This window comes from Nonomuraea glycinis, assembly GCF_014646515.1.
In the GTDB taxonomy this organism is placed as follows: domain Bacteria; phylum Actinomycetota; class Actinomycetes; order Streptosporangiales; family Streptosporangiaceae; genus Nonomuraea; species Nonomuraea glycinis.
In genome coordinates this window covers 54,886-102,740 of sequence record NZ_BMNK01000025.1, presented here as the reverse complement: position 1 = coordinate 102,740, position 47,855 = coordinate 54,886, and the positions used below count along the sequence as shown (strand labels likewise).

Sequence of the window (47,855 nt, the reverse complement as noted above, 5' to 3'; positions counted from 1 at the left end):
GGACGCGCGCAATGCCGGGACGTGGGCCCAAAACCCACTCCTGATCATTGATTAGGAACGGTTGAGGAGGCGGTTGGTCTCGGCCAGCAGCTCGCTTTGGCGGAGGCGGTCGGCGGAGAACGGCATCGCGATCACGCGGTGCACGCCGACCTCGGCGAGCGCGGCGAGCCGTTCGGCGGCCGCAGCGGGTGGGCCGGTGACCAGGCCGCCACGGGCCTCCTCCTCGGTCATCCCGTACTCCATCAGCGACCGGGCCTGAGCGTCGATCAACGATGCGGGCAGGTCGCCGAGACCGACACTGAGGCCGATCGTGACGCGCGGCGCCGGGCGGCCGTATTCGGCGGCGAGGCCGGCCAGCCGGCGGGTCTGTTCGGCGATCTCAGCCGGCGTGGCGAACGCCGGATACCATTCGTCGGCGAAACGGGCGGCTCGGCGCATGGGGCCCGCGCCGATGAGGACGGGCGGCATCGTCGCGCCCGGCGAGAGAGTGATCACCTCGCCGTTCACGCTCGTGGGCTTGCCCTCGACCAGGCTCGGCAGGATCTCCAGGGCGGCGTCGGTGCGCTGCGCGCGTTCGGCGTAGGGGATGCCGACGGCCCGCCAGGCGGCGTCGCCGTGCACGCTGCCGCCCGAGCCGACGCCGAGCAGCACCCGGCCGCCGGACAGGTGCTGCAGGCTGGCGATCTGCTTGGCGGCCCAGGCGGCCGGGCGCAGCGCCAAGACCATCACCCCGAAACCGATCTTGACGCGCTCGGTGACGGCGGCGGCCGTGGCCAGCACCATGGTGCTGTCGAGGAACGGCCGCACCGGGATCAGATGGTCACCGACCCAGATCGACTCCAGGCCGAGCTCCTCGGCGTGCCGGGCATGCTCGCGCACCCCGGCGGTCTCATCCACGCCGAACGACGGTAGGTTCACGCCGACCTTGAGCATCAGCGCACCTCGAGCAGGGTCTTGCCGACGCTGGCGCGCGACTCGATGGCGGCGTGCGCGGCGGCGGCCCGGTCGAGGGGGAAGCGCTGCCCGATCAGCGGCCGCAGCCGTCCGGCCACGGCCTCGGCGAGGGCGCTCTCGGTGTACTCGCGCATCGTCTCCGGGGTGGCGTTCGTTTGGACGAGCGTGACGCCGCGCGCGGCAGCGGCCTCCTCCTTGATGCCGGCCCACTCTCCGCTCGCCAACCCGAAGCTGACCATCCGCCCGCCCTGGCCGAGCAGTTCGAAGGCTGCCCGGCCGATGTCGCCGCCGACCCCGTCGAGGACGACGTCGACGGGGGCGACCCCGTCGGTCCAGCCCGGAGCCGTGTAGTCGACCACCTCGTCGGCGCCCAGGTCGCGGGCCACACCGGTCTTGCGCGAGCCCCCGGCCGCCGCGACGACGATGGCGCCCGCCGACTTGGCGAGCTGCACGAGGAGCGAGCCCACGCCGCCGGCCGCCGCCTCGACGAGAACCCGTTCGCCGGGCTGTGGTGCGGTCGCCCGGATCATCATGGTCGCGGTACGCCCGTCGGCCAAGATCGCGACCGCGTCGTCCAACTCCAGGCCGTCGGGGACGGTGAAGAGCCCGGACGCGTCCACCGCGGCCCGTTCGGCATAGCCGCCGGAGCCGCCCATGGAGGTCACCACACGACGGCTGACCAGGCCGGAGTCGACGCCCTCGCCGACCGCCGTGACGATGCCGCCGACGCCGTTGCCCGGGATCATCGGCAGGTCCGGCTTGAACGGCGACGGGGCGCCCGACCGGAACTGGGTCTCCACAAAGGTGATGTTGGCGTAGGCGACGTCGATCAACACCTGCCCCGGCCCTGGGACCGGATCGGGGGCGTCTCCAGGTACGAGCACCTCGGGCCCGCCGAACTCCTTCAACCACACCGCACGCACTACGTTCTCCCCTGTTCGGCTGATGTCGGCCCCAGCCTGCAACCTCAACCGAGCTCGAGGTCAAATCGCGATCACCAATACAGCTCGACCGCCATGCCGGCCCGGTGCTCGGGTCGGCGTCACCGGGGGCATGGGAGGACCCAGGTTCTGGGCCGGCCCTTCACGACATCGCACCCGGACACCGAGCTCCACCAGGTCCGCCGGGCCGGGCGTTGACTTTCCACGTTGGAATGTGATTGACTTTCCGATATGGAAAGTAATGGGGTCGAAGGGCTGTCCCTCATCGCCGAAGCCCGTGCGGCCCTCGCCGACCGGCTGATCAACCCGTGGTGGTATCACCCGCTCCTGGGCCTGATGATCGCCGGTTGCGTGCTCGCGTTGGGGCTCGGCGGCACCGCGCTCAAGGTCGGGGGAGTCGTGCTGGCCCTCGCCGGGTGCGCGGTGCTCGTCACCGCCTATCGCCGCGTGACCGGCGTCTGGGTGTCCGGCCTCGAAGCCGGCCCCGCCGGCCGGTGGCTCGGCGCGCTGGGCGGGTTGACGGTGCTGGTCGCCGTCGCGGCCCTCGCCATCGGAGCTCTGACCGACCTGCGGTGGCCGGTGTTCTGCCTGGCCGTCCTGGGGTTCGTCGCCACCATCGCGTTGAGCCGGCGGTTCGACATGGCACTGCGGGCCCATCTGAGGGCGGGCGCATGACGGGGCGGTTCGACGAGGTGGTGCACGCGCCGAACCGGTTGCGGATCTGCGCGCTGCTCGCCGCGTCGTCCAGCGCCGAGTTCGCGGTGCTGCGCGACATTCTGGGCGTGGCCGACTCGGTGGTGAGCAAGCATCTGAAGGTGCTGCAGGACGCCGGTTACGTCGCGATCTCCAAGCCGACCGGCCGGGGCCGGGTGAAGACCTGGGTGAGCCTCACCGCCGAGGGCCGGCGCGCCTATGCCGGGCATGTCCAGGCGCTCAAGGAACTTCTCGATGACCCGGGCATCCCGGTCGGCTCGCACGAGCAGGGACACCTCCGCTGACGGCCGGCGTCCGGGAGTAGGTCACCTACCGCCTCGATCGGTCCGTCCGCGGGTCGATCGCCATGAAGCAGAGGGCGCGGCCCTTCACCGTTCTCCTTGTCATCTGTGAGGTCTCAAGACGATGCACACCATGCCTTCGACGAACGAAAGCGACCGCCGAACCGTCGGCGCCATGAACCGGATCGCCACCGTGGCGCAGCTCGAAGCGATCGTCGGACGCCCGCCGGCGCTCGTGATGATGAAGGAGCTCGCGGAGCTGGACGACGCCTGCCGGCACATGCTCGCCATCGCGCCGCTCGCGGGCTTCGGCCACCACGACGACGACGGGCGCCTGCGGACGACGGTGGTCGGAGGAGAGCCCGGCTTCGCCAAGGTCGAATCGCCGACGCGGATCGCCTTCGCCACCGAGGTGGCCGCGTCGGGCCCGGTCTCCTTCGTCTTCCTGCTGCCCGGCGTCGGCGAGACGCTCCGGCTGAACGGCTCGGTCGCCGAGCGATCCCCTGGCCGGCTCGTGGTCGAGGTCCGCCAGGCCTATGTCCACTGCGCACGGGCGATCATGCGGTCCCGGCTGTGGGACCCGGTCGTGCCGACGGCGGGAACGGACGCCGGCGGCACGACCGGGCCGTTGTCCGGCGCGGGCGTCGCCGGCTTCCTGGCGGCCTCGCCATTCCTGGTGGTGTCCTCCTGGGACGGTGAAGGCGGCGACACGAGCCCGCGCGGTGACACGCCCGGCTTCGTCCGGGTGATCGACGGGCACACGCTGGCCATCCCGGACCGGCTCGGCAACAAGCGCGCGGACACCTCGCACAACCTGCTGGCCGACGACCGGATCTCCGCGGCGATGCTCGTTCCTGGCCGTACCGGCGTGCTACACGTGAGCGGTAGCGCCGTGATCACGGACGACGCGGACCTGCTGGCGGACATGGCGCTGGGCGGCGTAGTCCCGCAGTCCGCCCTCGTCGTCACCGTGGAGCGGGCCGAAGTGCGGCACAACCAGGCCGTCGCCGCCGCCAACATCTGGGACCGTGCCAACCACGTCGACGCCGCCACGCTCGCCGAGCTGATGGCGTCGACGACCCGGCAACTCGGCGTGAAGATGCCGCTGCTGCGCCGGCCGGCCAGGTTGCTGGCCGCGTTCTCCAAGCCGATCCGGCGGATCCTGGACGCCACCTACCGCCGCGCGCTCGAGAAGGAAGGCTACGGCGCCGCGACCGACTCCCGCCCCGGGCGGCCGGTGCGGGTGATCGACGTGATCCAGGAGACGCCCGACACGGCCACCCTGGTGCTGTCCGGGGCCGACACCGGGTTCGCGCCCGGCCAGTTCTACACGCTCATCACGGAGATCGACGGGCGCACCGTCCGGCGCGCCTACTCGGCCACCTCCGTCCCCGGCACGGATCGGCTCGCGCTGACCGTCAAACGGGACGGCCTCTGCTCCACCTATCTCCACGACCACGCCCGCGCCGGCACCGAGCTGCGCGTCCTCGGGCCGTCCGGCAGCTTCCGCGTGACCGACCCCTCGGCGGCCGGCGCGGACTACGTCCTGATCGGCGCGGGCAGCGGCATCACCCCGCTCATGAGCATCGTCCGTACGGTGCTCGCCGCCTCGCCCGACGCCACGATCACCCTGCTGTACGGCAACCGCACCGAGGCCGACATCATCTTCGCCGGCGAGCTCGCGGCGCTCCAGGAGGCTCATCCCGGCCGGCTCACGGTCCACCATGTGCTGTCGCGCCCCGGCCCGGGCTGGACCGGCAGCACCGGGCGGATAGGCCCCGGCCACCTGACGTACTCACCTCGCGCCCACTACTACATCTGCGGACCGGCGGCCATGCTGACCAGCGTCCGCGACGGTCTCACCGGTCTCGGTGTCGCGTGGGACCGGCTGCACGAGGAGCGTTTCACCAGCGTGCCCACGGCGGCTCCCGAGCTGACCGCGCGGACGATGACGGTCGAGAACGTCGGTGACGTGGTGGTCGCCGGCGGCCGGACCATGCTCGACGCGGGCCTCGCCGCAGGCGTGCCGATGCCCTATTCGTGCACCGTCGGCAGCTGCGGCGAATGCCGGATCCAGCTGCTCCGTGGCGAGGTGCGCGGCACCGTCGAGGACGGCGGCGTCCTCACCTGCGTCTCCTATCCGCTGACCGACACCGCCGTCGCGATCGGGCCGGCCGAGCCACAGGGCTGACGACCCGCTTCTTCGAGCAGGCGGGCGCAGAAATATGACATAGGGTGTCGGCTTTCCGGTCGAGCATGGTTCGTCGGTGGGCATGACCGCGCCCACGAATGGATAAGGACCTCACATGTACGAAACGTCAGTAGAGCTCAAGGAGCTTCAGGCCCTCCTCGACGCCTCCCTCTCCCGCTCCACCGAACACCTCCGCTCGATCATCAGCACCGAGCGCACCCTGACCGCGGAGCTGCTCACCCAGCTCCTCACCGGCATGCGCACCCTCGCCCTGTCCACCGTGACGGCGCAGGGCGAGCCGCGGATCAGCGGCGTGGACGGGCACTTCCTGCACGGCAAGTGGCACTTCGGCACCGCGCGCGGCGCCGCCAAAGCCCGCCATCTCGCCGCCCGGCCCGCCGCCAGCGCCGCGCACCTGCGCGGGGAGGACCTGGGCGTGTTCACGCACGGCACGGTGGAGATCCTCAACCCTCAGGGTGGCGAACCGGCCGCGGACTGGCCGGACCTGCTCGCGTACTTCCAGGACTTCTACGGCGACGACCTCTTCGACTGGGACGAAGACGTGGTCTACTACCGGCTGCATCCGCACTGGATGACCGCCTACGCCCCCGATCTCGCCAAGCTCACCGCGGCGCCCCCGTCCTGACCTCCCGTGCCGGCCAGGGGATCGTCGTGGAGCCGCGTACGATGACCGCATGAAGATCGTCGTTCTGGACGACTACCAGCGGGTGGCCCGTGACCTTGCGCCCTTCGACTCCCTGCCCGGCGTCGAGGTCGAGGTGCTGCACGAGCACATCGCCGGCCTGGACGAGCTGGCGGCCGCGCTGCGCGGCGCGGAGGTCGTCGTCGCGATGCGCGAGCGGACGCCCTTCCGGGCCGCGACCTTCGACCGGCTGCCGGATCTGCGCTTGCTGGTGACCACGGGCATGGCCAACGCGGCCATCGACCTGAGGGCGGCCGCGGCGCACGGCGTCACGGTCACCGGCACGACCATGTCCGGCTCGGCCAAGAGCTCCAACACCACCGAGCTGACCTGGGCGCTGATCCTGGCCTGCCTGCGGCACGTGGTGAGCGAGGACCGGGCGCTGCGCGACGGCCGCTGGCAGACCACCGTCGGCACCGACCTGGCCGGCAGCACCCTGGGCGTGCTCGGGCTGGGCCGGCTGGGCGCGCAGGTGGCGCGGATCGGCCAGGCCTTCGACATGCGGGTGCTCGCGTGGAGCCAGAACCTGACGCCCGAGCGGGCGGCCGAGGCCGGCGCGACCTGGGTGCCCAAGGACGAGCTGTTCGCCGCCAGCAACGTCCTCACCGTCCACCTCAAGCTCAGCGACCGGACGACCGGCCTGGTCGGCGCGACCGATCTGGCCGCCATGAAACCCACCGCGATCCTGGTCAACACCTCGCGCGGGCCGATCGTGGACGAGAACGCGCTGGTCACCGCACTGACCACCGGCACGATCGCCGGGGCCGGGCTGGATGTCTACGACACCGAGCCGCTGCCCGCCGGCCACCCGCTGCGGGACGCGCCCAACACCGTGCTGCTGCCGCACCTCGGGTACGTCACCGAGCGGGCGTACCGCTCGATGTACGAGCAGATCGTCGAGAACATCGCGGCCTGGCAGACCGGGTCCCCGCTCCGGGTGCTGACAGCCTGAGCACACACTGGCCGAGCCGTACTGGGTCCCCAGTACGGGTGCTGACGGCCGAGCACACTGGAGGTTCGGGAGAGGATCGGGTGGTGCACGGGAACGAGGAGACGCGGCTGCGGGTGAGGCTGCTCGGCGGCCTCCAGGTGCGCCGCGGTGAGACCGTGGTGGCCGTACCCGGGGCCCGGCTCCGTGGCCTGATCGCGCGGCTGGCGCTGGCCGGCGGCCGGCCGGTCGAGCCGGGCGTCCTGGTCGACGCGCTGTGGCCGCAGGAGCTCCCGGCCGACCCGGCGAACGCGCTGCAGTCGCTGGTCTCGCGGCTGCGCCGGCTGCTCGGCGAGGCCGGCGCGGTCACGCAGTCCGAGGGCGGCTACCGCCTCGGCGTCACGGCGGACGACGTCGACGCGCTGCGGTTCGAGCGGCTGGCCGCGCATGGCCGTGACCGGCTCCGGGCCGGCGATCCCCGAGCCGCGGCCGGGCTGCTGAGCGAGGCGGTCGCGCTCAGCGGCGAGCCGTCGGCGATCGCCGCGGTCGCCCCGGCGGTCGCGACGCGGCTGGCCCGCGCCGCGGTCGAGGCGGGCGCGGATCTGGCCGAGGCGGAGCTGGCCCTGGGCCGCGCCGACGACGCCGCCACCCGGCTGACCGCCCTGCTCGCCGAGCACCCGGTGGACGAGCGGGTGGCCGCGCTGCAGATGGACGCGCTGGCCGCCCAGGGCCGCCAGGCCGACGCCCTCGACCTGTACGAGCGGGTGCGCGAGGCCCTCGCCGACCGGCTCGGCGCCGACCCCGGCGCCGCCCTGCGCGAGCGCCACCTGCGCCTGCTGCAGTCACCGGCTCCCACTGCCGAGGCGCGGCACGGGGCGCAGGCGCAGCACGGGATGGAGGCGCGGCATGGAGCAGAGGCACGGCATGGGGCGGAGGCACGGCATGGGGCGGAGGTGCGGCATGGGGCGGAGGTGCGGCATGGGGCGGAGGTGCGGGGGGCTGCGCCCGCGAGCAATCTGCCCGCCGCCCTGACCAGCTTCATCGGGCGCGACGACGACCTCGCCAGGATCGACACGCTGCTCGCCCACGGCCGCCTCGTCACGGTGGTCGGGCCGGGCGGGGCCGGCAAGACCCGGCTCGCGGTCGAGGCGGGCCGCCGCCACCGCCACGCGTACCGCGACGGCACCTGGCTGGTCGACCTGGCCGCGGTCACCGAGCCGGCCAAGGCCGGCGCGGCGATGCTGGCCGCCGTCGGTCTGCGCGGCGCCGCGCTCTTCGAGACCTCCGGCCGGACCCGGGCCGAGGGCAGTGAGCTGGACGTGCTCGCCGACCAGCTCGACGGCCGGGAGAGCCTGCTCGTGGTGGACAACTGCGAGCACCTGATCGACGCCGTCGCGCACCTGGTCGCGGCGCTGCTGCCGCGCTGCGCCGGGCTGCGGGTGCTGGCGACCAGCCGAGAACCGCTCGCGATCGACGGCGAGGCGCTGGTCCCGCTCGGCCCGCTGGCGCTGCCGGACCCCGGTGACGCCCTGGAGGACATCCGCCGCAGCGCGTCGGTGCGCCTGTTCACCGAACGGGCCGCGGCGGTGCGCCCCGGCTTCGACGTCGACGAGCGGACGCGCGCCGACGTGGTCCGGCTGGTGCGCGGCCTGGACGGCCTGCCGCTGGCGCTGGAGCTGGCCGCGGCCCGGCTGCGGACCCTGTCGCTGGCCGAGCTCGCCGCCGGGCTGTCCGACCGGTTCCGGCTGCTCACCACGGGCAGCCGGGCCGCGTCGCCGCGGCATCGCACGCTGCGCGCGGTCATCGCCTGGAGCTGGGATCTGCTCAGCGAGAACGAGCGTACGGTGGCCGAGCGGGTCTCGGTGCTGCCCGGTGGCGTGACGCCGGAGTCGGCCGCCGCGGTCTGCGCCGGCACCGCGGTGCTCCCGGGCGAGGTCCCCGAGCTGCTCGCCGCCCTGACCGACAAGTCGCTGCTGCACCTTGCGCCCGACGCGGGCCGCTACCGGATGCTGGAGACCCTGCGCGAGTACGGGATCGAGCGGCTCGCCGACCAGGACGTGCTCGACGCCGTCCGGGATCTCGCCGCCCGCTACCTGGCCGACCTGGTCGCCCGCGAGGAGCCGCTGCTGCGCGGCCCCGATCAGCTCGCCGCGCTGCGGGTGATGCGCTCCGAGTACGACAACGCGGTCGCCGCCCTGCGCCACCTGTGCGACACGGGCGACGCCACCGCGGCCGTCACGCTCGCCATGGACCTGTCGTGGTACTGGCAGATACTCGGCCGGCCCGCCGACACGGCGTACTGGCAGGGGCGGGCGCTGGCGCTACCCGCCGAGGGGCACACGCTGGACCGCGACATCGCCCAGGCGGTGCTCCTGCTGAGCAGCATCAACGCTCGCTCCCCGCTGGCCATGGAGGGCCTGCACGAGCACGAATCCGCGCTGCGAGCCCTGGCCGATCGCCTGCTCGCCCACCCGTCGCTGCCCGGATTCGCCGGCGTCCTGGCCGCGATCACGCTCCACTTCCTGCGGGAGCACGAGGCGTCGCTCGCCTTGGTCCAGCGTCTCGTCGACGGTCCCGACGTCTGGCTGTCCGGGCTGGCCCACCTGTTCCGGGCCTCGTTCGCCGAGAACGACGGCGACCTCGACCAGGTGCGCGCCGACGTGGCCGCCGCGCTCGACGCTTTCGGCCGGGCCGGCGACCGCTGGGGCCTGGCCGCCGCGCTCCCGACGCGCGCGCTGCTGCGGCAGTACGACGGGGACCTCGACGGGGCGTTGGCGGATCTGCGCGAAGCCCGGGCACAGGCGCGGGAGTTCGGCGCGCTGAGCCTGGCCGACGAGATCTTCCTCGACACCCGCTGGATCGACCTCTACCTGCGGCGGGGCGAGGACGCCCAGGCGAGGGCGATGCTGGAGGCGGTCCGCGAGCGGGTGGAGCGATCGGCGTCTCCGGAGCTGATCGTCATCGTCACCGTTCTCGAGGCCGGCACGTGGTTGCGGCTCGGCGACCCGGACCGCGCGCAGGCCCGCATGGAGGTGGCCGAGGCGGAGCTGGCCGGCGAGTCCCCGATCGGCGGCGACCACCGCCAGGTGATCGCCGGCTCGGTGCGGGCCCAGCTGTGCCTGCGGCGGGGCGACGCCGCGGGCGCCGAGGCGGCGCTGGCCCGGGCGTACACGGCGGCCCTGGAGAGCGGGGATCTGCCGATCATGGCGATGGTCGCGGTGACCGAGGCCGAGCTGGCCCGGCTGCGCGGACGGCACCGGGACGTGGCCCTGCTGCTCGGCGCGGCGGCCCGGCTGCGCGGCGCCCACGACCTCAGCGACCGGCAGATCCAGGCGCTGGCCGCCCGTGGCCGCACGGCGCTGGGCGAGGACGTCTTCGCCGCGGCGTACCAGGAGGGCTGGCAGTTGGACGGGAAGACGGCCTCGCTCTACGTCGATCCGGCGCGCCCGCGCAGGGAGCCGGACGGCCCGGTGCGGACGTAAGCCCTATCGCCGGAACAGCTCCAGAGCCCTATCCCCGGAACGGCTTCAGAGCCCTATCCCCGGAACAGCTCCAGGTCGAAGGCGTCGGCGATCGCCTTGTTGCCCGCGTCGTTCGGATGGATGCCGTCGCCGGAGTCGAACGCGGTGCGCAGCCTCGTCGGCTCGGCCGGGTCACGGGTGGCCACGTCCAGATCGACCACCGCGTCGAACTCGCCGCTGCCGCGGATCCAGCGGTTCACGTCCTGACGCATGCGCTCGCCCTCCTCCGTGAAGACGAACGTGCCGCCGAACTGCGTCAGCGTGCAGCCGATGATCCGCAGGCCGTGCAGATGCGCGCGGCCGATCAGCATGCGGTAGCCGGCGATGATGTCCTCCGCCGTCGCCCGCTCGCTGTCCGGCATGCCCGGCATGAAGCCGAATGCGATGTCGTTGCCTCCCTCGGCCAGCACCACCCAGCGCACGCCGGGCCGGGCCAGCACGTCGCGGTCGAAGCGCGCCAGGGCACCGGCGCCGAAGCCGTCGGTCTCGCGCAGCACGCGGTTGCCGGCGATCCCCATGTTGATCACCGCGCGCGGCGGCAGGTCCTGCCGCTCGGCCAGCCGGCGCGCCAGCGAGGAGGGCCACGGGGTGTCCGCGTCGGGCGTGGTGGCGGCGCCGTCGGTGATGGAGTCGCCGAGGGCGACGATGGTGGCGGCCGTGGGCTGCGCCAGCACGTCGATGCCGGCGAGCCACAGGTAGGACGCGAACCCGGTGGCGTCCCGCAGGCTCTGGGTGCCGGTCTGGTCGCCCGGTGCGAGCCACGCCGTGCGCAGTCCCACCTGGTGCGTCGTGGGAGTGATCTTCTCGTCGGGGATGTACAGCGAAACGACCAGGTCGGTCTGCGCGGGCACGTCGTACTCGATGGGGTCGCTGTGGATCTGCGCGCCGGTCGGCAACACCACCGCGTCGCGCCCGCCGAAGGTCAGGGTGCGCGTGCTGCCCGCGCGGATCGCCGCGCCGCTGTCGGGCCGCGCGATCCGCGCGGCCTCGATGCGCACCGGCGCGTGGCCGAAGGAGTTCGACAGCGCGACGCGCACGGCCGTGCCGCCCAGGGTGGTACGCGCCACCATGCGCACGGTCTGCGCGCTGACCGTCGTCGGCGCGGCCGCCGCTTCGACCGGCTCGGGCGTGGCATCCGGTGCCGGCAGAGTGTCGTCCGGCAGAGCGTCGTCCGGCAGTTCCGGCCCTCCACCGGGCTCGGCAGCCGGCGCCAGTTGCTGTGCCGTGCCCCAGGTGGCGATCCAGGCGCCCTGACCCGCAGGGCTTGTCCCCGTGCTTTCGTTCATGAAGGAAACCTCCCGTAAGTGAAACTGATCCAGGTCTTGTGGTCCTGACGCGGATCAGAACCAGCGCGCGAGCGCCTCGTCGAGTGAGGTGGACGACGCGTCCGTCCATGCGATGCAGCCGTCGGGGCGCAGCAGCGTCGACGGGCCTTCCTTGGTGCGGGCGTGGCGCACGTCGGGCGGGAGCGACCGTTCCGAAGGCGACACGAACAGGCCGCCGCCCTTCTCCGTCAGCGCGTAGAGCCGCACTTCGCCGCCGTCGGCGAGGGTGAGGAGCCGGTCCGGCGCGAGCGTGCCGACGAGTGGGTCGTCGTCGCCGAGGTCGTAACGGATGCCGGCCCCCGAGAGCATCTCGCCGATGAGGCGGTTGCCTTCGGGCAGCTTGATCAGGTCGCTCACGATGGCGCGGAGCGCGCTGGTGAGCGGGTCGGGTCGTACCAGCGCGACCTGCGCGCGGGTGTTCTCCAGGACGCACGCACCGACGGGATGGCGTTCGGCGGTGTAGGAGTCGAGGAGATGATCGCGGCCCCGCACCGCCGCGGCGAGCTTCCACCCGAGGTTGGCGGCGTCGACGAGGCCGAGGTTCAGCCCTTGACCGCCGAAGGGGGAGTGGACGTGCGCGGCGTCGCCGGCGAGAAGGACACGTCCGATGCGGTAGGTCGTCGCCTGCCGCGCGTGATCGGTCCAGCGCGTCGCCTTCGCCATCGAAAGGATCTTGACGTCGGTGCCGCTCACGCGCTGGATCGACGCCTCGACCTCGGCCTGCGTGACCGGCGCGGCCCGATCCGGCGGCGGGCCGTCGAACTCCGCCGTGAAGACGCGCCCCGGGATCGACGTGATGAGGCCGCGCGGCGTTCGCTGCCAGCCCATCGCGAGCTTCGCGGGCGCGTCGAACTCGACGAGAGCCTGATAGCCGGTGATGGTGGGATCCGTGCCGGGGAACTCGAAGCCGGCGAGCTTGCGGACGGAGCTCCGGCCACCGTCGCAGCCGATGAGATACCTCGCGCTCAACGGGCCCGCGCTCGTCCGCACGCGCACGCCGTCGTCGTCCTGCTCGAAACCTTCCACCTCGACCCCGCGCCGGATCTCGATCCCGAGCTCGCTCGCGCGCTCGGCCAGGATCCTCTCCAGTGCCTCCTGCGGCACCATACGGCTGTGGCGCTCCGGGGCGCGCTGAAGGTCCTGGTCGATCACGAACAACGCGGAGAAATGGCCTCCCGGCTTCTTCACCGGTCCGGCTCCGGCACGCGCCGCCTTGGCCATCGGCAGCGTCACCTGTTGCTCGTCGAGCGCACGCGCGAACCCGCGTCGTTCCAGCGCCTCGGCGCCCGCCGCGCCGACGGCGGCGGCCTTGATCCCGTCGTCGGGCTCCACGAGTCGCTCCAGTACGAGCGGCTTCACGCCCGCGGTCTCGAGCTCGATCGCCAGGAAAAGCCCGACCGGGCCGGCGCCGACGATGACGACGTCGTGCACTACAAGATCGCTCATGTCTCCGTCCTTCCGTCTCGGATCGGAGCCGTGGGGGCTCCGTCCTCGACCTGGAGACTGCCGCGGCCCGCTGGCACCGCCCGCACATGCCGCTGGTACGGCCCTGTCAACGGCCGTCAGGGTCCGGTGCGAGGGACGTGGCCGAGGCTCAGCGGGTCAGGACCGGGAGGACGCCCGAGGTGTGGAGGTGCTCGCGGGCGGCGGCGATGGCGTCCGGGGTCGTGTGGAAGACGTGCCCGGCCTCGTCGAGGCGGGCGATGACGCCCAGCGCGTGCAGAGGCCGGTGGTGGCCGTCGCGGATGCCCGAGACGTAGACGGTGATGCCACGGCGCTGCAGGCGTTCGATGGCGTCGCCGAGGACGAGGGCGCCGCTGGCGTCGATGGTGGTGATGCGGGACATGCGCAGGATCACCACGGAGACGGCGGCCACCTCCGACAGCTCCAGCAGGAAGCGGTGGGCGGCGGCGAAGAACAGCGGCCCGTCCAGGCGGTAGGCGACGATGTGCTCGGCCAGCAGGGCGAGCTCCTGCTCGGTGTGGTCCCCGGACAGGTCCTCGTGCTGGATGGGCATCTCGTCGATCCGGACGTCGCGGGCGATGGCGCGCAGGGCCAGCCCGCCGGCCACGAGCAGGCCGAGCAGGACGGCCTGGACCAGGTCCAGCGCCAGGGTGGCGATCGCGGTCAGCACCAGCACGATGGCGTCACCCCGGGTGGAGCGGACCATGGCCTTGACCGAGCCGACCTCCACCATGCGCACCGAGGTGGCCAGCAGGACGCCGGCCAGCGCGGCCAGGGGGATCGCGGCGACCAGGCCGGCCGCGGCGTAGATGATCGCGGCCAGGATGCCGGCGTGCGCCAGCGAGGCCAGCCGGGAGGTGGCGCCCGAGCGGACGTTCACCGCGGTGCGGGCGATCGCCCCGGTGGCGGGGACGCCGCCGAACATGGGGGAGACGAGGTTGGCCAGGCCCTGCCCGAACAGCTCCCGGTCCGGGTCGTGCCGGTGGTTGACGCTCATACCGTCGGCGACGGACGCCGACAGCAGCGACTCCAGCGCGGCCAGGGCGGCGACCGCGACCGCGGGTCCGGCCAGCGACGACAGCACGGCCGGGTCGAAGAAGCCGAGGGAGGGGGCGGGCAGCCCGGCGGGCAGCTGCCCGATGGTGGCCACCGGCAGGTCGGCCACCGCGACGGCGACGGTGACGGCGGCCACGGCCAGCAGCGAGAAGGGCAGGGTGGGCCGCCAGCGCGCGCCCAGCAGCATGATCGCGGCCACGCCCAGCGCGATGCCGATGGACCACCACTGCGGATGTGCCAGGAAGTCCAGCAGGGCCTGCCAGGCGACGACGATCACCTTGTCGCCTTCGGGGATGGGGACGCCGAGCGCGGTGGGGATCTGCTGCAGGCCGATCACGCAGGCGATGCCGATGGTGAAGCCCTCCACCACCGGGGCAGGCACCAGCGCCATGTACTTACCGGCGCGGGCCAGCGCGAGCGCCATCAGCAGGAGGCCGGCCAGCACGCCGACCATGAGGACACCGGAGGCGCCGTGCTGGTGCAGGATCGGCACCAGCACCACGGTCATCGCGCCGGTCGGGCCGGACACTTGCAGGCCGGATCCGCCGAACACGGCCACGAGCGCGCCCGCGACCACCGCGGTGGCCAGGCCCGCTTCGGCGCCCATGCCGGAGGAGATGCCGAAGCCGAGCGCCAGGGGCAGGGCGACGATGGCCACGGTGAGGCCGGCGAGCAGGTCACGGCGCGGGCGGCGGCCCATGGCGACCAGGTCGGCGCGCAGGGGCAGGACGGAACGCACTCGGGTCCACCCCGAGGAGAGCACGCGGTTCACCGAGACTCTCGCTCCGCGCCGAGGAGTTCGGTCAGCAGCTCGTTCTGACCGGTGAGCATCTGGGTCAGCAGGGTGCGAGCGGCCTTCAGCAACTCGGCCACGTCTCCGCCGGCCAGAGAGTAGACCACGGTGGAGCCGTCGCGGTGCGCGCTGACCATGCCGGAGCGGCGCAGCACGGCCAGATGCTGGGACAGGCCCGTCGGCTCGACCTCGATGGCGGCCAGCAGCTCGCGCACCGGCATGGGCTTGTCCTGCAGCAGCTCCAGCACGCGGATCCGGACGGGGTGGCCGAGGAGCCTGAACAGCTCGGCCTTGGCTTCGTACAGGGGGACGGACATCAGGCGCTCGCCTCGTCGTCCGGGTCGATCCGCACACCGTTGTCACGCGCCAGCCGGACCAGGTCCTCCCATTCGCCTTCGGCGATGAGCAGTCCTTCGACGTCGACGTTCTGGCGAGCCACCTCCAGCGCCGTGCGCGCCTGACGCACTCGTTCTCTGATCGCGGCAGCGAAGGGCCCGCTCACATCACACCCCAAAAGGCTCGATTACTGACTATCTTACCTCAGGAATTGCGCAGTTTCGCAATTGAGCTTGTCAGGCGGGCGGCCCGGCCGTGGAGGTAACGCTGCCGGGGCAGACTGGTCGTGCGCTCGGCGGCCGCTTCGGCCTTGATGATCCAGGGCAAGCGGAGGAGCGGTTGTCCGCGTTGCCTGGGCAGCCGTGGAACGCCCTTATGCTGTGTCCAGATAGTTATGGGTTGGGCTTTTAGGTTCGTCTCTGGTGAGCATCTCCTGTGCACTGTCCGTTTACGGGTGACGGACGACCAGCGCTCGGCGCTGTCTAGAAGGGATGGCGGTGCCGACATGGCCTACGAAGATCCGCATGCGCTTCCGCTCGTCCTGCTGGTGGAGGACGACCCCGAGGACGCGCTGATCGTACGGGAGCTTCTGGAGGACAGCGCCGTGGCGGTGCGTTTGGAGTGGGCGCGCTCCCTGGACGAGGCGCGGCGGGTGCTGGCCGGTCACCCGGTGCAGTGCGTGCTCCTGGACCTGGGCCTGCCCGACGCGAACGACCTGTCCGCGCTGACGGTGATGCGCGAGGCCAGCGATGACGCCGCCGTCGTGGTGCTGACCGGCCGGTCAGAAGAGCGGGCGGGGCTCGCCGCCGTGGCCGCGGGCGCGCAGGACTATCTGATCAAGGGTCAGGTCGAAGGCGAGTGGCTGGGCCGGGCGCTGCGCTACGCGATCCAGCGCAAGCAGGCCGAGCAGGCGGCGGTCGCGCTGCAGACCGAACGGGTGCGCGCCAAGGAGAACGCCCGCCTGGAGCGTGGCCTGCTGCCGACCCCGCTGCTGCAGCACATGCCGATCGACGTGGCGACCCGCTATCGGGCCAGCCGGGTCTCGGGCACGCTCGGCGGCGACTTCTTCGACGTCGTCGAGGCCGACGACAAGGTCGTGCACGCGGTGATCGGCGACGTCTGCGGCCACGGGCCGGACGAGGCGGCGCTGGGCGTGTGCCTGCGGATCGCCTGGCGGACGCTGGTGCTCAGCGGGCTGACCGGTGCGGCGCTGCTGCGCCGGCTCGAGCGCATCCTGCGGGCCGAACGGGGTGACTCCGAGGTCTTCACGACCGTGTCCACCCTCATGCTGGAGCCGGACCAGCGGACGGTGCGGGTGTGGCGGGCCGGCCATCCGGGGCTGCTCGTGCACTCCGGTGACGAGCTGTCCTGGGCCGAGGTGGGACACGGCCCCGCGCTGGGGCTGCCCATCGAGGCCGACTGGCACGAGGGCGTGATCGAGTTGCCCGAAGGCGGCGGGCTCACCCTTTTCACCGATGGACTGTTCGAGCGCCGGTTGCCCGGCGCCGAGCCCCGGTGGCTGGGGGAGCGGGGCCTGCTGGACGTGGCCCGCCGGTGCGCGCACCTTGGTGGGGAGGAGTTCGTGGACGCGCTGATCGCCGGCGCCGAGGAGGCCACCGCCTCCAACGCCTCCGCCGACGACGTGGCCGTCGTCCATCTTCGCTGGAGAGAGGAACCATGACAGGGAGAGGCTGGCGGCGGCTGACGGTGCAGAACTGGTTCGTGGTGATGATCGCCGCCATCACGATCGTCGTCGGGATCTGCACCGTGGTGGGCGCGGTGATGCTGGAGCGCACCAACCGGCTCTCCGACCACCTGACCGACCGCCTCTCGCCCGCGCGCATCGAGGGCACAGAGCTCCAGACGGTCCTGGTCGACCAGGAGACGGGCGTGCGCGGTTACCTGCTCACCGACAACCGCCAGTTCCTGGAGCCCTACGCCAGCGGCGTCGTCGCGGAGCGGCGGCAGTACGAGCTGATCGAGGGCCTGCTGCGCGACCGGCCGGACCTCGTCAAGGGCCTGCACGAGATCCGCGACGCGGCGGCGGCGTGGCGCAAGGAGTACGCCGAGCCCCTCATCGCCGACAAACAGGCGGGCAAGGAGATCAGCGCGGTGCGGGCGGAGAGCGGCAAGCCCGCCTTCGACCAGGTCCGCACCCTGCTGGCGGCCCAGAACGACCGGCTGTCCAAGGCGCGGGACGACGCCCGGACCGAGCTGGCCGCGGTGCACAACCTGCGCAACTGGGCGTTCATCGCGATGCCGATCTTCTTCCTGATCTTCGGCATCGCCATCGCCGTGCTGCTCCGCCGGGCCGTCGGCCGGCCGCTGGACGAGCTGCGCGTGGCCTCCCGGCACGTGGCCGGAGGCAACTTCAACCACCACATCCCGGCGCACGGCCCCGCCGACATCCGCGAGGTGGCCCTGGACGTGGAGGCGATGCGCACCAGGATCGTCGCGGCGCTGGAGGCCTCGCGCGAGCACGAGGCCATGCTGAGCAGCCAGGCCGCCGACCTCGACGCGCAGGCGGTCGAGCTGCGCCGCTCCAACGCCGAGCTGGAGCAGTTCGCCTACGTCGCCTCCCACGACCTGCAGGAACCCCTGCGCAAGATCGCCACCTTCTGCCAGCTCCTGGCCAAGCGCTACGGCGATGTGCTCGACGAGCGCGGCGCCCAGTACATCCACTTCGCCGTCGACGGCGCCACCCGGATGCAGGGGCTGATCAACGACCTGCTCAGCTACTCGCGGGTGGGCCGCCTCTACGACGCCCGCCGGCCCGTCAACCTGGAGCTCAAGCTCGACAAGGCGCTGCAGAACCTGGCGGCCACCTTCGAGGAGACCGGCGCGGTCGTCGAGCGGCCCGACTCACTGCCCCAGATCGTCGGCGACCCCACCCTGCTGTCCCTGCTCTGGCAGAACCTCATCGGCAACGCCATCAAGTTCCGCCACCCGGACCGTCCGCCGGTCATCCGGGTCGAGTGCGAGCAGGTGCAGGAGAAGGAGTGGCGCTTCTGCGTGAGGGACAACGGCATCGGCGTAGACCCCGAGTTCGCCGACAAGATCTTCGTCATCTTCCAGCGCCTGCACAGCCGCGAGGCCTACAGCGGCACGGGCATCGGGCTGGCCATGTGCAAGAAGATCGTGGAGAACCACGGCGGGCACATCTGGCTCGACACCTCCCACAGCGGCGACGGCGCCCGGATCTGCTTCACCCTCCGCACGGACACCCCATCGTCAGAGACCCGCATCGCGGCCGCGACCAGTAGTACGAGAGGATCCAGCTCATGACCATCGGCCAGCCCATCGAGGTGCTTCTCGTCGAGGACGACCCCGGCGACGAGCTCATCACGCGGGAGGCGTTCGAGGACAACAAGATCGGCAACACCCTCCACGTCGCCCACGACGGCCTGGAGGCGCTCGACTTCCTCTACCAGCGGGGCCAGCACGCCGACAAGCCGCGGCCCGATCTCATCCTGCTCGACCTCAACCTGCCCAAGTACGACGGCCGGCAGGTGCTGGAGAAGATCAAGGGCGATCCGGAGCTGCGGGCCATTCCCGTGGTGATTCTCACCACCTCCTCCGCCGAGGAGGACATTCTGCGCAGCTACAAGCTCTTCGCGAACGCGTACGTGACCAAGCCCGTCGATCTGGACCAGTTCATGTCGGTCATCCGGCAGATCGACGAGTTCTTCGTCACCGTCGTGCGCCTTCCCGGCCGTACCCACACCTGACGCACGGGCCCGGGGTCACACGCCCGCGGGCGCGTCTTCCTTGGCGGCGTCGTAGGCGGCCCGGCCGGCCAGGACGTCCGCCATGTGCGCGGCCGACCACTCCTTGAGCGCCCCCAGCACGGGGCGCAAAGTCTCGCCGAGCGGGGTGAGCCCGTATTCGACGCGGGGCGGCACGGTGGCGAACACGGTGCGATGGATCAGCCCGTCACGTTCGAGGCTGCGCAGCGTCTGCGTGAGCATCTTCTCGCTGACCCCGGTGAGCTTCCTGCGCAGCGCCGAGAACCGCTGAGGCTGAGTCTCCCCGAGGGCGCTGAGCACGAGCACGGTCCACTTGTCCCCGATGCGGTCGAGCAACTCCCGCGAGGGGCATTTGTGCGCGTACGGATCCCACGGCAGCTTGTCCACCTGGACACTTCCCATCAGGTATGTACCTTACTCAGGAGTGGCTACTTCCCTTCAGAGAGTACGCCCATCTACTGTTCGGTGCCAGGGGGCGAAACACGCCTCTCGTTCGAACGCTGAGGAGCACGCATGTCACTGGTCGTCACCGGAGCCACCGGCCGGCTCGGCCGTCTCGTCGTCGAGGCGCTGCTGGAGCGGGGAGTCGCCCCGTCGGAGATCATCGCCACCGGCCGGGACATCAAGAAGATCAACGATCTGGCCGACCGTGGCGTGACCGTACGGCAGGCCGATTTCGATGAGCCCGACGGGCTCGCCGCCGCCTTCGCCGGCGGGGACAAGCTGCTTCTTGTCTCCACCAACGCCGTCGGACAGCGCTTCGCCGGCCATCGCGCGGCGATCGACGCCGCCCGCGCGGCGGGCGTCTCCCTGGTGGCCTACACCAGCATCACCCGCGCCGACACCTCCGGGGTCAAGCTCGCCGTCGAGCACCGCGAGACCGAGCAGTACCTGCGCGACAGCGGCATCCCGTTCACCTTCCTGCGCAACAGCTGGTACCTGGAGAACTACACCTCCGGCCTGGCCGGCTACCTGGAGCAGGGCGGCGTCGCGGGCAGCGCCGATGACGGCCGGGTGAGCGCCGCGTCGCTGGCCGACTACGCCGAGGCGGCCGCCGCCGTGCTGGCCACCGAGGGTCACGCCGGCGCGGTGTACGAGCTCGGCGGCGACGAGGCGTTCACCCTCGCCGAGCTGGCCGCCCAGATCGGCGCCGCCTCGGGCCGTGAGATCACCTACACCGACATGCCGGCCCAGCGGTTCGCGGAGCTGCTCACTTCCGTGGGGCTGCCGAAGGACTACGCCGAGGTCCTGGCCGACGCCGACCAGGGGCTCGGCCGTGGTGAGCTGTTCACCGACTCGGGCGACCTGAGCCGCCTCATCGGCCGCCCCACCACCACGCTGTCCGAGGCGATCACGACAGCCCTGCGGCAGAGCTGACGCCCCGCGATCCCTGACTCACCATGGAGTCGACGTCCGGTGCCGCATCCTTACTTGCCGTGGCACATCCGGTGTTCACTGCGGTCGCGGAGGCTCGCTCACCATCGCCCCTAGTCTGATACGGGTTTTGGGAAGGGGCAGCTGTGCGGGTAGCGGTGCTTGGGCCGATCCATGTGTACGCCGACGACGGGATCCCGATCGAAGTCGGCGGCGCCAGGCTCCGGGGACTGCTCGCGCGGCTGGCCCTTTCGGCGGGCCAGGTCGTGCGGGCGGAGACGCTGGTCGATGCCCTGTGGGGGGAGCGCCCGCCCGCGGGGGCCGACAAGGCGCTGCACGCTCTGGTGTACCGGCTGCGCAAGGCTCTGGGCAGCGTGGCGATCGAGTCCGTGGCCACGGGCTATCGGCTGCGGGTGGGGGCCGAGGATATCGACGCCAACCGGTTCGAGGATCTCGCCGCCCGCGGCCATCGGGAGCTGGCCGCCGACCGTCCGGACCGGGCCGCCGCACTCCTCGGCGAGGCGCTCGCACTGTGGCGGGGTCCGGCGCTGGCGGACGTGCTCGACGCCCCGTTCTCCGGTGCGGCCGCCGCCCGGCTGGAGGAGTTGCGCATCGCGGCGGCGGAAGACGGGTTCGACGCCGGACTGCGGCTGGGCCACCACGCCGACGTCCTCGCCGACCTGGAGGCGGCGTCCGCCGAGCACCCGCTGCGCGAACGGCTCGCCGCCCTGCGCATGCGTGCCCTTCATGCTGCGGGGCGCCGATCCGATGCCCTGAGGGTGTTCGAGCAGGTTCGCAGCACCCTCGCCGACCAGCTCGGCATCGACCCCTCGCACGAGCTGCGGACCGCCCATCTGGCGGTGCTGCGCGGTGAGCGAGAGGCGCCGCAGGCACGGACGGAGCCGGCGCCCGGTCGGCTACCTGCCCCGCTGACCAGCTTCATCGGCCGCGACGACGAACTCGAACTGCTCAGCGGATTGTTGGAAACCTCCCGCCTGGTCACCGTCGTCGGCCCGGGCGGTGCCGGCAAGACCAGGCTCGCTCTCGAGGCCGCATCCCGCCACCGCACCCACCGCCGTGGCCGCGTCTGGCTCGTTTCCCTGGCCGGGACCGACGTCGTGACCGAGGCCGTTCTGGGCGCGCTGAGCTCCCCGGGCGCGCGGCCGGTCGGCGGCGGGTCGGCAGAGCCGGTGGATCGCGTGGCCGAGCTGCTTGGCGGCGGCGAGGCGGTACTGGTGCTGGACAACTGCGAGCATCTCGTGGCGGCGGCGGCCGAGTTCACCGGCCGATTGCTGGAACGCCAGCCGTACCTGACGATCCTGGCCACCAGCAGAGAACCGCTCGACATCATCGGCGAGGCGATCTGCCGGCTCGGCCCGCTCCCGCAACCGGCGGCCATACGGCTCCTCACCGACCGGGCGACGGCCGCACGGCCCGGCATCGTCCTTGACGATGAGCCCGTCATTGACATCGTGCGGCGCCTCGACGGGCTCCCCCTCGCCCTGGAACTGGCCGCCGCCCGGCTCCGCGCCATGGACGCCGATCAGCTCGCGCAGCGGCTGGACGACCGATTCCGCCTCCTGGCCTCGGGCAATCGGACCGCCCAGCCCCGCCAGCAAACCCTGCACGCCGTCATCGACTGGAGCTGGGACCTGCTCGCCGACAAGGAAAAGACCCTCGCCCGCCGTATCTCGGTATTCCCCGCCGGCACCGGCGCCGCCGCCATCGAAGCGATCTGCCCCGGCCAGACGCTCCTGCCCGGGGACATCGCCTACGTGCTCGACTCCCTGGTCGACAAGTCCATCGTGGAGCGAACCGCGGGCGGCTACCGGATGCTGGAAACCATCCGCGCCTACGCCGCCGGAAAACTCGACCTCGCCGGCGAACGGGAGACGATGCGGGATCGGTTCACGCGTCACTTCGCCGACCTCGCCGAGGAACACGAACCGCTGCTGCGATCCCATGAGCAGGAGGAGTCGCTGCGGCTGTTCGACACCGAATACGACAACCTCCTCTACGCACTGCGCACGGCCATAGACGACCACGACGCCACGACCGCCGCCCGGATCCTCGCCACGCTGCCCTGGTACTGGATGATGGTGCGCTACGAACCGCGGGGCGATGCGTTCGTGGCCAGGGTGCTGGAATTCGGCGACGAGCTTCCCCCCGACGCGCGAGCCGCCTTCGATGTCCTGCGCGCGACGGGGGACGATGAGCCGGTCATCACGCTCGATCGAGTAAGGGCCCTGATCGAGGAGTGCGCGCGCACCGGCGCCCTGGAGCGCTACCCCACGCTGATGACGGCGACGCTCTTCCTGGGGTACGGCGCCGGCCTGGACCGGTTGGCCGAACGTGAGATGGCCCGAGCACGGAGCCGCTCCGACTCCTGGGCCATCGCCTGCACCTTCTTCGTGGAGGCGATCATCGGTAACCACCGCGGCGACTGGGAAGTCGCCACCACGGCGGCGGCAAGGGCATTGCACGCGTTCGAGGAGACCGGCGACCGGCTGTCGACGGCGCTCGTACTGACGCTGGTGGCGCAGACGCGCTCGGTTCGTGGTGACCACGACGGAGCGATCGCCGCCTACGAGCGCAGCGTCGCGCTGACCTCCCACCATGGGATCACCCATCGGATCGGGCTCGCCGTGGAGCGGATGCGGGCGGGAGATCTGGCCGGCGCCCGGCGCGACATCGAGATCGCCGAGCGGGCGGCCTGGGAGAGCGGGCAGCAGTCGCAGCGGCTCGAGGCCATGGCCGCCTTGATAGAGCTGTACCGCCGCTCCGGCGAGGTGGAACGGGCCGATCAAGAACTCGACCGGATGAAGCGAGTCGGCTCGGAGAGCCCTCTTCCCGCCGGCAACGCGATCCATGGCTTCATGCTGGCCGCCCGGATGGCGAACCTGCTGACGGCCGGAGACGCGAAACGGGCCCGCGAGCTCCTGCCCGACATCGTCCGAATCCCGGCTGCGCTGCGTGACCTGGCCGCCGCAGCTCAGCAGCTGGCCAGGTTGCTCTATCTCGAGGGCGACCCGGGCGGCGCCGCCACCGCGCTCGGCATGAGCCAGGCACTCCGTGGCGCCTTCGACCACGGCGACCCTGAGCTTGGCGAGCTCGCCACCTCCTTGGCCGAACGACTCGGCCCGGCTGAATACGACACGGCCTATCAAAAGGGCGCGCGAATGCCCCGGCAGGATGTCATCGACCGCCTGACCGAATGACGCAACCGTGATGTCACACGGCAACCGCACCCACGCCGTCAACGGCTGGAGGGCATTCCCCATCTGGGGCGGGATCCTCAAGGCGAAGTTCGGCGCACCTCCCGGTCCGGGGAGTAATCACCGCTGGTAGGAGCGGTCTATCACCGTGCTGTCACCCGTTCATCAGAACCACGCCCCATCGTGGGAGGCGAAATCCCGGTCCTTTCCGAGCCTCCGGTCGTCGCGAGCGTACACAGCAACGGGCGAACCGCCCGGTCTGGATCTGGGCGGTTCTCACCTACCTGGAGTGCACCATGACCAATTCCCGAAGCGCCAGGCACGAACATGTGCAGGAGGCGCTGGAGCGGGCGGTGGCCGAGCGCAGCGCGCCCGGCATCGTCGCCGAGATCCAGGACGAGAACGGCACCTGGTTCGGCTCGGCCGGGGTGGCCGACCTCGAGACCGGCCGCCGCCGCGCACCAGGCGAGCAGTTCCACGCCGGCAGCAGCGGCAAGGCATTCACCGCCGCCGCGATGCTGACCCTAGAGGCCGAAGGCAGGCTGAGCCTCGACGACACGGTGGACACCTGGCTGCCCGGCGTGGTCAGCGGCAACGGCAACGACGGCAGCAAGATCACCATCAGGCAGTTGCTCACCCACACCAGCGGCCTGGGGATCACCGGCCTGAGTGCCGAGATCGTGCGCAGGTATCACACCCGGTCCGGCTACGCCGAGCACCGCTACGACGTCTGGACCGTCGATGAGTTGCTGAAGCTCCAGATGGCCATACCGCCGATGTACCAGCCGGGCGAGGACTTCGCCTACGCCAACGGCGGCTACCACATCGCCGGAGCGATCATCGAAAAGGCGACCGGCCGGAGCTACGAGGACGAGGTCGACCGGACGGTCATCCAGCCGCTCGGGCTGACCGGCACCTATGCGAGGACCTTCGCCGAACGGCGGTACCGGGGGCCACACACCAAGGCCTACTCGAAGATGGTCATCAGGGACGGCGTCGATCCGGACAGCCTCACGCCCGACAACTACGCATCGCTTCTGCTCGGCCCCGATGCCGATCCGATCGACGTCACCGACAGGACCTTCTTCATGTGGGCCGCCGGTGGCGTTGTTTCGACCACCGGCGACCTGCTCCGGCTCATGCGCGCGCTGATCAGCGGCTCCCTGCTGCCGCCCGCGCAGCATCGCGCGATGTGGAGCACCGTCCCCACCAGGGACTGGATCCCCAACGCCCGATATGGCACCGGGGTGTCCCAATGGGCGCTGGCCGACGGCCGCATGCTCCACGTCGTGGCCGGAGTGGAGGGAGGCACCGTCAGCGTGACCCTGGGCACTCCCGACGGCGGGCTCATCGTCTCCGCACATCTCAACGGCGACTGGAACTGGTACCTGACCTGCAACCAGATCGTCGAGGCGGCGTTCGGCTCATCCTTCCTCATGACTCAATAGCGCACCTGCTCAACCACGTCTTCGCCGCAAAGAGAATCGATTTCCCGGAAAAGGACGAAAAATGATGAAACTCGCCACTGTGGCGGACTGGCTCGGCGAACGGCTCCCCGAACTGATCGCCGAGCACCGGGTGCCAGGGGCGGTCATCGGCGTGTACGCGAACGGGGAACTCCTGGAACGCGCCGCGGGCGTGCTCAACACCCGCACTGGCGTTCCGGTGACCACCGATTCGCTCTTCCAGATCGGTTCCATCTCCAAAGTCTGGACGGCCACCTTGGCACTGCAACTGGTCGAGGACGGAAAACTCGACCTCGACCGGCCCGTCCGCGCTTACCTGCCGGAATTCCGGCTGACGGACGAGTCCGCGGCCGCGCTGATCACCACCCGTCAACTGCTGTGCCACACCGCGGGGTTCGAGGGAGACCGATTCACCGACACCGGTCGCGGCGACGACGCCATCGCTCGGTACGTCGAGCTGCTCGGCGAGACACCCCAACTCTTCGAACCGGGCGAACTGTTCTCCTACAACAACGCCGGATATGTCGTGATCGGCCGGATCATCGAAATCCTCCGCGGCAAACCGTACATCCAGTGCCTACGCGAACACCTCATCCAGCCGCTGGAACTCGCGTACACCGCCACCGACGCGGAGGAAGCCATCCTGCACCGGGCCGCGGTCGGCCACTTTCCGTCAGGACCCGAAGATTCTCCCCAGCCGGCCGGAGTCTGGGCGCTGCCCCGCTCCCTCGCGCCCGCGGGCTCCGCACTGACGATGACCGCACGCGACCTGCTCACCTTCGCCCGCGGCCACCTGTGCGACGACGGCGGCGTGCTCGGCACCGAGACCATCCATGCCATGCGGACCGAGCACATGCGAATGTCCCCGATCACCGCACACGGCGACGCGTGGGCACTCGGCTGGGAGATCTTCCATGTCGGCGAGCACACCATCTATGGCCACAACGGCGACAATCATTACCAGGACGGCAACAACCGGCCGGACTCGCGGCTCCGCTTCACCGTCACCATGCTCTGCGCGCCGGGCAAGCCCATGCTCGTCCTGGTCGACGAGCAGGAGCTGGCGCTGCGTGCGCATCTGCGAGCCGCACGGCCGTCCTGACAACCATACCTACCGAAGGAAGACGAGATGAAGATCGTGGTCATCGGGGGCACCGGGCTCATCGGCACGAAGGTGGTGGACGAGCTTCGCGGGCAAGGACACGAGGTGGTGCCGGCCTCTCCCCGCTCGGGGGTCGACACCCTCACCGGTGAGGGCTTGGCCGACGCGCTCGCGAACGCCCAGGTGGTCGTCGACGTGTCGAACTCGCCGTCGTTCGAGGACAAGGCGGTGCTGGAGTTCTTCACCACCTCGACCCGCAACCTCCTCGCGGCAGAGGCGGAGGCGGGCGTGCGGCACCATGTCGCGCTCTCCATCGTGGGCATCGAGCGCTCGCCCGAGAACGGATACTTCCGCGCGAAGGTAGCGCAGGAGAAGATGATCAAGGAATCCTCGATCCCTTACTCGATCGTCCGCGCGACGCAGTTCTTCGAGTTCATCAAGAGCATCGCCGACGGCGCCACCGAGGGGGACACGGTCCAGGTGCCGGCCGCGCCGTTCCAGCCCATCGCCGCCGAGGACGTCGCCCACGCGGTGTCCGAGGTCGCCGCCGGGCCGCCGCTGAACGGCACGGTCGAGGTGGCCGGCCCGCGCCGGATGCCGTTCGACGAATGCGTCCGGACGGCCCTGAGCGCCTGGCGAGATCCACGCCAGGTGATCGGCGACCCCGAGGCGACCTACTTCGGCGCGAAGCTGGAGGAGCACACCATCGTCCCCGTCGGAGCCGACGCCCGCCTGGGTGCGATCCGCCTGGAGGATTGGCTGAGTCGCTGAAAAATCGGCTCAGGCGGTGTCCCAGAGGAAGTCGCAGATCGCCGGGACGAGGTGCTCGTGGACGTCCTCCAGCACGTAGTGGCCCGCGCGGCGGTAGACGTGGGTACGGGCCCGGGGCAGGCGGCGGCGCCACTCGGCGAGCATGGCCGGGTCGAAGACCGGATCGCGCAGCCCCCACCCGATGAGCACCGGCCGATCGGCGAACAGGTCCAGCGCCCGGCCCGTGTCCCGCAGGATCGGCCAGGCCGGGTCCTGCGGGGTCAGCGGGATGTCGTGCACGAAGAGCTGGATGGCGAGCCGGTGCTCGGGCCGGGCGTACGGGGCCAGGAACGCCGCGCGCACGGCGGCGGGCATGCGGCGGCGCACGCCGAGCGGCCGCCAGGTGGCCCCGCGGGCGAAGGCGTTGTGCCGCAGGAACAGCCGGGCCCCGAGCGGGGTGCGGCGCAGCAGCCAGAGCGGCAGTCGCAGTTCGGGACGGACGCGCTCGCCGTGCGGGTTCGGGAAGGCGGCGGTGTTGAGAACGACCAGGCGGGCGACGCGGTCGGGGTGACGGCCGGCCCACGCCATGCCGATCGGCCCGCCCCAGTCGTGCATGACCAGCGTCCAGCCGTGGTCGGGGACGCCTCGGTCCTCGATGAGGTGGGTGGTCAGGGCGTCGAGGTCGTCGACCCGCGAGGCGAGGGTGTGCCGATAGCGGTCGGCGGCGGGCTTGTCCGACAGGCCCATGCCGATGTGGTCCGGGGCGAGGCACCGGTAGCGGTCCCGCAGCGCCAGGATCGGCCGCCGCCACAGATAACTCCACGAGGGGTTGCCGTGCAGGAACAGCACCGGCGCGCCCGTCCCCTCGTCCAGGTAGTGCTGGCGCAGGCCGGTGGGGTGGTCGTACCAGTGAGAGGTGAAGGGATAGCCGGGGAACGGGGTCACCGGGCGGCCTCCGAGAGGTGGGCGGTGAGGCGGGCCAGGCCCTCGGCCATGCTGACGCGCGGCCGGTAGCCGAGGTCGCGGCGGGCGGCGGAGATGTCGAACCAGTGCGCGGTGGACGCCTGCTCCACCAGGAACCTGGTCAGCGGCGGCTCGCCGCGCAGCCCCATGGCCTGGGCCAGGCCGTAGCCGCGCTCCAGGAGCCCGGCCGCCAGCCGCGCCGGGCGGACCGGCAGCCGGCGGCGCACCGGCGGCAGCCCGGCCGCGTTCAGCAACGCGTTGACCCAGACGCCGAACCCGCACGGCTCGCCCTGGGTGATGAAGTACGCCCGGCCGCACAGCGGCGAGCCCGCGTGCAGCCGGTCCAGGGCCAGCACGTGGGCCTCGGCGGCGTTGTCGACGTAGACGGTGTCGATGGTCTTGTCGGCGCCGCCCAGCAGCCACAGCCGGTGCCGGTTGGCCGCGAACCTCGGCAGGAAGTGCGGGTCGCCGGGACCCCAGACGAGATGCGGGCGCAGCGCGACGGCGGGCACGGCGGCGGCCAGGACCTGCCTTTCGGCCAGGGCCTTGGTGCGTGGGTAGGCCGCCGGGAAGTGCCGGGGGTAGGGGATGGATTCGTCCACTCCCTCCAGATCTTCCCCGGCGTGCACCACGCTGGGGGAGGAGGTGTGGACCAGCCGTGCGCCGGTGCGCGCGCAGGCGTCCAGCACGTTGCGGGTGCCGTACACGTTGATCTCCTGGAATTCGCGGTCCGGGCCGTGCGCGCCGGCCTTGGCGGCGCAGTGCACGACGGCCTCGCAGCCGCTGACCGCGTCCCGCACCGCCGTCCGGTCCCGGATGTCGGCCAGATGCTGGACGATGCCGAGCGCGCCCAACTCGGGGTGGTAGTGGCGGTGCAGGGTGTGCACGGTGTCGCCGCGGGCGGCCAGGCGCCGGCACACGGCCAGGCCGAGGAAGCCGCCGCCGCCCGTCACCAGGACCTTCATCGCCACCCCCCGCGCCACCGCCGGGCGGCCCAGGCGGCGAGCACCCCTCGGCGGATCTTGCTGTTGTGCCGGGCGTCCACCGGGAAGTCGCGGTGGAACAGCACGTCCCGGATGTCCCTACCGGCCGCCTCCAGGACGGCGGCGCGCACGCGGGCGCGCCGGGCGCCCGGCTCCCGCTCCACCACCAGCACGGGACGCTGAGCGCCGACCGGGCCGACGCCCACCAGCGCGGTACGGCGCACTCCCGGCAGCCCGGCGAGCAGGGACTCGACGTGGTCGGTGCACAGGTCGCCGTCGCGGGTACGGACCCGTTCGGACTTACGGCCGGCGAACCAGAGCCGCCCCTGCTCGTCCAGGTGGCCGAGATCGCCCATGCGGTGCCAGACCCGGCCCTCGTCGTGGATCCGGGCCAGCGCGGTGGCCTCGGGATCGTCGAGGTAAGGGTCGCTGACGGCGGAGGAGGCGACGACGATCTCCCCGACCACGCCGGGCGGCACGGGCAGGTCATCGCTCCACCGCCCGATCGGGCCGTCGGTGACGCCGATGACGCGGACCTCGGCGCCCGGCACCGGCAGGCCCAGGCAGGTGCCCGTCCCCGGGGACGCCGTGTGCCCGGCGGCCAGGCCGCGGCCCTCGATGGCGGCGACCGGCAGGCACTCGGTGGCGCCGTACACCGACAGCACCCGCGCGCCGGCGGGCAGGCAGGCGCGCATCCGTTGAAGTGTCGGCAGCGGCAGCGGCGCGCCCGCGACCAGCACGCTCTCCACCGTGCCGAGCACCACGCCCCGTGCGACGCAGTGCCGGGCCAGCCGGTCCAGCAGGGCGGGGGCGGCGAACACGCTCGTCACGCCGTACCGCTGGACGTCGGCGACCAGGGCCGCCGGGCTGGCCCGGATCGGGCGCCTCGGGTCCAGGTCCGGGAGCACGGCGGTCGCGCCGAGCGCCGCCGCGCCCAGGGCGAACGGGATGAACGTGGACAGCACGGGCGTGCCTGGCCGGACGGCCTCAAGCCCGCTGAGCAGGTCGAGCTGCGCGGTCAGCTGCCGGTGCCGCAGCGGCACCCCTTTGGGCGGCCCGGTGGAGCCGGACGTGTAGGCGATCAACGCCAGATCGTCCGGCGCGGGCCTCCGCCACCGCACCACCTCACCGGACAGCGCCGAATCGGCAGAGTGCGGCGCCGAGCCGGCCGACGGCGGCGTGGAAGAGGCTGACGGCGGCGGGTTCGCTGCGGTGGTTTTCGGGGGGTGTCTGGGTTGTCGGTTCGCGGCGGACCGTAAGGAGGCGAGGGTCCGGCCCGGCCACAGGCGGCGCGGGCCGACCGTGATCGTGACGCGGCTGCTGCGCCGGCCCCAGCCCAGGGCCAGCCGGGCCAGCTGGGCGCGCGGGACGCCGATGAAGACCTCGGGGGCGGCCCGGTCCAGGCAGCGCCGGACGGCGGCGTACGGCAGGCCCGGATCGACCATCACCGGCACCGCGCCCAGCCGCAGCAGCGACAGCGCCAGCACCCCGAGCTCCACGCCCGGGAACACCAGCACCACGGTCCGCGTGCCGTGCCGTACCCCGGCATGGGCCAGGGCGGCCGTGGTCTCCCGCACCGAGCGGGCCGTCTCCGCGTAGCTGACGGCCTCGGGGCGCCGGCCGCCGACCTGGCAGGCGACGGCGCCGGGCCGGTCGAGGACCCAGCGTTCGGCCCGGGTGAGGAGCTCGCTGACCGGCGGGACGGTGTCGGGCGGCACCGGCGGCACCGGCGTCACCACCGCACCACGACGATGCCGGCGCTGAACCCGCTGGCCAGGCCCACCAGCGCGACCAGGTCACCACGCCGCACCCGCCCGGCCGCGACCGCCTCGGCGAGCTGGACGGGCAGCGTGGCCGCGACGAGGTTGCCGTGCCGGGCGATGGTGACGACGACCTTGCCCTGCGGGATCCCGACGTGGTCGCAGAACTTCCACAGCGCGGGCAGCGACGCCTGGTGCACGCAGATGGCCGCGAAATCGTCCCAGGTCAGGCCGAGCTCGCCGAGCGGCTTGAGGAAGACGCCGTGGTCGGTCCTCTCGATGCCGCGCGCCAGCTTGAACCCGTCCACGGTGAGCGGCCGGAGGGCCGGCCAGTCCGCCGCCGGATCGCTGGTCATGTTCAGCAGCGGCACCACCGCCGCGTCCCAGCCGGGGGAGTGGGCGGCGAACCGGTGACCGAGCACCCCCGGCGTCGTCGCGGCCTCCAGCAGCAGCGCGGCCCCGGCGTCGGACACCGTGTACGCCGCGCCGACGGTGAAGAACTCCTCCGCGCTGGGGAGCGTCCACGGCATGAACGCGGAGGGCAGTTCGCCGCAGCAGATCAGGATCCGCCGGTAGCGGCCCGCGGCGATGAACGCCTCGGCCACCTCGATCGCGTTCAGCACACTGTTGCAGGCGTTGCGCACGTCGAACACCGGGCAGCTCGCGCCGAGCTTCGCCGCCACGATGTGGGCGGTGGCGGGCTCGATGAGGTCGACCGACACCCCGGTGAACACGATCAGGTCGAGATCGTGCGCGCGCAGGTCGTGCTCGGCCAGCAGCCGGCGGGCGGCGTGGACGGCCAGGTCCGAGGGCTTCTCGTGCGGCGCGGCGAGGTGCCTGCGGCGCACCCCGCTGCCGTTGTGGATGACACCCCTGGGCAGCTCCAGGCCGGGGTTGCGCGCGGCGAGCCGGTCCTCCAGCTCCGCCGTGGTCATCGTCGTCTCGGGCAGATGGGCGGCCACCCCGGCCAGCCGGGTATGGATCGTGCTCATGGCGATCTCCTTAGGAGGCCTGGTGCGCGGTCTGCAGCCCGAGGTGGAGGAGCACCGTCGAGGCGATGTCGGCGACCGTCCCGGCGCCACGGATCAGCTCCATGGGCGGGATGTCCACGTTGAACTGGTGCCGCATGGACAGCAGCAGCTCGGTGGCCATCAGCGAGTCCAGGCCGTACTCGTCGAGGCGCCGGTCGGGGGCGAGCTCGTCGGCGGGGATGAGCAGGACGGTGGACAGCAGCGCGGTGATCTGCCCGACGATGTACGCGTGCGCCTCCTCGCCGGTCATCGCCGCCAGCATCGGCAGCAGGTCGGTGGTGCCGAGGCTCTGGTCCGCGCCCGGCGGGAGCACCGCCGACAGCCACGGCCGGCGCAGGCCGGGAAGCATCCGCCGGAGCCGGGCCCAGTCGCAGCGGCCCACCATCGCCACGTCGGCCCGCTCGCCGAGCAGGTCGTCCACGGCGGCCAGCGCCCGGCCGGGGGCCATCGACTCGATGCCGAGCCGGGCCAGCGCCTGGGCCTGCGTGCTGCCCGCCAGGACCCCGGTCTCGGCGAGCGCGCCGAGGCCGACCGCGAGCGCGGGCCGGCCCTGCGCCCGCCGCCTGCGGGTCAGCGCCTCCAGGAACAGGTTCGCGGACACGTACGGCGACTGGCTGATGTTGCCGATCGTGGTCAGCGACGAGTACAGCACGAACGCCTCCAGAGGCAGGTCCCTGGTGAGCTCGTCCAGGACCAGCGCGCCGGCCACCTTGGGGCGCAGGACCGCCCGGATCCGGTCGTCGGACAGGTCGACCAGCGCGGCGTCGTCGAGGTGCATGGCGGCGTGCACGACGCCGCGCACCGGGTGGCCGCTCTCGCCGAGCTCGCGCAGGATCGCGCGCATGGCGTCGCGGTCGGCGACGTCGGCGGCGTACGCCCGCGCCTCCGCGCCCAGCGCCTTGAGCTCCTCCAGCAGCGCGGGGGCCTCGGGCGTGCCGGCGCCCCGGCGGCCGACCAGCGCCAGCCGCCGGACCCCGGCGCGGGCCAGATGGCGGGCCGTGGCCGCGCCGAACCCCGTCAGGCCACCGGTGACCAGGTACGTGCCGTCGGGGCTCGGGTGCGGCCGGGCGGGGCGGGTCCGTACCATGACCGGCTCGTCGCGGGGGTCGAGTGAGACGACGACCTTGCCGACGTGCCGGGAGTGCCGCATCAGCGCGAAGGCGTCGGCGACCCGCTCGGCCGGGTAGGCCGTGTGCGGCAGGACGGGGAGGTGAGCCACGGCCTGGGCGAGGGGCTGTGCCTGCTCGGCGATCTGGGCCGGGTTCTTCCACATCAGGGTGCCGATGTCCACGCCGAAGAACGCGATGTTGTCGCCGAAGGGGCGCAGCGGCAGGTGTCTGCTCTCATAGATGTCGCGTTTGCCCAGCTCGATGAACCGGCCGCCGTGCCGCAGGCATTCCAGGCTGCGGGTGATGGCCTCGCCGGCCAGCGAGTTGAGCACGATGTCCACGCCCTGCCCCCCGGTCAGGTCCCTGATCTGCTCGGCGAAGCGGAGGCTGCGTGAGTCCAGCACGTGGGCGGCCCCGAGGGCGCGCAGCAGGTCGCGTTTCGCGGGGGTGCCGGCTGTGGCGATCACCTGGGCGCCGGCGAACCGCGCGTACTCCAGCGCGGCCAGGCCGACACCGCCCGCGCCGCCGTGCACCAGGACGGTCTCGCCCGCCTTGATCCGCGCGCAGTGGTGCAGGGAGTGGAACACGGTGGCGAACGCCATGGGCAGGGTGGCGGCCTGTTCGAAGGTGACGCCGTCGGGGACGGGCATGGTCACCCACTCCTCGATCAGCGCGTGGCTGCCGAACCCGACAGGCCCGGCCGCCGCCACCCGGTCGCCGGGCCGGAACGCGGTGACGCCCGGCCCGATGGCGGTGACGGTCCCGGCGCACTCCAGCCCCAGCTCGTGACCGCCGAAGACGGCTTCGACGGCCTCGGACGGCAGCAGGTTGACTGCGCGCATCACGTCGCGGTAGTTCAGCCCGATCGCCCGCACCTCGACCAGCGCCTGGCCCGGCCCCGGCGTGGGCGGCTCCGTCCGCTCCCAGGCCAGGCCGTACGACAGGCCGGGGTCGCGCACGGTGAGCCGGTAGGCGGTGTCCGCCTCTGCGGGGACCGTGTGCTCGTCCGTCTTGACCAGGCGTGGTGTGAAGCGTCCCTGCCGGGTGAGGAGGATTTCGTCCTCCTCACCCGGCGACAGCAGCTCGGCGGCCAGCCGGGTCGCGTCGTGCGCGGCGTCACCGGTGCGGTGCAGGCACACGCGCCGGATGTCGAGGCGGGGCTGCTCGTTGCCCAGCGTGCGCGTCGTCCCCCAGGTGGCGGCGTCCTGCGGGTGGACGGGCACGCCGGCCGTCCCCGGCTCGGGCAGCGCCCCGCACGGACGGCTCACCAGCCACAGCGCGACCCGCAGGTCCTGGGGAAGCTCCTCGCAGGCCAGCGTGATGGCGCGCAGCGCCGCGGCCCGCCGGGTGATCTGCTCGACGACCCCCTCGGCCTCCTCGCCTTCGGCCGCGTCACCCAGGACGAGCGCGAACGTCACGGCTCGGGCGGAGGCGGGCACCATGGCGGCCCAGCCGGTGGGATCGTCGCCGAGCGGCGACAGGCGCACGTGGGCGCCGCGCCGTTCCAGCACCGACCCCAGGGTGGCGGCGAGGCAGTCCCGATCGTCCTCGTCGGCGACGATCCACACCTCACCGGCCGCGACATCCGGCAGCAGCGGCCGGGGGATCGCGGCGGTCGGCAGCACCTGCTCGGCTCGCGTCGAGCCGAGGTCGAGGAGCGCGCTGTCAGGGGCCGTGGCCAGCATCACCGAGAAGGCGGGGTCGTCCTCGGGGCCCGCCTGGACGATGTCGGTGTAGCCGACCGCGGACAGCAGCTCCGGCCACCTCTCCCGGGACAGCAGCGGTGAGTCCGGGCGTACCGTGAGGTCGTCGAAGTCCCAGAAGTCGGGCATCAGCCCCAGGAGCGGCAGCAGCGGCTCCACCCGGTGCGGCTCGGCGACAAGCAGTTTGCCACCGGGCGCGAGGAGCGCGGCGAGCCCGCGCAGGGCGGCGGTCAGGTCGCGGGCCAGATGCAGGCAGCCGGCCGCCACCACCAGGTCGTACCCGCCCTGCTCCCCGATGCCGTCGTCCAGGTCGAGCAGGGCGTAGTCGACGAAGTCCACCCCGGCCAGGCGCTGCCGCAGCCGGGCCAGCGCCGGTTCGGCGGCGTCGGTCACCGTGTATCGGGTGCGGTCGGCGGGCAGGACCGGCAGCAGCGCGGCGGTGGTGCCACCCGTTCCCGCGCCGACCTCCAGGATCCGCAGCGGCCGGTCGGCGGGCCACGCCCGGACGACCTGCTCCACGATCGCCCGCGCGATCCGGTTACCGAACAGGCTGACCGGCCCGATGTCGTGGAACTGCTCCAGCAGCTCCGCGCCGCCCCCGGCCCCGAGCACATCGGCCGCGGACCGCTCCCCGCGCAGCAACTCGCGCAGATGCAGCCCACCCCGCACCGCCAGCGCGGTCTGCGCCACGAACGAAGTCCCCCCACGAACCAACTCACCGTACGCCCGCTCTTGCGCCTCGCCGTGTCCCTCGTCCGGCCGGGTCGGTGGGGTCAGTCGTACGTGCTGCTCGTCCAGGCGTTGCAGGAGGCCGTGCCGTTCCAGCAGGGGGAGGGACGCCCGGAGCATCCGCCGGTGGTGCGACTCCTGGCCGGTGGCCAGCAGGGTGTCGACGGTGAGATCGGGCGTGACGTCGCCGGTCAACTCCGCCAGCGCGGCGTGCAGCGTACGGGCGAAGGTCTCTTCCAGCCGGGCCGCGTACGCGGGATGGCCGAGCTCCCGCCAGCGCGCCCGCACGTCGGCGAGCCGGTCGGACGCGCCGGCGAGGAGCCGCTCGGGGCTGGGCGCCGGCCAGGCGCCGGCTGGTTCGCCGGGCCGGGGCGCGGCTCGCAGCTCCACGTGGTAGCGGCTGACCTGGGTGGCGTGGACGCCGGGCATCCGGCGCAGCCTGACGCCCTCCATCTCGGCCGCCACCCGGCCGTCCACGCCGGCCACCGTGATGTCCCAGCACACTTCCTCAGCCTGGCTGGAACGCTCACGAACATGTACGAATCCCTCCGGATCGGGCCTGCCCCACAGCCGGACCGCCCCGATCGCCGCCGGCATGTACCCGGTCCCCGAGCGCAGCGCGTCCACCAGCCACAGCACCCCCGCCTGCAGCGCGCTGTCCAGGACCACCGGATGCGCCTGGTAACGCTCGTCCCGCTGATCCGGGCACGCGTACGCGCCCAGCACCTCACCCTGGCCCGCCCACAGCTCCGTCAACACCCGGAACCTCGGGCCCCACACCATGCGCCCCTCGGCCGCCCGCGCGTAGTAGCCGGGCACGTCCACCGGATCGCTGACGCGGGCCCTCAGCCCGGCCACGTCCAGCGGCGGCGGAGCCTGGCGCAGCAGCGGCCGCACCCGGGCCCGGAAATGCTCCCGCGCGCCCTGCCCTCGCGGCGACACGCTGGCCACCGTGATCGTGCCCGTCTCCGACAGCGACGTCTGTACGAACACCGTCTCCGCGCTCGGCCCCGGCACCACCAGCGCACGGCTGATCCCGATCCGGTCCACCTCCACCGCCGGTCCGGCCTCCGGCGACGCCAGCCGGCCGGCGGCCAGGGCCATCTCCACGTACCCGGTCGCGGGCATCACCGCGGCCCCGCCCGCCCGGTGGTCGGTGACCCAGGGCACCCGCGCCTGGTCGATCTCCCCGTGCCAGGAGGGTTCGAGCGTCGGCAGCCGCCGGCCCAGCAGCGGGTGCTGGATCACCGGGTCACCGATCACGTGCTCCCAGGACAGCGGGCCACCCGCCCAGTGCCGCTGCCGCTGCCACGGATAGGCCGGCAGCTCCCGCACCACGCCCCGCCGCGGAAAGTAGCGCGCCCAGTCGATCTCCACCCCCACCGCGACAAGCCGAGCCACCGCCGCACGCACCTGAGCCACACCGGGCTCCACGCGCCCAGGCGTGCGCGACTGGACCGCACCAGGCTCCACGCGCCCAGGCACGGACACGACCGCCGTGCGCGGCTGCTCCGCGCGCCGCAGGGTGGGGACGACCGCCGTGCGGACGCGGGCCGCGCCCGAGACACGGCGTAGGTACGTCTGCAGCACCGGATGCGGGCCCACCTCCACCAGCACATCGCACCCGTCGGCGAGCACCCGCTGCAGCGCCGCCGCGAACCGCACCGGCCGGCGCAGGTTCTGCCACCAGTACGCCGTGTCCAGTTCCTCGCCCTCCAGCACTTCCCCTGTCACGGTCGACACCATGGGGATCCGCGCCCGCGCCGGACGCAGGTCCGCCAGCGCCGCGCACAGGGGCTCGCGCAGGGGGTCCATGACGGCGCTGTGGAAGGGGTAGTCCACGTCCAGTTCGCGGAAGAACACGGCCCGCCCGGCCAGGTCCTCGCCCAGCTGCTTCAGCGTCTCCTGCGGCCCGGCGACGGTGACGTCCCGGTCGGAGTTCACCGCGGCGACCTCCACCTGCGGATAGTCGGCCAGGAGCTGCCTGGCCGCCGTCTCCGACAGCCCGACCGCGGCCATCCGGCCCTGCCCGCGCGTCGTGGCCTGCGCCAGACCGCGCTCGGCGACCACCCGCGCCGCCTGACCGAGCGACAGCGCCCCGCAGGCGTACGCGGCGGCCACCTCACCCACGCTGTGCCCCAGCACCGCCCCTGGCCGCACGCCCGCCGCCAGGAGCATCTCCACCAGCCCGACCTGTACGGCGAACAGCAGGGGCTGCGCGATCTCGGTCGCCGACAGCCGCCACCGCTCCGCCGGCACCATCAGCTCTTCCAGAACGGACCAGCCCAGGCGGGGTGTCAGCTCGGCGTCCACCGCTTCGACGGCCGCCCGGAACGTCGCGTCGGCCAGCAGATCCGCCCCCATCCCAGCCCACTGCGACCCGTTGCCGCAGAACACCAGGGCCACCCGCCCCAGTTCCACCACCTCCCCGACCACCACCTTGGGCACATCGAGGGGCTCGGGGGTGGGCTCGGCGTCCGGGGTGACGGCGCCGAGGTGGGACAGGGCGCGGGCCGCCTCGGCCGCGGAGCCGGCGAGCACCACGGCGCGATGCCGGTGGAGGGCGCGCCGGCGGGTCGCGGTGTAGGCGGCGTCGTAGAAGTCCCGCTCGGCGATCGATGCCAGGTGCCCGGCGGTCCGTTCGACCGCCTCGGCGAGCGCTCCCGCGCTGCGCGCCGACACCACGAAGGGGAGCGGCCCACCGGATTCGGCCTCCTGGACGCCCTCTTGGACGGCTTCCTGGACGGCCGGGTGCGCGGCGACCCGCTCGACCTCCTCGTCACCGGCCCCGGAGACCGCTGACCCGGGCGGGGCGGCCAGGGCTATGTGGACGTTCGCGCCGCCGAAGCCGAAGGAGTTCACCCCCACCACCGCCCGCCCACCCGTCTCCGGCAGCGGTCGCGGCCGGGTGACGACGCTCAGCCCGAGGCCGTCGAAGTCGATGGCGGGGTTGAGCGAGGCCGCGTGCAACGACGCCGGGATCGTCCGGTGCCGGAGCACCAGCAGCGCCTTGAACAGCCCTGGCATGCCGGAGGCCGGCTCCAGATGCCCCACGTTCGTCTTGACCGAGCCGATCGGCAGCGCGCCGATCGAGCGGCCGGTGCCGAGCGCGCGGCCCAGCGCCCGGCATTCGGCCGGATCGCCCGCCTGGGTGCCGGTGCCGTGCGCTTCCACGTACACCACCTCGTCGGGCCCGATGCCGGCCTCGCGGTACACCTGCCGCAGCAGCGCCTCCTGCGCGTCGGTGTTGGGCAGGGCCAGCCCGACGGTGTGGCCGTCGTTGTTGGCGGCGGCGCCCACGATCACCGCGTGCACCCGGTCGCCGTCGGCGAGCGCGTCGGCCAGTTGCTTCAGCACGATCACGCCCCCGCCCTCGGCGCGGACGAACCCGTCGGCGTCGGCGGAGAAGGCGCGGCACCGCCCGGTCGGCGACAGCATCGACGCCTGGCTGAAACCGACGAAGCCCATGGGGCTGAGCAGCACGTTGACGCCACCGGCCACGGCCACCCGGCTGGAGCCCTCGGCGAGCGAACGGCAGGCCCGCTCGACCGCCTGCAGCGAGGAGGAGCAGGCGGTGTCGATGCTCATGCTCGGCCCGCGCAGGTCGAAGACGTGCGACAGCCGGTTGGCGGCGATCGACAGCGCCATCCCGGACATGCTGTAGGGGCCCATGGAGCCGCGTTCCAGCGCCTGGAGCACCCCGTAGGACGGGTCGGAGATGCCGACGAACACCGCCGTGTCGCTGCCGGCCAGGCGCCCCGGGTCGATGCCCGCGTCGTCGAACGCCTCGGCGGCCATCTCCAGCAGCAGCCGCTGCTGCGGGTCCATCGAGGCGGCCTCCTTGGGGGAGATCCCGAAGTAGGCGGCGTCGAAGCCGGCGACGTCACGCAGGAAGCCGCCTGCCCGGGTGTAACTCCTTTCCGGCCTCGGGATGGTCTCGTCGACGTGCAGCTCCGCCTCGAACCGGTCCTGGGGCACCGTGCCGACCAGGTCGTCGCCGCGCAGCAGGGCCTGCCACAGGCCGTCGAGGTCTTCGATGCCGCCAGGAAGCCTGCACCCTACGCCGACCACCGCCACGGCCTGCCGAGGCCAGACGCGCCCGTTTCCGCCACCGCCCGTGCTCATCCCGTCACCCTTCTGGTCGCCTGTGCCCCATGGCATCACAGCCGTGTGTGACTAGATAGCAACTGTTCGTGTTCCGCCAGAGTCACGGTGTTGCCTCCCGTTAAGGGATGGTGTGGCGGAGCTGGGACCCGTACGCGCGCGGCGGATGGCCGCCGGTTCGTCCGGCATCCTTGGACGATGCTGGAAACCTCGGTCCGCCTGCTGCGCCTGCTCTCACTGTTCCAAGCCCGCCCCGACTGGCCCGGGCGCGAGCTGGCCGACCGGCTCGATGTCACCACCAGGACGGTGCGCAACGACATCGAACGGCTGCGCGGCATGGGCTACGAGATCCACTCGGTCACGGGAACGGCGGGCGGCTACCGGCTCGGAGCGGGTGCGGCGCTGCCTCCGCTGCTGCTCGACGACGAGGAGGCCGTCGCGGTGGCCGTCAGCCTGCACGCCGCCGCCGGCGGCACCGTGACCGGCATCGAGGAGACCTCGCTGCGCGCCCTCACCAAGCTCCAGCAGATGCTGCCGGCCCGCCTGCGGCACCGCATCGAGGCGGTACGGGCCGCCACGCTGTCGGTCGCCGGCCGCGGCCCCATGGTGGACGCCGGGACCCTGACGGTGATCGCCGCCGCCGTCCGCGACCACGAGGGGCTGCGCTTCGACTACCAGAATCACGACGGGGCGATCACCACGCGCTCAGCAGAGCCGCACCGGCTCGTCTACACCGGCCGCCGGTGGTATCTGCTCGCCTGGGACACCGACCGCGACGACTGGCGGACCTTCCGCGCCGACCGCATCACCCCTCGCACGCCGAACGGCCCCCGTTTCACCCCGCGCGAGCCCCCGGGCGGCGACGCCGCGGCCCACGTCGTACGCGGCGCGGGCTCGACCGCCTACCGGCACCCGGCTCTCGTACGACTGCACGAGCCGTACGAGACGCTCTTCGAGCGGCTGCCCCCGGCGGCCGGCCTGCTGCGCGCCGACGGCGAGCAGGCCTGCGTGCTGGAGACCGGCGGCGAGTCGTTCCACAACCTGGCCGCGTTCCTGAGCACCCTTGAGATCCCCTTCGAGGTGCTCGAACCGCCCGAGCTGCGCACCTTCCTGCGCGACCTGGCACGGCGCTACACGGCCGCGGCCGCCCAGGACGGCTAGTGTCGCCGCGCGTCCCGAGCAGGTCATGTACGGCTGCCCTCCTGCCTGCCGGCGGCGGACGCCGACCTCGGCGACAGCGCGGACCAGGCGGCCGACCTTCCGCCGATCGATCACGAATCGGCGTTCGAGGCCGGGCCGGCCCTCATCCTGAACGGCTTGGCCCAGCGCGTCGGGGAATGGACGGATCCGGATCTCCCGCGGCCCGCACGGCGTTAGCGTTACCTCCCATGATCGTATGGCTCAACGGCACCCACGGCGCGGGCAAAACGACGACCAGCCCGCTGGTGCAGCGACTGCTTCCGGATTCACGGGTGTTCGACGCCGAGAAGGTCGGCGTGACGCTCATGGACATCACGCCCGGGTTGCCGGCGACGGACAACTTCCAGCACTGGCCGCCGTGGCGGCCGCTCGTCGTCGAGACCGCCCGCCACGTGCTCGACTACACCGGCGGCACCCTGGTGATCCCCATGACCGTCCTGGTCGAGCGGTACTGGCGCGAGATCAGCACCGGCCTCGCCCACCATGGCATCCCGGTACGGCACTTCGTCCTCCACGCCGACCAGGACACCCTCCGCGGGCGCATCGAGGGGGACACTCTCCTTGGCCCCTCCCCATTCCGCCTCAAATACCTTGAGCCCTACGCCGAGGCGGCCCGCACCTGGCTCCACGCCGAGGCCGAGGTCATCGACACCACGCACCTCACGCCCGCCCAGGCCGCCCAGCGGATCGCGGAGGCCGTCAAGGGCTGAGGTCCCGCCGCAGGAAGCCGCCCACCCCACGGTGCGGTCGTCACCGGCTACCTCGGCACATCCGCCGCCGCCGAGCCGAGCGGGCCGAACGCCTGCCGGCTGTGCGCGAGCAGTTCGCGCAGGGCGGGGTTGTGCGTGCCCTTCCAGACCAGGGCGAGCAGGGCGGGCGCGTCGACGTCGTCGATGGTCAGGGCGGTGAGCCGGTCGTCGTAGCGGGCGGCCATCGACTCGCTGAGGATGGCGACGGCGAGCCCTCGGGCGGCCAGGTCGGCGATGGCGTCGGCGGCGCTGGCCTGCAGCGCGACCACCGGCTGCACGTGCCGCGCCGCGCACGCCTGGTCGAACACGGTGCGCAGGCCGGTGCCCGGCGGCATGCACACGATCGGGTGGCCGGCCAGGTCTCGCAGGCGGAGGTGCCGCCGGGTCGCCAGAGGATGCCCGCGGGGGACCGCCGCGACGAGCCGCTCGCTGATGATGGTCAGCGCGTCCAGGCCGTCGGGGGTGGCGGTCGCGGTGCCGACGAGGGCCAGGTCGACGGTGGCGGCGCGGACCCCGTCGATCAGGCGGTCGGAGTTGTCCTCCTGCAGCGAGAGCTCCACGCCGGGATGCGCCCGGTGAAAGGCGGCCAGGGCGTCGAACAGCGGCGTGATCGTACAGCCGGTGACCATCCCGACGGTGAGCCGGCCTCGGATCAGGCCGGTCACCTCGCCCACGGACCGGCCGACCGCGACGGCGGCGGCGAGCGCGGCGCGGGCGTGTTCGAGGGCGGCCTTGCCCGCGACGGTGAGGGTGGCGGTGCGTGCCGAGCGGTCGAACAGCTCCGCGCCGAGCTCGCGTTCGAGCTGGCGGATCTGGGCGCTGACTCCGGACTGGCTGATGTGCACGCGCTCGGCCGCCCGGGTGAAGTTGCGCTCCTCGGCGACGGCGACGAAGTATTCGAGCTGCCTCAGATCCATAACTGGCAATTGTAGTTTCTAGTAGAACCATCTGTTGGACTTCTGATGCCCGGGGCGCGAACCTGGAGGCCGGACGATTGGAGAAACTCATGACCGAGTACGCGAAGGCCATGCGGCCGGAGGACATCACCCGCCTGTTCGTCGAACGCTCCAACGCCGGCGACGCGGCCGGCGTCGCCGCACTGTACGAGGAGGACGCGGTGCTGGCCTACCCGCCCGGCGGCCGGACGGTGGGCCGGGAGGCGATCCGCGCCCTGTGGGAGAAGGTGCTGGCCAATCGGCCCCACTTCGAGCAGGAGCAACCGCTGCCCACCCTGATCAGCGGCGACATCGCGCTCACCTCGACCCCGCCGAAGGACAACGCGGGCGCCCGCGCGCAGGTGGTCAGGCGCCAGCCCGACGGAAGCTGGCTCCGCCTGCTCGACCAGCCCGAATTCGTCACCCCTCGCCCCTGATACAGAAGCCGGAGGTGACATTTTCTGCATCGATCGCTGCAGAAGGGTTAGACTGCGGGGGTGGAAGCCAGGCAGCGCCGCCCGATCGGCCGACCACGGGGATTCGACGCCGACGAGGCTCTCGAGCGCGCCCTGCTGGTGTTCTGGGAGCAGGGCTACGAGGGGGCCAGTCTGGCCAACCTGACCGACGCGATGGGCATCTCCACCACCAGCATGTACGCCACCTTCGGCAACAAGGAGGAGCTCTTCCGTAAGGCCCTGGAGCGCTATACCGAGGGCCCGAGCGCCTACCTGGGCCGAGCCTTGGACGAGCCGACCGCCCTCGGCGTCGTCACCGCGATCTTCGCCGGCACCGTCCGCACCACCGCCCGACCGACCGGCCCCAACGGGTGCCTGGGCGTCCAGGGCGCCCTGGCCACCGGCGACTCCAGCCGTGGAGCCCGCGACCTCCTCATCGCGTGGCGCGACAACGGCTTCTCCCGCATCCGAGAACGGTTCGAACGAGCCGTCGATGACGGTGACCTGCCGCCGGAGACCAACCCAGCACTGCTCGCCCGCTACGTCACCGCCTTGGCCTACGGCATCGCCGTGCAGGCCGCCGGCGGCGTCGGCCGCGACGAACTCCAGGACATGGCCGACGCCGCCCTGCGCAACTGGCCACCCTGCTGAGGGCCGCCCGCGCTCCAGATCATTGCCGAGCGCAGGGCCGGGACGGATCAGCCGTCGTCGTTGCGAGGCGCGTCCATGTGGGTGACGAGGTTGATGCCGCCATCGACGTTGATCACCTCACCGGTGACGAAGGGGACCTTGATGAGCGCCAGGACCATCGCTGCGACGTCGGATGGCTGCCCGAGCCGGCCCAGCGGTGTCATTGCCCCGGTGCGCGCCGCCCGCGTGGCGAGGCTGGCCGAGGTCAGTCGGGTCTGGAGCGGCCCCGGGGCGATCGCGTTCACCCGGACGTCCGGACCCACGGCCTTGGCCAGCAGCCTCGTCAGGTGGTCGAGCGCGGCCTTACTGACGGAGTAGGGGATCGAGCTGCCGAGGGGGCGCGAGCCGCCCACCGAGGTGATGTTGACGATCTGGCCGCCGGGCTCCATGACCTTCACGGCGGCGACGGAGACCTGCCACGTCCCGACGACGTTGACGCCGAGGATCCGGTGCCAGTCGTCAGCGGTGATCGCATCCAGGTCGGCGTGAGGGACGGGTCGCGACACCCCGGCGTTGTTCACCAGCAGGTCGAGCCGGCCGTGCCGCTCCACGGCCGTCTCCACCAGGCGCACGGCGTCGGAGGGATCGGCTATGTCGGCCTGGACGTAGCTCGCCCCCGGGAGCTGGGCCGCGAGCCGCTCACCGGCGTCGACCGAGGTGGCCGAGTTCACCACGACGGTGAAGCCGTCGGCCGCGAGCGCGCGGGCGATCCCTTCTCCGATCCCGGAGCTCGAGCCCGTCACGATGGCGACACGTGGCGCGCTCATCGGGCGACTCGCTCGGCGACGGGCGCTTTCAGTGCGTTCACGATCGTCCGGCCTCCGCTGGCGAGGATCGAGGTGTCGTTGCTGACCACCACGTAGTCGTAGCCCCGGGCCAGCGCGGCCCGGGCCTGGTCACTCGTGGCGGACGCGGTGCCGATGGGAACACCTGCCGCGGCGGCAGCCGCCAGCGCGGACGCGACGAGCCGGTCCACCTCGTCGCTTCCCGCCGCGACGCCCATCGACATCGAGAGGTCGGCCGTCCCGACGAACGCGGCATCGATGCCGTCGAGGGCCAGGATCTCCCTCGTGTTCCTGATCGCCACCTCGCTCTCGAGCTGGACGACGCACAGGGCCTGCTCGTTGCCGTACTCGAGGTAGTCCGCCCGTGGCAGCTGCCCCCAGCGACCCGCTCGACTGGTGCCGCCGGACCCGCGGTCGCCGCGCGGCGGGAAGCAGGTGGCCCGCACGACCGCCCGGGCCTGCTGAACCGTGTCGACGTGCGGCACGACCACACCGGCCGCGCCGGCGTCCAGGACCCGCTGGATCACGCTGAGGCCGTGGTCAGGCACCCTGACGAGCGGGTCCACCCCGAGGGCGCGGGCCATCGCGATGTGGGTCGAGGCGGCGGCCAGGTCCATTGTCGTGTGCTCGAGGTCGATGACCACGAAGTCGAAGCCCGCGTGGGCCATGATCTCGACACTCTCGGAGCTGGAAAGCTTGATCCAGGTCCCGAGCGTGCCGCCGTTGATTCCGTCGCGTACCCGTGTCATGGATCAGACCTCGCTGGCGGCGTTGGTGGGGGTGGCGGTCCAGAAGACCAGCCACTTGCCGAGCTGCACGACGACCGCGTGCAGGGCGATGCCGACGGCCGACAGCACGACGATCACCGCGAAGGTCCTGGCCACGTCCAGGGTGAAGTTGCTCGCCTGGATCAGGTAGCCCAGACCTTCTGAGCTGCCCACGAACTCCGCGACCACGGCGCCGGTCACGGACAGGATGACGGCGACCTCCAGCCCCGCGAAGATGTGCGGAAGCGCCGACGGGATCTGCAGGTGCCGCATGACCTGCATGCGGGACGCGCCGAAGGACCGGAGCATCTCGACCTGCTCGTGGGCGGCGGACCGGAATCCCAGGACGGCGTTGATGAGGAGGGGGAAGAACGCGATCAGGGCCACGGTCAGCACCTTCGAGCTGATCCCGATGCCGAACCAGACGATCAGCAGAGGCGCCATGGCGACCTTAGGGATGGTCTGGGTCAGGATGAGCAGCGGGAAGAGCACGCGCTCCACCGTCCGGAACTGGGTGATGAGCACCGCGGAGACCAGCGCCGAGCCGACCGCGATGCCGAACCCGATCAGAATCTCCTTCATGGTGACGATCGAGTGGCTCACCAGGCTGCCGTCCCGGAAGCCGTCGACCAGGGAGACGGCGACGGCCGAGGGCGCGGGGACGAGGATGTTGGAGACGTCGAACATCTCCACGACGACCTGCCAGACCACCAACAGCCCGATGAACACCAGCACGCTGTAGGTGATCTCCGGTACTCGGCGGCGTCGGCGTCGGACCGGGGCGTCCGAGCTCGTGGGCGCCTCCACCGGTACGGTCTCGCCGTCCGGGACGGCGAGTGCCTCTCGGGCGCCCGCCTGGCGCTTGGTGTTGGTGGACATCAGGTCTCCTAGTGGGCGCTGTGCTCGGAGTCGAGCAGCTTGCGAATCTTCAAGACGATCTCGCCGAACTCGGGCGTGTTGATGTTCTCGAGCCGCCGCGGTCGGGGGAGCGCGACCTCGACGACGTCCGCCAACCGGCCGGGTCGCGGTGTCATGACCACGACGCGGTCGGCGAGGAGCACCGCCTCGGGGATGCTGTGCGTCACGAACAGCACGGTCTTGCGGTCCTGGTCCCAGATCTTCAGCAGGTCCAGTCCCATCTGGTCGCGGGTCATCGCGTCGAGGGCGCCGAACGGCTCGTCCATGAGCAGGATGCGCGGGTCGTGCATCAGGGCGCGGCCGATCCCGACCCGCTGCTGCATCCCGCCGGACAGCTCGTTGGGGTACCGGTCGCCGAACTCCTCCAGGCCGAGCATCACCAGCAACTCGTCGGCCTTCGCTTGGGTCGCGGCGTCCCGGGCGTGGTGAAGGTCCGGCGACGTCAGCAGGTTCTTCCGTACGGTGCGCCATGGCAGCAGCAGCGGCTGCTGGAAGACCATCCCGAGCTGGTTGCGGTGGGTGTCCTCCGACGGCCCGAAGGTGACCTGTCCGGAGGTCTGGCGGGACAGGCCCATGATGATCCGCAGCAGCGTGCTCTTGCCGCAACCGCTGGGGCCGACGATGGAGATGAACTCACCGGCTCGGACGCTGAGGGAGACGTCGTCGAGAGCCTGGACGGTCCCGCCGGACTTCGTCGGGTAGAGCATGGACAGCGAGTCCAAGCGGATCACGCAGTCGGTGTCGGTACTGGTCGGCATGTCTGTCATTCCTCACCTGGTTCGAGCGCAGGCTGCCCGCGCCTCGGTTGTCGTGCTGGCAGCGATCAGTCGGTCGCCTCGGGCCACGTGCCGCCCATCTCCTTGGTCAGTCGCTTGCAGGCGGCCTTCAACGCCGTGGCCTCTCGGGAGTCCAGCGCCTCCGGCAGCATCCGCTCGGTGCCGACGGCCGCGATCGTGGCGCAGATCCCGGCCGCCGCGAACACCGGCGCCGCGACGACGCAGATGCCGCGGTTGTTGACGTAGCTGCTCATGCCGGCCTGTCGGATCGCCTCGATACGACGGCGAGTCTCGGTGCGCTGGGGCTCGGGGAGGCTGCCGGTGAGTCGGTCGGCGTGGAACTGGTCGGGGAGGAAGGCCAGGAAGACCTTGGCCTGCGAGGAGTCCAGGGCGAGCTGCGAGCCCACGCGCACTGTCACCACGGTGGGATGGTCGGCCTCCTCCACCAGCGAGACTACCGGGCCGGAGGTGCCCCACAGCGACAGCACGGTGCTGATCTTTATCTCGAGCGAGAGCTCGCGCATGTAGGCCGGCGCCATCTGCATGATGCGCTGCTTTCCCAGCGTGAAGCTGCCGAGCTGCAGGATCGACCGTCCGGGACGGACGAGTGCGGAGTCCTCCACGCGTTCGAGCAGGCCGGAGCTGATCATCGAGCTGAAGTAGCGGTGCGCCGTGGTCCGGTTCAGACCGAGCCGGCGGGTAGTCTCCGCGACGGAGAGCTCCGGAGTCTCTGGACCGAACAGTCCGAGGATCTGTGCGGTCCGGCTCACCGCCTGGATGTCCTGCTCGCGAGCAGCCACCGGTTTTTCGTCCTGGTGCTCCGTCATAGGCCCCCACCCCGTCGCGTTGGATGTCCCAAAAAAGAGTTCTCGCGGTTCGCAGTACGGACAGAGAGTAAGCGTGCCCTGCGTCTTGCTGCAAGGTTTTCCTCGGGTTTCGCGAAAGTGTTTCCGAACGCACCCTATTGACAGACCGGATAGTGAACTTCCAGTCTGTGATGCGAACGGTGATGTGAACCCTGTCGACACCCGGAGACTTCATGACTGACTCGCCCGCCATCATCAAACTGCTGAACGGCTGCGTTGACCTGCACTGCCATTCCGGCCCGAACCCGTTTCCTCGACGCATCGACCATGCCGAGGCCGGCAAGGACGGCGAGCGGCTCGGCATGAGGGGCGTGCTGGTGAAGTCCCACCACCACAACACCGTGATGGACCTGCTCTCGATGAGCGACCGGCTGGCGAAGATCAAAACCCCGGTCTTCGGCGGCATCACCCTGAACAGCATGATCGGCGGCATCAACCCCCAGGCGGTGGCCATGTGCCTGCGTATGGGGGG

The 47,855-nt window shown here is 72.1% G+C and carries 38 protein-coding genes (1 of these 38 running past the window's edge); 19 read left to right on the top strand and 19 right to left on the bottom strand.

All coding sequences use genetic code 11. The annotated features are described in order from the left end of the window. Positions 1–51: 51 nt before the first annotated feature. Both IEY87_RS43015 and IEY87_RS43010 read right to left on the bottom strand, forming a co-directional pair. Positions 52–933 carry an LLM class flavin-dependent oxidoreductase gene (locus tag IEY87_RS43015; protein WP_189144660.1) on the bottom strand — a complete coding sequence of 294 codons (882 nt, stop codon included), beginning with the start codon at positions 931–933 and terminating at the stop codon, positions 52–54. Further along, the gene (locus IEY87_RS43010; RefSeq protein WP_189144659.1) at positions 933–1,877 is read right to left on the bottom strand and encodes a zinc-binding dehydrogenase; all 945 of its coding nucleotides are present in this window, start codon (positions 1,875–1,877) and stop codon (positions 933–935) included. Before IEY87_RS43010 ends, IEY87_RS43015 begins: the two co-directional genes overlap by 1 nt. A 249-nt stretch (positions 1,878–2,126) precedes the next feature. On the opposite strand from IEY87_RS43010, the gene IEY87_RS43005 reads away from it, so the two are divergent. From IEY87_RS43005 to IEY87_RS42980, 6 genes are all read left to right on the top strand, one after another. Next, positions 2,127–2,570: a hypothetical protein gene (locus tag IEY87_RS43005; RefSeq protein WP_189144658.1), complete on the top strand. Its 444-nt coding sequence runs from the start codon at positions 2,127–2,129 to the stop codon at positions 2,568–2,570. After that, a complete protein-coding gene (locus IEY87_RS43000; RefSeq protein WP_189144657.1) occupies positions 2,567–2,893 on the top strand; it encodes a transcriptional regulator in 327 nt (108 codons plus the stop codon). Before IEY87_RS43005 ends, IEY87_RS43000 begins: the two co-directional genes overlap by 4 nt. A 130-nt stretch (positions 2,894–3,023) precedes the next feature. Beyond that, positions 3,024–5,081, top strand: coding sequence for a 2Fe-2S iron-sulfur cluster-binding protein (locus tag IEY87_RS42995; RefSeq protein WP_189144656.1), 2,058 nt, complete (start codon positions 3,024–3,026; stop codon positions 5,079–5,081). A 115-nt stretch (positions 5,082–5,196) separates the two neighbouring features. Next, entirely contained in the window at positions 5,197–5,727 is a 531-nt protein-coding gene (locus IEY87_RS42990) for a pyridoxamine 5'-phosphate oxidase family protein (protein WP_189144655.1), read from the top strand. A gap of 49 nt (positions 5,728–5,776) precedes the next feature. Beyond that, positions 5,777–6,736, top strand: a complete 960-nt coding sequence (locus tag IEY87_RS42985) for a D-2-hydroxyacid dehydrogenase family protein (RefSeq protein ID WP_189144654.1) — start codon at positions 5,777–5,779, stop codon at positions 6,734–6,736. A gap of 83 nt (positions 6,737–6,819) precedes the next feature. Continuing rightward, complete coding sequence (locus IEY87_RS42980; RefSeq protein ID WP_189144653.1) at positions 6,820–10,194, top strand: AfsR/SARP family transcriptional regulator; 3,375 nt, start codon at positions 6,820–6,822, stop codon at positions 10,192–10,194. Positions 10,195–10,247: 53 nt separating this feature from the next. Here IEY87_RS42980 and IEY87_RS42975 read toward each other — a convergent pair whose 3' ends face one another. From IEY87_RS42975 to IEY87_RS42955, 5 genes are all read right to left on the bottom strand, one after another. Next, on the bottom strand, positions 10,248–11,519 hold the full coding sequence (locus tag IEY87_RS42975) for an SGNH/GDSL hydrolase family protein (protein ID WP_189144652.1): 1,272 nt from the start codon (positions 11,517–11,519) through the stop codon (positions 10,248–10,250). Between the two features lie 54 nt (positions 11,520–11,573). After that, positions 11,574–13,004, bottom strand: a complete 1,431-nt coding sequence (locus IEY87_RS42970) for an FAD-dependent monooxygenase (protein ID WP_189144651.1) — start codon at positions 13,002–13,004, stop codon at positions 11,574–11,576. Positions 13,005–13,152: 148 nt separating this feature from the next. Continuing rightward, entirely contained in the window at positions 13,153–14,778 is a 1,626-nt protein-coding gene (locus tag IEY87_RS42965) for a SulP family inorganic anion transporter (protein WP_225277283.1), read from the bottom strand. A gap of 68 nt (positions 14,779–14,846) precedes the next feature. Beyond that, positions 14,847–15,188 (bottom strand): ArsR/SmtB family transcription factor, encoded by a 342-nt coding sequence (locus IEY87_RS42960; RefSeq protein ID WP_189144649.1) that lies wholly within the window; start codon positions 15,186–15,188, stop codon positions 14,847–14,849. After that, positions 15,188–15,373, bottom strand: a complete 186-nt coding sequence (locus tag IEY87_RS42955) for a hypothetical protein (RefSeq protein ID WP_189144648.1) — start codon at positions 15,371–15,373, stop codon at positions 15,188–15,190. Before IEY87_RS42955 ends, IEY87_RS42960 begins: the two co-directional genes overlap by 1 nt. A gap of 339 nt (positions 15,374–15,712) precedes the next feature. Here IEY87_RS42955 and IEY87_RS42950 point away from each other — a divergent pair, with 339 nt between their 5' ends. The 3 genes from IEY87_RS42950 to IEY87_RS42940 are packed head-to-tail and all read left to right on the top strand — an operon-like array spanning position 15,713 to position 18,935. Next, entirely contained in the window at positions 15,713–16,888 is a 1,176-nt protein-coding gene (locus IEY87_RS42950) for a PP2C family protein-serine/threonine phosphatase (RefSeq protein ID WP_189144647.1), read from the top strand. Beyond that, entirely contained in the window at positions 16,885–18,492 is a 1,608-nt protein-coding gene (locus IEY87_RS42945; RefSeq protein ID WP_189144646.1) for a sensor histidine kinase, read from the top strand. The genes IEY87_RS42950 and IEY87_RS42945 overlap by 4 nt, the downstream gene beginning before the upstream one ends. Continuing rightward, positions 18,489–18,935, top strand: a complete 447-nt coding sequence (locus tag IEY87_RS42940; protein WP_189144645.1) for a response regulator — start codon at positions 18,489–18,491, stop codon at positions 18,933–18,935. The genes IEY87_RS42945 and IEY87_RS42940 overlap by 4 nt, the downstream gene beginning before the upstream one ends. Positions 18,936–18,950: 15 nt before the next feature. On the opposite strand, the gene IEY87_RS42935 is transcribed toward IEY87_RS42940, so the two are convergent. Next, positions 18,951–19,355 carry a winged helix-turn-helix transcriptional regulator gene (locus tag IEY87_RS42935; RefSeq protein ID WP_189144644.1) on the bottom strand — a complete coding sequence of 135 codons (405 nt, stop codon included), beginning with the start codon at positions 19,353–19,355 and terminating at the stop codon, positions 18,951–18,953. 111 nt (positions 19,356–19,466) lie between these two features. On the opposite strand from IEY87_RS42935, the gene IEY87_RS42930 reads away from it, so the two are divergent. The 5 genes from IEY87_RS42930 (at position 19,467) to IEY87_RS42910 (ending at position 26,881) form a co-directional block, all read left to right on the top strand. Beyond that, positions 19,467–20,330, top strand: coding sequence for an NmrA family NAD(P)-binding protein (locus IEY87_RS42930; protein WP_189144643.1), 864 nt, complete (start codon positions 19,467–19,469; stop codon positions 20,328–20,330). A gap of 143 nt (positions 20,331–20,473) precedes the next feature. Continuing rightward, complete coding sequence (locus IEY87_RS42925) at positions 20,474–23,545, top strand: AfsR/SARP family transcriptional regulator (protein ID WP_189144642.1); 3,072 nt, start codon at positions 20,474–20,476, stop codon at positions 23,543–23,545. A 293-nt stretch (positions 23,546–23,838) separates the two neighbouring features. Further along, positions 23,839–24,990, top strand: coding sequence for a serine hydrolase domain-containing protein (locus tag IEY87_RS42920; protein WP_189144641.1), 1,152 nt, complete (start codon positions 23,839–23,841; stop codon positions 24,988–24,990). A gap of 61 nt (positions 24,991–25,051) precedes the next feature. Beyond that, the gene (locus tag IEY87_RS42915) at positions 25,052–26,110 is read left to right on the top strand and encodes a serine hydrolase (protein WP_189144640.1); all 1,059 of its coding nucleotides are present in this window, start codon (positions 25,052–25,054) and stop codon (positions 26,108–26,110) included. A gap of 27 nt (positions 26,111–26,137) precedes the next feature. Next, the gene (locus tag IEY87_RS42910; protein WP_189144639.1) at positions 26,138–26,881 is read left to right on the top strand and encodes an SDR family oxidoreductase; all 744 of its coding nucleotides are present in this window, start codon (positions 26,138–26,140) and stop codon (positions 26,879–26,881) included. A 9-nt stretch (positions 26,882–26,890) separates the two neighbouring features. Here IEY87_RS42910 and IEY87_RS42905 read toward each other — a convergent pair whose 3' ends face one another. The 5 genes from IEY87_RS42905 to IEY87_RS42885 are packed head-to-tail and all read right to left on the bottom strand — an operon-like array spanning position 26,891 to position 39,263. After that, a complete protein-coding gene (locus IEY87_RS42905) occupies positions 26,891–27,805 on the bottom strand; it encodes an alpha/beta fold hydrolase (protein ID WP_189144638.1) in 915 nt (304 codons plus the stop codon). Continuing rightward, positions 27,802–28,788: an NAD-dependent epimerase/dehydratase family protein gene (locus tag IEY87_RS42900; protein WP_189144637.1), complete on the bottom strand. Its 987-nt coding sequence runs from the start codon at positions 28,786–28,788 to the stop codon at positions 27,802–27,804. The genes IEY87_RS42905 and IEY87_RS42900 overlap by 4 nt, the downstream gene beginning before the upstream one ends. Then, the gene (locus IEY87_RS42895; RefSeq protein ID WP_189144636.1) at positions 28,785–30,542 is read right to left on the bottom strand and encodes a fatty acid CoA ligase family protein; all 1,758 of its coding nucleotides are present in this window, start codon (positions 30,540–30,542) and stop codon (positions 28,785–28,787) included. The genes IEY87_RS42900 and IEY87_RS42895 overlap by 4 nt, the downstream gene beginning before the upstream one ends. After that, positions 30,539–31,558 carry a 3-oxoacyl-ACP synthase III family protein gene (locus tag IEY87_RS42890; protein ID WP_225277271.1) on the bottom strand — a complete coding sequence of 340 codons (1,020 nt, stop codon included), beginning with the start codon at positions 31,556–31,558 and terminating at the stop codon, positions 30,539–30,541. The genes IEY87_RS42895 and IEY87_RS42890 overlap by 4 nt, the downstream gene beginning before the upstream one ends. 10 nt (positions 31,559–31,568) lie before the next feature. Then, positions 31,569–39,263, bottom strand: a complete 7,695-nt coding sequence (locus tag IEY87_RS42885) for a type I polyketide synthase (RefSeq protein ID WP_189144635.1) — start codon at positions 39,261–39,263, stop codon at positions 31,569–31,571. A 177-nt stretch (positions 39,264–39,440) separates the two neighbouring features. Between IEY87_RS42885 and IEY87_RS42880 the strand changes: the two genes are divergently transcribed. Together IEY87_RS42880 and IEY87_RS42875 are read left to right on the top strand one after the other, a co-directional pair. Then, entirely contained in the window at positions 39,441–40,403 is a 963-nt protein-coding gene (locus IEY87_RS42880) for a helix-turn-helix transcriptional regulator (protein ID WP_189144634.1), read from the top strand. A 227-nt stretch (positions 40,404–40,630) separates the two neighbouring features. Beyond that, positions 40,631–41,152: a nucleoside/nucleotide kinase family protein gene (locus tag IEY87_RS42875; RefSeq protein WP_189144633.1), complete on the top strand. Its 522-nt coding sequence runs from the start codon at positions 40,631–40,633 to the stop codon at positions 41,150–41,152. A 47-nt stretch (positions 41,153–41,199) separates the two neighbouring features. Here the strand turns inward: IEY87_RS42875 and IEY87_RS42870 are convergent, their stop codons facing one another. Further along, the gene (locus tag IEY87_RS42870; protein WP_189144632.1) at positions 41,200–42,108 is read right to left on the bottom strand and encodes a LysR family transcriptional regulator; all 909 of its coding nucleotides are present in this window, start codon (positions 42,106–42,108) and stop codon (positions 41,200–41,202) included. Positions 42,109–42,197: 89 nt separating this feature from the next. On the opposite strand from IEY87_RS42870, the gene IEY87_RS42865 reads away from it, so the two are divergent. Together IEY87_RS42865 and IEY87_RS42860 are read left to right on the top strand one after the other, a co-directional pair. Continuing rightward, entirely contained in the window at positions 42,198–42,563 is a 366-nt protein-coding gene (locus IEY87_RS42865) for a YybH family protein (protein ID WP_189144631.1), read from the top strand. A gap of 60 nt (positions 42,564–42,623) precedes the next feature. Then, on the top strand, positions 42,624–43,232 hold the full coding sequence (locus IEY87_RS42860; protein WP_189144630.1) for a TetR/AcrR family transcriptional regulator: 609 nt from the start codon (positions 42,624–42,626) through the stop codon (positions 43,230–43,232). Positions 43,233–43,279: 47 nt separating this feature from the next. On the opposite strand, the gene IEY87_RS42855 is transcribed toward IEY87_RS42860, so the two are convergent. From IEY87_RS42855 to IEY87_RS42835, 5 genes are all read right to left on the bottom strand, one after another. Further along, the gene (locus IEY87_RS42855) at positions 43,280–44,038 is read right to left on the bottom strand and encodes an SDR family NAD(P)-dependent oxidoreductase (RefSeq protein ID WP_189144629.1); all 759 of its coding nucleotides are present in this window, start codon (positions 44,036–44,038) and stop codon (positions 43,280–43,282) included. After that, the gene (locus IEY87_RS42850) at positions 44,035–44,805 is read right to left on the bottom strand and encodes an HpcH/HpaI aldolase family protein (RefSeq protein WP_189144628.1); all 771 of its coding nucleotides are present in this window, start codon (positions 44,803–44,805) and stop codon (positions 44,035–44,037) included. Before IEY87_RS42850 ends, IEY87_RS42855 begins: the two co-directional genes overlap by 4 nt. A gap of 3 nt (positions 44,806–44,808) precedes the next feature. Then, positions 44,809–45,702, bottom strand: a complete 894-nt coding sequence (locus IEY87_RS42845; RefSeq protein WP_189144627.1) for an ABC transporter permease — start codon at positions 45,700–45,702, stop codon at positions 44,809–44,811. Between the two features lie 8 nt (positions 45,703–45,710). Next, positions 45,711–46,499: an ABC transporter ATP-binding protein gene (locus IEY87_RS42840; RefSeq protein WP_189144626.1), complete on the bottom strand. Its 789-nt coding sequence runs from the start codon at positions 46,497–46,499 to the stop codon at positions 45,711–45,713. Between the two features lie 65 nt (positions 46,500–46,564). Next, positions 46,565–47,344 carry an IclR family transcriptional regulator gene (locus IEY87_RS42835; protein ID WP_189144625.1) on the bottom strand — a complete coding sequence of 260 codons (780 nt, stop codon included), beginning with the start codon at positions 47,342–47,344 and terminating at the stop codon, positions 46,565–46,567. A gap of 212 nt (positions 47,345–47,556) precedes the next feature. Between IEY87_RS42835 and IEY87_RS42830 the strand changes: the two genes are divergently transcribed. Next, a protein-coding gene (locus tag IEY87_RS42830; RefSeq protein WP_189144624.1) for a DUF6282 family protein crosses the window boundary here: on the top strand, positions 47,557–47,855 show its start. Its footprint extends 592 nt past the window's final position; only the first 299 of its 891 coding nucleotides appear in the window; its start codon is at positions 47,557–47,559; its stop codon lies off the right edge, out of view.

Excerpts from the sequence above, each read along its gene's own strand:
- IEY87_RS43015 (WP_189144660.1), bottom strand. The coding sequence starts at position 933 with ATGCTCAAGGTCGGCGTGAACCTACCGTCGTTCGGCGTGGATGAGACC.
- IEY87_RS42945 (WP_189144646.1), top strand. The coding sequence starts at position 16,885 with ATGACAGGGAGAGGCTGGCGGCGGCTGACGGTGCAGAACTGGTTCGTG.
- IEY87_RS42920 (WP_189144641.1), top strand. The coding sequence starts at position 23,839 with ATGACCAATTCCCGAAGCGCCAGGCACGAACATGTGCAGGAGGCGCTG.
- IEY87_RS42875 (WP_189144633.1), top strand. The coding sequence starts at position 40,631 with ATGATCGTATGGCTCAACGGCACCCACGGCGCGGGCAAAACGACGACC.
- IEY87_RS42855 (WP_189144629.1), bottom strand. The coding sequence starts at position 44,038 with ATGAGCGCGCCACGTGTCGCCATCGTGACGGGCTCGAGCTCCGGGATC.
- IEY87_RS42965 (WP_225277283.1), bottom strand. The coding sequence starts at position 14,778 with ATGGGCCGCCGCCCGCGCCGTGACCTGCTCGCCGGCCTCACCGTGGCC.
- IEY87_RS43005 (WP_189144658.1), top strand. The coding sequence starts at position 2,127 with ATGGAAAGTAATGGGGTCGAAGGGCTGTCCCTCATCGCCGAAGCCCGT.
- IEY87_RS42985 (WP_189144654.1), top strand. The coding sequence starts at position 5,777 with ATGAAGATCGTCGTTCTGGACGACTACCAGCGGGTGGCCCGTGACCTT.
- IEY87_RS42840 (WP_189144626.1), bottom strand. The coding sequence starts at position 46,499 with ATGCCGACCAGTACCGACACCGACTGCGTGATCCGCTTGGACTCGCTG.
- IEY87_RS42930 (WP_189144643.1), top strand. The coding sequence starts at position 19,467 with ATGTCACTGGTCGTCACCGGAGCCACCGGCCGGCTCGGCCGTCTCGTC.
- IEY87_RS42865 (WP_189144631.1), top strand. The coding sequence starts at position 42,198 with ATGACCGAGTACGCGAAGGCCATGCGGCCGGAGGACATCACCCGCCTG.
- IEY87_RS42910 (WP_189144639.1), top strand. The coding sequence starts at position 26,138 with ATGAAGATCGTGGTCATCGGGGGCACCGGGCTCATCGGCACGAAGGTG.
- IEY87_RS42940 (WP_189144645.1), top strand. The coding sequence starts at position 18,489 with ATGACCATCGGCCAGCCCATCGAGGTGCTTCTCGTCGAGGACGACCCC.
- IEY87_RS42960 (WP_189144649.1), bottom strand. The coding sequence starts at position 15,188 with ATGTCCGTCCCCCTGTACGAAGCCAAGGCCGAGCTGTTCAGGCTCCTC.
- IEY87_RS42935 (WP_189144644.1), bottom strand. The coding sequence starts at position 19,355 with ATGGGAAGTGTCCAGGTGGACAAGCTGCCGTGGGATCCGTACGCGCAC.
- IEY87_RS42915 (WP_189144640.1), top strand. The coding sequence starts at position 25,052 with ATGATGAAACTCGCCACTGTGGCGGACTGGCTCGGCGAACGGCTCCCC.
- IEY87_RS42880 (WP_189144634.1), top strand. The coding sequence starts at position 39,441 with ATGCTGGAAACCTCGGTCCGCCTGCTGCGCCTGCTCTCACTGTTCCAA.
- IEY87_RS42890 (WP_225277271.1), bottom strand. The coding sequence starts at position 31,558 with ATGAGCACGATCCATACCCGGCTGGCCGGGGTGGCCGCCCATCTGCCC.
- IEY87_RS42870 (WP_189144632.1), bottom strand. The coding sequence starts at position 42,108 with ATGGATCTGAGGCAGCTCGAATACTTCGTCGCCGTCGCCGAGGAGCGC.
- IEY87_RS42995 (WP_189144656.1), top strand. The coding sequence starts at position 3,024 with ATGCCTTCGACGAACGAAAGCGACCGCCGAACCGTCGGCGCCATGAAC.
- IEY87_RS42950 (WP_189144647.1), top strand. The coding sequence starts at position 15,713 with ATGGCCTACGAAGATCCGCATGCGCTTCCGCTCGTCCTGCTGGTGGAG.
- IEY87_RS42845 (WP_189144627.1), bottom strand. The coding sequence starts at position 45,702 with ATGTCCACCAACACCAAGCGCCAGGCGGGCGCCCGAGAGGCACTCGCC.
- IEY87_RS42970 (WP_189144651.1), bottom strand. The coding sequence starts at position 13,004 with ATGAGCGATCTTGTAGTGCACGACGTCGTCATCGTCGGCGCCGGCCCG.
- IEY87_RS42975 (WP_189144652.1), bottom strand. The coding sequence starts at position 11,519 with ATGAACGAAAGCACGGGGACAAGCCCTGCGGGTCAGGGCGCCTGGATC.
- IEY87_RS42835 (WP_189144625.1), bottom strand. The coding sequence starts at position 47,344 with ATGACGGAGCACCAGGACGAAAAACCGGTGGCTGCTCGCGAGCAGGAC.
- IEY87_RS43000 (WP_189144657.1), top strand. The coding sequence starts at position 2,567 with ATGACGGGGCGGTTCGACGAGGTGGTGCACGCGCCGAACCGGTTGCGG.
- IEY87_RS42885 (WP_189144635.1), bottom strand. The coding sequence starts at position 39,263 with ATGAGCACGGGCGGTGGCGGAAACGGGCGCGTCTGGCCTCGGCAGGCC.
- IEY87_RS42900 (WP_189144637.1), bottom strand. The coding sequence starts at position 28,788 with ATGAAGGTCCTGGTGACGGGCGGCGGCGGCTTCCTCGGCCTGGCCGTG.
- IEY87_RS42850 (WP_189144628.1), bottom strand. The coding sequence starts at position 44,805 with ATGACACGGGTACGCGACGGAATCAACGGCGGCACGCTCGGGACCTGG.
- IEY87_RS42990 (WP_189144655.1), top strand. The coding sequence starts at position 5,197 with ATGTACGAAACGTCAGTAGAGCTCAAGGAGCTTCAGGCCCTCCTCGAC.